Source organism: Paenibacillus sp. FSL H8-0280 (assembly GCF_045040665.1).
Taxonomy (GTDB): Bacteria; Bacillota; Bacilli; order Paenibacillales; family Paenibacillaceae; genus Paenibacillus; species Paenibacillus xylanexedens_A.
On sequence record NZ_CP150296.1, the window covers coordinates 115,343 to 173,013 of the forward strand.

General features: G+C 47.3%; 47 protein-coding genes, 10 tRNA genes, 3 rRNA genes and 1 other RNA gene (2 of these 61 running past the window's edge). 57 read left to right on the forward strand and 4 right to left on the reverse strand.

Annotated elements, in window-relative coordinates; genetic code table 11:
• Positions 1-1,013, reverse strand: partial view of a transglycosylase domain-containing protein gene (locus MHI12_RS00545; protein WP_405171220.1) — the 5' portion only. 1,066 nt of this gene lie to the left of the window's left edge; 1,013 of the gene's 2,079 nt are visible here — the first part of the coding sequence; it begins with the start codon at positions 1,011-1,013; the stop codon falls past the left edge of the window.
• 412 nt (positions 1,014-1,425) lie between these two features.
• Here MHI12_RS00545 and speE point away from each other — a divergent pair, with 412 nt between their 5' ends.
• A complete protein-coding gene (gene speE, locus MHI12_RS00550) occupies positions 1,426-2,253 on the forward strand; it encodes a polyamine aminopropyltransferase (protein ID WP_017691306.1) in 828 nt (275 codons plus the stop codon).
• A gap of 15 nt (positions 2,254-2,268) precedes the next feature.
• Positions 2,269-3,138 carry an agmatinase gene (speB, locus tag MHI12_RS00555; protein WP_036607280.1) on the forward strand — a complete coding sequence of 290 codons (870 nt, stop codon included), beginning with the start codon at positions 2,269-2,271 and terminating at the stop codon, positions 3,136-3,138.
• A 308-nt stretch (positions 3,139-3,446) separates the two neighbouring features.
• Here the strand turns inward: speB and MHI12_RS00560 are convergent, their stop codons facing one another.
• Positions 3,447-3,578 carry a hypothetical protein gene (locus tag MHI12_RS00560; protein WP_017691304.1) on the reverse strand — a complete coding sequence of 44 codons (132 nt, stop codon included), beginning with the start codon at positions 3,576-3,578 and terminating at the stop codon, positions 3,447-3,449.
• 402 nt (positions 3,579-3,980) lie between these two features.
• Between MHI12_RS00560 and MHI12_RS00565 the strand changes: the two genes are divergently transcribed.
• The 5 genes from MHI12_RS00565 (at position 3,981) to argS (ending at position 9,505) form a co-directional block, all read left to right on the forward strand.
• Positions 3,981-5,168 (forward strand): hypothetical protein, encoded by a 1,188-nt coding sequence (locus tag MHI12_RS00565; RefSeq protein WP_341005705.1) that lies wholly within the window; start codon positions 3,981-3,983, stop codon positions 5,166-5,168.
• Between the two features lie 218 nt (positions 5,169-5,386).
• Complete coding sequence (locus MHI12_RS00570) at positions 5,387-6,868, forward strand: alpha-N-arabinofuranosidase (RefSeq protein ID WP_405171221.1); 1,482 nt, start codon at positions 5,387-5,389, stop codon at positions 6,866-6,868.
• A gap of 3 nt (positions 6,869-6,871) precedes the next feature.
• Complete coding sequence (locus tag MHI12_RS00575; protein ID WP_405171222.1) at positions 6,872-7,138, forward strand: DUF6171 family protein; 267 nt, start codon at positions 6,872-6,874, stop codon at positions 7,136-7,138.
• Positions 7,139-7,403: 265 nt separating this feature from the next.
• A complete protein-coding gene (locus MHI12_RS00580; RefSeq protein WP_017691299.1) occupies positions 7,404-7,829 on the forward strand; it encodes a DUF1934 domain-containing protein in 426 nt (141 codons plus the stop codon).
• Complete coding sequence (gene argS / locus MHI12_RS00585; RefSeq protein ID WP_405171223.1) at positions 7,826-9,505, forward strand: arginine--tRNA ligase; 1,680 nt, start codon at positions 7,826-7,828, stop codon at positions 9,503-9,505. Before MHI12_RS00580 ends, argS begins: the two co-directional genes overlap by 4 nt.
• Positions 9,506-9,795: 290 nt before the next feature.
• On the opposite strand, the gene MHI12_RS00590 is transcribed toward argS, so the two are convergent.
• Positions 9,796-10,950, reverse strand: a complete 1,155-nt coding sequence (locus MHI12_RS00590; RefSeq protein WP_405171224.1) for a S8 family peptidase — start codon at positions 10,948-10,950, stop codon at positions 9,796-9,798.
• Between the two features lie 462 nt (positions 10,951-11,412).
• On the opposite strand from MHI12_RS00590, the gene rpoE reads away from it, so the two are divergent.
• The 49 genes from rpoE (at position 11,413) to MHI12_RS00835 (ending at position 55,937) form a co-directional block, all read left to right on the forward strand.
• Positions 11,413-11,982 (forward strand): DNA-directed RNA polymerase subunit delta, encoded by a 570-nt coding sequence (rpoE, locus tag MHI12_RS00595; protein ID WP_341005709.1) that lies wholly within the window; start codon positions 11,413-11,415, stop codon positions 11,980-11,982.
• A gap of 452 nt (positions 11,983-12,434) precedes the next feature.
• Positions 12,435-14,039, forward strand: a complete 1,605-nt coding sequence (locus MHI12_RS00600; protein WP_405171225.1) for a CTP synthase — start codon at positions 12,435-12,437, stop codon at positions 14,037-14,039.
• A 230-nt stretch (positions 14,040-14,269) separates the two neighbouring features.
• Entirely contained in the window at positions 14,270-14,656 is a 387-nt protein-coding gene (locus tag MHI12_RS00605) for a response regulator (RefSeq protein WP_017691292.1), read from the forward strand.
• A gap of 260 nt (positions 14,657-14,916) precedes the next feature.
• Positions 14,917-15,771 carry a class II fructose-1,6-bisphosphate aldolase gene (gene fba, locus MHI12_RS00610; RefSeq protein WP_036607263.1) on the forward strand — a complete coding sequence of 285 codons (855 nt, stop codon included), beginning with the start codon at positions 14,917-14,919 and terminating at the stop codon, positions 15,769-15,771.
• Positions 15,772-15,918: 147 nt separating this feature from the next.
• Positions 15,919-17,172 (forward strand): UDP-N-acetylglucosamine 1-carboxyvinyltransferase, encoded by a 1,254-nt coding sequence (locus tag MHI12_RS00615; protein WP_036607261.1) that lies wholly within the window; start codon positions 15,919-15,921, stop codon positions 17,170-17,172.
• A gap of 465 nt (positions 17,173-17,637) precedes the next feature.
• Entirely contained in the window at positions 17,638-18,963 is a 1,326-nt protein-coding gene (gene rho, locus MHI12_RS00620) for a transcription termination factor Rho (RefSeq protein ID WP_036607258.1), read from the forward strand.
• Positions 18,964-19,060: 97 nt separating this feature from the next.
• The gene (locus MHI12_RS00625) at positions 19,061-20,335 is read left to right on the forward strand and encodes a radical SAM protein (protein WP_047841136.1); all 1,275 of its coding nucleotides are present in this window, start codon (positions 19,061-19,063) and stop codon (positions 20,333-20,335) included.
• A 102-nt stretch (positions 20,336-20,437) separates the two neighbouring features.
• Positions 20,438-20,635 (forward strand): 50S ribosomal protein L31, encoded by a 198-nt coding sequence (rpmE, locus tag MHI12_RS00630; protein ID WP_036607255.1) that lies wholly within the window; start codon positions 20,438-20,440, stop codon positions 20,633-20,635.
• A gap of 146 nt (positions 20,636-20,781) precedes the next feature.
• Positions 20,782-21,049, forward strand: an RNA gene (gene ffs, locus MHI12_RS00635) — signal recognition particle sRNA large type.
• 174 nt (positions 21,050-21,223) lie between these two features.
• Positions 21,224-22,969, forward strand: a complete 1,746-nt coding sequence (gene dnaX, locus MHI12_RS00640; RefSeq protein WP_091039188.1) for a DNA polymerase III subunit gamma/tau — start codon at positions 21,224-21,226, stop codon at positions 22,967-22,969.
• 41 nt (positions 22,970-23,010) lie between these two features.
• On the forward strand, positions 23,011-23,322 hold the full coding sequence (locus MHI12_RS00645) for a YbaB/EbfC family nucleoid-associated protein (protein WP_036607248.1): 312 nt from the start codon (positions 23,011-23,013) through the stop codon (positions 23,320-23,322).
• A gap of 36 nt (positions 23,323-23,358) precedes the next feature.
• On the forward strand, positions 23,359-23,958 hold the full coding sequence (gene recR, locus MHI12_RS00650; RefSeq protein WP_036607246.1) for a recombination mediator RecR: 600 nt from the start codon (positions 23,359-23,361) through the stop codon (positions 23,956-23,958).
• A 232-nt stretch (positions 23,959-24,190) separates the two neighbouring features.
• Positions 24,191-24,418 (forward strand): DUF2508 family protein, encoded by a 228-nt coding sequence (locus tag MHI12_RS00655; protein WP_405172909.1) that lies wholly within the window; start codon positions 24,191-24,193, stop codon positions 24,416-24,418.
• A 34-nt stretch (positions 24,419-24,452) separates the two neighbouring features.
• A complete protein-coding gene (locus MHI12_RS00660; RefSeq protein WP_036607241.1) occupies positions 24,453-24,722 on the forward strand; it encodes a pro-sigmaK processing inhibitor BofA family protein in 270 nt (89 codons plus the stop codon).
• Positions 24,723-25,070: 348 nt separating this feature from the next.
• Positions 25,071-26,623 (forward strand): 16S ribosomal RNA (locus tag MHI12_RS00665).
• Positions 26,624-26,729: 106 nt separating this feature from the next.
• Positions 26,730-26,846, forward strand: a 5S ribosomal RNA gene (rrf, locus tag MHI12_RS00670).
• A 36-nt stretch (positions 26,847-26,882) separates the two neighbouring features.
• Positions 26,883-26,959 (forward strand) — tRNA-Ile (locus MHI12_RS00675).
• Positions 26,960-26,981: 22 nt separating this feature from the next.
• Positions 26,982-27,057 (forward strand) — tRNA-Ala (locus MHI12_RS00680).
• Between the two features lie 208 nt (positions 27,058-27,265).
• Positions 27,266-30,191 (forward strand): 23S ribosomal RNA (locus MHI12_RS00685).
• The 16S, 23S and 5S rRNA genes sit together here with 10 tRNA genes alongside, the layout of an rRNA operon.
• An 81-nt stretch (positions 30,192-30,272) precedes the next feature.
• A tRNA-Ser gene (locus tag MHI12_RS00690) sits at positions 30,273-30,364 on the forward strand.
• 43 nt (positions 30,365-30,407) lie between these two features.
• Positions 30,408-30,484, forward strand: a tRNA-Met gene (locus MHI12_RS00695).
• 9 nt (positions 30,485-30,493) lie between these two features.
• Positions 30,494-30,569: transfer RNA gene (locus MHI12_RS00700), tRNA-Val, on the forward strand.
• Between the two features lie 5 nt (positions 30,570-30,574).
• Positions 30,575-30,650, forward strand: a tRNA-Thr gene (locus MHI12_RS00705).
• A 9-nt stretch (positions 30,651-30,659) separates the two neighbouring features.
• A tRNA-Asp gene (locus tag MHI12_RS00710) sits at positions 30,660-30,737 on the forward strand.
• Between the two features lie 21 nt (positions 30,738-30,758).
• A tRNA-Phe gene (locus tag MHI12_RS00715) sits at positions 30,759-30,831 on the forward strand.
• 12 nt (positions 30,832-30,843) lie between these two features.
• Positions 30,844-30,929, forward strand: a tRNA-Tyr gene (locus MHI12_RS00720).
• Between the two features lie 7 nt (positions 30,930-30,936).
• Positions 30,937-31,009, forward strand: a tRNA-Lys gene (locus tag MHI12_RS00725).
• A gap of 143 nt (positions 31,010-31,152) precedes the next feature.
• Positions 31,153-32,343: a PucR family transcriptional regulator gene (locus MHI12_RS00730; protein ID WP_405171226.1), complete on the forward strand. Its 1,191-nt coding sequence runs from the start codon at positions 31,153-31,155 to the stop codon at positions 32,341-32,343.
• 103 nt (positions 32,344-32,446) lie between these two features.
• Positions 32,447-33,571 carry an ABC transporter ATP-binding protein gene (locus tag MHI12_RS00735; RefSeq protein WP_124118337.1) on the forward strand — a complete coding sequence of 375 codons (1,125 nt, stop codon included), beginning with the start codon at positions 32,447-32,449 and terminating at the stop codon, positions 33,569-33,571.
• Between the two features lie 421 nt (positions 33,572-33,992).
• Positions 33,993-34,931 carry an HPr(Ser) kinase/phosphatase gene (hprK, locus tag MHI12_RS00740; protein WP_017691278.1) on the forward strand — a complete coding sequence of 313 codons (939 nt, stop codon included), beginning with the start codon at positions 33,993-33,995 and terminating at the stop codon, positions 34,929-34,931.
• A 121-nt stretch (positions 34,932-35,052) separates the two neighbouring features.
• Positions 35,053-36,078 (forward strand): prolipoprotein diacylglyceryl transferase, encoded by a 1,026-nt coding sequence (lgt, locus tag MHI12_RS00745; RefSeq protein ID WP_339787408.1) that lies wholly within the window; start codon positions 35,053-35,055, stop codon positions 36,076-36,078.
• Between the two features lie 6 nt (positions 36,079-36,084).
• On the forward strand, positions 36,085-36,747 hold the full coding sequence (gene ppaX / locus MHI12_RS00750; protein WP_405171227.1) for a pyrophosphatase PpaX: 663 nt from the start codon (positions 36,085-36,087) through the stop codon (positions 36,745-36,747).
• Positions 36,744-37,286 (forward strand): acyltransferase, encoded by a 543-nt coding sequence (locus MHI12_RS00755; RefSeq protein ID WP_405171228.1) that lies wholly within the window; start codon positions 36,744-36,746, stop codon positions 37,284-37,286. The genes ppaX and MHI12_RS00755 overlap by 4 nt, the downstream gene beginning before the upstream one ends.
• Positions 37,287-37,675: 389 nt before the next feature.
• Entirely contained in the window at positions 37,676-38,875 is a 1,200-nt protein-coding gene (locus tag MHI12_RS00760; RefSeq protein WP_405171229.1) for an ATP phosphoribosyltransferase regulatory subunit, read from the forward strand.
• 1 nt (position 38,876) lies between these two features.
• Complete coding sequence (gene hisG / locus MHI12_RS00765) at positions 38,877-39,536, forward strand: ATP phosphoribosyltransferase (protein WP_091012003.1); 660 nt, start codon at positions 38,877-38,879, stop codon at positions 39,534-39,536.
• Between the two features lie 133 nt (positions 39,537-39,669).
• Positions 39,670-40,974: a histidinol dehydrogenase gene (gene hisD / locus MHI12_RS00770; RefSeq protein WP_036674768.1), complete on the forward strand. Its 1,305-nt coding sequence runs from the start codon at positions 39,670-39,672 to the stop codon at positions 40,972-40,974.
• Entirely contained in the window at positions 40,967-41,596 is a 630-nt protein-coding gene (gene hisB / locus MHI12_RS00775) for an imidazoleglycerol-phosphate dehydratase HisB (RefSeq protein WP_036674766.1), read from the forward strand. The genes hisD and hisB overlap by 8 nt, the downstream gene beginning before the upstream one ends.
• A gap of 3 nt (positions 41,597-41,599) precedes the next feature.
• On the forward strand, positions 41,600-42,226 hold the full coding sequence (hisH, locus tag MHI12_RS00780; protein ID WP_341005714.1) for an imidazole glycerol phosphate synthase subunit HisH: 627 nt from the start codon (positions 41,600-41,602) through the stop codon (positions 42,224-42,226).
• Between the two features lie 62 nt (positions 42,227-42,288).
• Entirely contained in the window at positions 42,289-43,023 is a 735-nt protein-coding gene (gene hisA, locus MHI12_RS00785) for a 1-(5-phosphoribosyl)-5-[(5-phosphoribosylamino)methylideneamino]imidazole-4-carboxamide isomerase (RefSeq protein ID WP_347385615.1), read from the forward strand.
• Positions 43,024-43,053: 30 nt separating this feature from the next.
• Complete coding sequence (gene hisF / locus MHI12_RS00790; protein WP_017691268.1) at positions 43,054-43,815, forward strand: imidazole glycerol phosphate synthase subunit HisF; 762 nt, start codon at positions 43,054-43,056, stop codon at positions 43,813-43,815.
• Positions 43,808-44,542, forward strand: coding sequence for a bifunctional phosphoribosyl-AMP cyclohydrolase/phosphoribosyl-ATP diphosphatase HisIE (hisIE, locus tag MHI12_RS00795; protein WP_127546306.1), 735 nt, complete (start codon positions 43,808-43,810; stop codon positions 44,540-44,542). The genes hisF and hisIE overlap by 8 nt, the downstream gene beginning before the upstream one ends.
• 12 nt (positions 44,543-44,554) lie before the next feature.
• Entirely contained in the window at positions 44,555-45,379 is an 825-nt protein-coding gene (hisJ, locus tag MHI12_RS00800; protein WP_405171230.1) for a histidinol-phosphatase HisJ, read from the forward strand.
• 80 nt (positions 45,380-45,459) lie between these two features.
• Positions 45,460-46,407 carry a ribose-phosphate pyrophosphokinase gene (locus MHI12_RS00805; protein WP_036616184.1) on the forward strand — a complete coding sequence of 316 codons (948 nt, stop codon included), beginning with the start codon at positions 45,460-45,462 and terminating at the stop codon, positions 46,405-46,407.
• Positions 46,408-46,661: 254 nt separating this feature from the next.
• Positions 46,662-48,923: a helix-turn-helix domain-containing protein gene (locus tag MHI12_RS00810; protein WP_405171231.1), complete on the forward strand. Its 2,262-nt coding sequence runs from the start codon at positions 46,662-46,664 to the stop codon at positions 48,921-48,923.
• Between the two features lie 446 nt (positions 48,924-49,369).
• The gene (locus MHI12_RS00815; RefSeq protein ID WP_307415423.1) at positions 49,370-50,971 is read left to right on the forward strand and encodes an extracellular solute-binding protein; all 1,602 of its coding nucleotides are present in this window, start codon (positions 49,370-49,372) and stop codon (positions 50,969-50,971) included.
• Positions 50,972-51,087: 116 nt separating this feature from the next.
• Positions 51,088-51,987: a sugar ABC transporter permease gene (locus MHI12_RS00820; protein WP_036616191.1), complete on the forward strand. Its 900-nt coding sequence runs from the start codon at positions 51,088-51,090 to the stop codon at positions 51,985-51,987.
• 70 nt (positions 51,988-52,057) lie between these two features.
• On the forward strand, positions 52,058-52,930 hold the full coding sequence (locus MHI12_RS00825; protein WP_036616194.1) for a carbohydrate ABC transporter permease: 873 nt from the start codon (positions 52,058-52,060) through the stop codon (positions 52,928-52,930).
• 49 nt (positions 52,931-52,979) lie between these two features.
• The gene (locus MHI12_RS00830) at positions 52,980-53,930 is read left to right on the forward strand and encodes a sugar phosphate isomerase/epimerase family protein (RefSeq protein ID WP_405171232.1); all 951 of its coding nucleotides are present in this window, start codon (positions 52,980-52,982) and stop codon (positions 53,928-53,930) included.
• A gap of 255 nt (positions 53,931-54,185) precedes the next feature.
• Positions 54,186-55,937 carry a hypothetical protein gene (locus MHI12_RS00835; RefSeq protein ID WP_405171233.1) on the forward strand — a complete coding sequence of 584 codons (1,752 nt, stop codon included), beginning with the start codon at positions 54,186-54,188 and terminating at the stop codon, positions 55,935-55,937.
• Positions 55,938-56,083: 146 nt separating this feature from the next.
• Here MHI12_RS00835 and MHI12_RS00840 read toward each other — a convergent pair whose 3' ends face one another.
• On the reverse strand, positions 56,084-56,536 hold the full coding sequence (locus tag MHI12_RS00840) for a hypothetical protein (protein WP_405171234.1): 453 nt from the start codon (positions 56,534-56,536) through the stop codon (positions 56,084-56,086).
• A 445-nt stretch (positions 56,537-56,981) separates the two neighbouring features.
• On the opposite strand from MHI12_RS00840, the gene MHI12_RS00845 reads away from it, so the two are divergent.
• Positions 56,982-57,671, forward strand: the 5' portion of a protein-coding gene (locus MHI12_RS00845; RefSeq protein WP_405171235.1) for a tetratricopeptide repeat protein. The gene runs 1,044 nt beyond the window's last position; the window shows 690 of its 1,734 coding nt (coding positions 1-690); its start codon is at positions 56,982-56,984; the stop codon falls past the right edge of the window.

Genomic DNA, 57,671 nt, shown 5'->3' on the forward strand with positions numbered 1-57,671 from the left:
TAGCCCGTCCGAGGGTCGATGGACACCAGCGCTGTCTCCAGCTCGCTTTTGGCATCCATACCCTTGGCTATGGCGTCTTCAGCTGCTTTTTGCACACGCAGATCCAGGGTGGTGTAGATATTCAATCCCCCATGATCCAGCATCGCTTCACTGATTCCCAGCTCTTTGATGGCCAGATTACGGATATAATCGCGGAAATACGGTGCACTTTCCACCGTTTTACGCTCACTTTCGGGTTTGAACGTAAGCATTTTCTCATAAGCTTTATCTGCTTCGGCCTGGGTGATCTTGCCGATATCAGCCATGGCATTCAGCACAATCTTCTGCCGGTCTTTGGCATTCTTCATATGGTTATAGGGTGAATAGTAGGTCGGTCCTTTTGGGATTCCTGCCAGCATGGCGCTCTCTGCGAGGTCCAGCTGTTTGGCTGATTTGCCAAAATACATTCGCGAAGCTGCTTCGATTCCGTACGCACCATGCCCATAATAGATTTCATTCAGATACATCTGCAAAATTTCATCTTTGCTATATTTCATCTCCAATTGCGCCGTGTACATGGCTTCCTTGGCTTTGCGAGTCCATGTTTTCTCATGAGATAGATACAGGTTGCGCGCCAGCTGTTGAGTCAATGTACTCGCACCTTGCGACATCTGCATATGTTCGAGGTTAACGAGCACAGCCCGTCCCATCCCTTGCACGTCGAACCCGTAGTGATTATAGAACTTGCGGTCCTCTACAGCCAGAGTGGCGTTGACGAGATCCGGAGCGATATCCTCCAGTTGAACGGGTACAGAGTCTTTGCCACCTGCGGAGAAGGTAGCGATCACTTCACCTTGACTGTCCAGTAATCTGGAATTCCGATCAGAGTCTGCGAGGGGCAGGCTGGTAGCGTATAGGTACACCAATCCCGCAGCGGTAGCAACCATAGCGAGCACGGCGAGCAGAGACAGGTTTTTAATGAATTTACGTACACGGAACCCGCGTTTGCGGGTCTTTTGATTTGGCTTGGTCATGGAACGGGCTCCTCTCTTTTCTTCCAGTATGGGACTTCATTGGCAGGGATATTCAATTGGGTGCATAAGCAAACAAAATGTAGCCTTTTCGAAGGAAAAACCGTTTTGCAGTATAAACGTCAATCGCGTATAATGCAAAAGGGTAATGAAAAGGTAAGATTCGGCACAAGATACTAAAGCGCGTAAGGACGAACAGACGAATGGTCATTGATTCATTGATTAGTCAGACGCTCTGCACGCTCTGGTCAATTTAATCTATATAATGAAGTGAACCGCGGACCTTTCCCGCAGGCCGGCAATCATAACGCGATATGGCGCCGAACGCTGGACGTGCTTGGGCGAACCGATCATAGTGCACAGCGCTTGGTCGGGTATGGCTGATCATTAACTTTACGGAAAGAAGGTAGAGATTATGGAATTGTGGTTTACGGAGAAACAGACCCCGGTATTCGGGATCACCGCGAAGATTAAGCAGACCTATGTTACAGAGAAAACGGATTTCCAAGATTTGGCCATGGTAGAGACCGAAGAATTCGGTAACATGTTGCTTCTTGATGGCATGGTGATGACGACCGTAAAAGACGAATTCGTATATCACGAAATGGCGGCACATCCTGCGCTGAACACTCACCCGAATCCGAAAAAAGTTCTGGTTGTCGGCGGCGGCGATGGCGGAGTCATTCGTGAAGTCATTAAACATGCTGCTGTAGAAAAAGCTGTTCTCGTCGAAATTGACGGTAAAGTCATTGAATACTCCAAAAAATATTTGCCTGAAATCGCTGGCAAGTTGGACGAGCCTAATGTTGAAGTGCTCGTAAACGACGGCTACATGCATATTATTGAACATAAAAATGAATACGATGTGATCATCGTAGATTCTACGGAGCCTGTAGGCCCGGCTGCTCCATTGTTTGAGCGTGGGTTCTATCAAGGCATCTACGAAGCATTGAAAGAAGACGGAATCTTCGTTGCCCAAACGGACAACCCTTGGTTCAAGGCGGATCTGATCCAGAAGGTGAACAAAGACGTCAAAGAAATCTTCCCGATCGTACATGTGTACGGCTGTAATATTCCGACCTATCCAAGTGGTTTGTGGACATTCACCATGGGTAGCAAGAAACATGACCCGCTTGAAGTGGATGAGACTCAAATCCCGGAGATGGATACCAAGTATTACTCTCCGCGTCTGCACAAAGCAGCATTTGTACTTCCTAAATTCGTGGAAGATTTAACGAAATAAAAGGGGAAATCATTAATGAAACTGGATCAAGCTTATTCAGGAAACGTATTTATTTGCAGCTCTGAGGATTATGAGAACTCGAAAGCGGTTATCTATGGCATGCCGATGGATTACACCGTCAGCTTCCGTCCGGGTTCCCGTTTCGGCCCATCTCATATCCGTCAGGCATCGGTTGGACTTGAAGAGTACAGCCCATATCTCGACAAAAGCATTGTAGACATGACATACTTTGACGCTGGAGATCTGCTTTTGCCTTTCGGTAACGCGGGACGCAGCCTTGAGGTAATTCATGAATACATCGGAAGTCTGCTCGCTGACGACAAATTCCCAGTTGGTCTCGGTGGCGAGCATCTGGTTACTTGGCCAGTCATCCAACAGATGTACAAGAAATACCCGGATCTTATCCTGATTCATATTGATGCACACGCTGACCTTCGTGAAAACTATGAAGGTGAGCCATTGTCCCACTCCACACCAGTGCGTAAAGCAGCTGAGTTGATGGGTGGCAAAAACATCTATCAGTTCGGTATCCGCTCCGGTTCCCGTGAGGAGTTCCAGTATGGTCGCGAGAACATCAACTTCTATCCATTTGAAGTGGCAGCTCCGATGAAGGAAGCTCTTCCGAAGATGGGCAACCGTCCGGTGTATGTGACCATCGACATCGATGTGCTTGATCCGTCAGCAGCACCAGGAACAGGTACAGCAGAAGCGGGCGGTATTACGTCCAAGGAACTGCTTGAAGCCATTCATATGATCGCGGGATCTGATGTAAATGTAGTTGGTTGTGACTTAGTTGAAGTTGCACCAATCTATGATCCAACACAACAGACACAGATTGTAGCTGCGAAGCTGATTCGTGAAATGCTGCTTGGATTCGTGAAATAATCACAGAATAATCGATAAGTATAACGCTCTCTGTCTGCGCGGGTTCAAATATGCGCAGGAGAGGGCGTTTTGTATTGTTAACTTTTGTACAGAGCTGTGCTATACTGACTACATAAGTATTCAGTAGTATATTAATTGATATATTACATTCGTGAAGTATATGGTGATCGGGTTCGGTCATATACTAAAAAAAGCCTTTACCGCTGCCAACGGTAAAGACTCTTAGGACCCGAAAGGCTGTGGATTGCCACGGCGCGCATGAACTAAATAATGCTATTCAAGCGAAACCCACCGTCAGGCTTCCGACCTTATGAGGTGGGTTTTCGCTTGCTACGAAACTTTTTGCGCAACCAACGGTAAAGCTTTCGCCCACTCAGTACAATACTGAGGATCGCAGCAATCCATCGGATTACATCAAGCAACGCCACAAGTTTGACCATCGACGTCACCCCCTTTTGGGAAGCTGCGCCGTGGTCTGGAAAACATCCACCGATATTCAAAAGTCCATAACATTAATTATAGCACGTATGTTCCCTTGCCTCTACCATTTATTTCATGTGTTAGTATGGACTCTCCTCTAACGCAGATATCGTGCCTTGGTATGACTCTATCTTAATATTTATGCTTTTTATTTTTATTAAGTATCAGTTTTGTTATCCTTGCTGTGGTGACGTATCCCATTTAATTTAGAGTACACAATGTTTGGTGATGAACCATCCTTGCCTACATGATCCAATCATGGGTAAAGGTGGTTTTTTTCTTGCAAAATTGTCATCAGGGTTAATTAGATTGTTACGTTAGAACCATCAAATTTGGGTAAAACCATAGAAGGAGGTGTTACGATGACAACCAAGAGTACAATGACATGGAAACGGATTGGTGCACTCGCATTATCGTTAACGCTGGCTTGGGGGATGGGTCCGGTACATACACTATCAGGTGCTAACGCTGCATCCTCACAGGCATGTGGAAAGGGAGATCATGGACTATCTGCTACATTAAAAAAGGGCAGCGGTGTGGAAGAGCAACACCTGCAATTTACGGACATTGATTTTCTTAATGATACGACTGGACGAGCTGGGGGTGAAGGCTTCCTGATCGGTACCTCGAATGCAGGATGTACGTGGCAGTCCATATATACCGGGCAGTGGCAATTCACTCAGCTTGATTTTCCGAATAATGTGAACGGATATGCGCTGGCGCGAGTGAAGGATTCACCTGCAACCTATCTAATCCGTACCCATGATGGGGGATCGCACTGGACGCGGCTTGATACGCCGGGCATTCAATTCAAACGAATCGATTTTCGCAATAAAGATGTAGGTTATGGATATACCTATAATGGTGCATATCAGACGAAGGATGGCGGGGTAACCTGGAGTAAAATGAATACACCTGCCAACACGCGTGCAGCTGCCTTTGCAACAGAGAAACAAGGGTATGCCGTCGTGGTTGTACCTGGATCGGGATATCATCTGAAGCAAACGAGTGATGGCGGCAAGAACTGGACAACCTCTCTTCGAGTTGTCTCAGACACATGGAGCGGAGGGGATCTGTATGCACATGGCCAGCAAGTATGGGCCCTTCTGTATGGTGATGCAGGCATGTCCCAACAATCGTACTCCCTCTATGCGAGCGGTAATCAAGGCAAGAACTGGACCCAAGTATTTGCGCAATCCACAGCAGGGGGAGGTCCTGCACCGGGTACAAACAGTACGGGCAAAGGAAACGGACCAGCCAACCCGGGTGGTCATCCCGGCAACATGGCGTTGATTGGTAATCAGACGGCGTATCTGTCTGCAGGTTCACCCGCAGCTGGCAAAGTGGGTATTGGACGTTCTTATGATAAAGGTTCCACGTGGAAAAATATTGACCTGAAAGATCCGGGATACAGTTCCCGTATCTCGTTCCCATCGGCCAAGACGGGTTGGCTCGTAGTCACAAGTGATAACTCTCCTGCGATCTATCAGACTACGGATGGTGGAACGACGTGGACACAAAAAATGTTGTTGCCTTCAGAGCAGGATTAAGTAGCCTGTTATTCTGAAATAACAATGGAGCAAATCCAAATTAGAAATGAATAAAAATCAATTTGGTATGCCTCTGCATGAATATCTATAACAAACAGGCCTTTTCCTAATCAATTACACAGGAAGAGGCTTGTTTATGTAGAAATAAAAACGGTTGAAACCTACTCCAAAACGAGTTATTGTAAGCGATAACAATACAATTTATGGGGGTTGAAATCATGGTTGATGTTATTCTAAAGGCAGATTCAGATCAAGGATTAATAAATCGCAATATATATGGTCACTTTTCCGAACACTTGGGACGTTGTATTTATGAGGGGCTGTGGGTAGGAGAAGATTCACCCATTCCGAATACAGATGGGATTCGAAATGATGTATTGACGGCCTTGCAGAAGCTTAATATTCCAGTACTTCGCTGGCCAGGCGGTTGTTTTGCCGATGAATATCACTGGAAAGATGGTGTAGGTCCGAAGAGTGAGCGTGCTCGTATGATCAATACACACTGGGGCGGTGTGGAAGAGAACAATCACTTTGGTACACATGAATTCTTGAGATTATGTGAGTTGCTCGGCACGGAGCCATATATCAGTGGTAACCTGGGTAGCGGTACAGTGCAGGAGATGCAGGAATGGGTGGAGTACATCACGTTTGACGGCGAATCCCCGATGGCGAACTGGCGTAAGAGTAACGGTAGGGAAGAACCGTGGAAAATGAAGTATTTTGGCGTGGGAAATGAGAACTGGGGATGCGGCGGAAATATGCGTCCTGAATATTATGCGGATGAATATCGCCGGTATGCTACATATGTACGTAACTATTCCGGGAACGAGATTTATAAAATCGCTTGTGGACCGAACGAAGGTAACTATGAATGGATGGAAGTCCTGATGCGGGAAGCTGCTCGTTTTATGGATGGAATCAGTCTTCATTATTACACCATCCCTACAGGAGAGTGGAACGATAAAGGCGCAGCTACAGGATTTGGTGAGGCTGAATGGTTCACCACCTTGAAAAAGACACTCCATATGGATGAACTGCTGGTGAAACACTCTGAAATCATGGACAAATATGATCCAGAGGGCAGAGTCGGCATTATTGTGGATGAATGGGGCACGTGGTATAACGTTGAGCCAGGAACTAATCCAGGGTTCCTGTATCAACAGAATACGATGCGGGACGCTGTGCTTGCAGGTGTTAACCTGAATATTTTCAACCAACATAATAAACGGGTACACATGGCAAATCTTGCACAGATCGTCAATGTGCTTCAATCGCTTGTGCTCACCGAAGGGGACAAAATGCTCCTGACCCCTACGTATCATGTATTTGATATGTATCAGGTTCATATGGATGCACAACGACTGGATTTGAATTATGATAGCCCAGGATACACATTCGGAGAAGAGACCATTCCGCAGCTCAGCTTATCAGCTTCCCGCAACAAGGATGGGGTCATTCATGTGACAGCTTGTAATCTGAGTCATACCGATGAGTTGGAAGTTGTGTGTCAGCTGGACGCAGCTCAAGCGGCTAAAGTAAACGGGCAGATTCTGCACCATACTGATTTTGGTGCATTCAATACCTTTGAACAGCCGAATCATGTTCAGCCTGTGGCGTGGGATGGAATCACACTGGAGAATAACACACTGCGTTTTGTCCTTCCACCAGCATCGGTTGGGGTGCTCGCTGTCGAGGGTTAATGCATGAAAAGGCAGGAACCTTGCAAGGGCTGTAATGATCAGTACGATGTGAAGATTAGCGATGCCAAAATGGCCAGACTTGTGGAGATTGCCTCGCGTTCGCGTCCGACGGTACAGGATGAGGAATATGAACGTCGGCTATCCATCTGCTTTGCTTGTCCGGGATTGCAATATGGCACAACTTGTCGGCATTGTGGTTGTCTCGTACAGGTGCGAGCGAAGCTGAGTGAGTCGACATGTCCTTTTCCTTATGAATCGCAATGGGCCTGATCGGATGAACGAATCTTATTATAATGAAGCAAAAGGGAGTTGCACTTTACAGGTGCGGCTCTTCTTTTTTGGCTTGATGAGGAAAAAACTCTGAATTTGGATTTGAATTGAGCGAGGGAACTGGATATAGTTATACAGTAGAGTGTAGGATAGCGAGCTATCCGGGAATATGAGCGCGTATAGCGACACAATAATACGGGAAGGGCTGTTCTCACCAGCCGTGCCTGATTTTGCGTCGCCTCGAATATAATGGAGGTTAACATTCATGTCGAACATGCGACCGGTACACATCCGGCTGCACAGCCGTTATGAAGGTGAAGATGTGCTGCAGGAAATGCAGGGTGAAGCCGTGTTAAAAGGGTCTGTTCTTTATGTTCGTTATGAAGAACCTCAGGTTGGACCTGAGGGAGGTACAACCCGTACAACATTGAAGCTGGGCGGACAATCCATCAAGATTATACGTCATGGTGAGGTGGAATCGGAGCAGACTTTTGAATTGAATCGGAAGCTTCCTGGTTTCTACCGATCACCATACATGTCGTTTGCCCTGTCCACGCATACACAGAAGCTGGAGCTTTCTATTCAGGGATTGAGCGCACGCGCAGCGTGGAGCTACGACTTTTACCGCTTTGATGAAGAATCCGGACATTTCGCGATTAGTTTGCATATACAGGAGGAACCAATTTCATGACACGTAATCCACTAGATACGATTAACGAACGGGTAAGCACGGCCATCGGTAACGCCATTGTGGCTGCCGGAATTGTTACGCAGGAAGAATTGCCAGCCATCACATTGGAAGTGCCGCGTGAGAAGACACACGGGGACTTGGCGACCAATGCTGCCATGCAGCTGACCAAGATTGCCAAGCGCAATCCGCGTCAGATTGCTGAAGAGATCATTGCCAATCTGAATCTGGCTGAAGCAGGAATCGAGAAGGCTGAAATTGCTGGTCCAGGATTCATTAACTTCAAATTGGACAAGAGTTACCTTTACCCAGTACTTGGGCTTGTGCAGGAGCAGGGTAATGATTACGGAAGAATTAACATCGGAGAAGGACGCAAAGTCGAGATGGAGTTTGTCAGTGCCAACCCGACAGGCAGTTTGCATCTGGGTCATGCCCGTGGAGCAGCTGTAGGTGATGCACTATGTAACATCCTTGACTACGCAGGATATGATGTAACCCGTGAATACTACATTAATGATGCAGGTAATCAGGTGTTTAATCTGGCTCGTTCCATTGAAGCTCGTTATCTGCAAGAGCTGGGTCAGGATGCAGAGATGCCTGAAGACGGTTATCACGGTGAAGATATCAAAGGATTCGCCAAGCAGCTTGTTGCTGAAAAGGGTGATGAATTGCTGTCCATGCATCCGGGTGACCGTGCGGCTTATTTCCGTGACTTTGGTCTGGAGAAGGAACTGGACAAGATCAAACGTGACTTGAATCGCTTCCGTGTTAACTTTGACATCTGGTTCAGCGAAACTTCCCTGTACGACAACGGAGAAGTGCTACGAGTGCTTGATGAATTGCGTGACCGCAATGAGATCTATGAGCAAGACGGAGCAACTTGGTTGAAAACGATGCAGTACGGTGACGACAAAGAACGTGTATTGATCAAGAACGATGGCACGTATACTTACCTGACGCCAGATATTGCTTATCACCGCGACAAATATGCTCGTGGATACGACACGATGATCAACATCTGGGGTGCCGATCACCATGGATATATTCCACGGATGAAAGCGGCGATGCAAGCACTGGGTAATGACCCTGAGAAACTGGTGGTCTTGATTGCACAGATGGTGAGCTTATTCCAGAACGGTGAAAAAGTGAAGATGTCCAAGCGTACAGGTAAAGCTGTAACGATGGAAGACCTGATGGATGAAGTCGGCATTGATGCGATCCGTTACTTCTTCACAATGCGCAGCATGGACTCCCATCTGGACTTTGACATGGACCTTGCGATATCGACATCCAATGAGAATCCGGTATTCTACGTACAATACGCGCATGCACGTGTATGCAGCGTATACCGTCAGGCTGAAGAACAAGGTATTGAACTGCTGCCACTGGCACAGATTGACCTGTCCAAGCTGACAACAGAGCACGAGTATGACCTTCTCCGCAAAATGGGAGAGCTGCCTGAGGAAATCTCGGCAGCAGCAACAGGATATGCGCCTCATCGTATCATCCGTTATGTATACGAGCTGGCATCCCTGTTCCACAGCTACTACCGTGCAGAACGTGTCATTACGGAAGACGCGCAGCAAACTCAAGCACGTCTGGCACTGATCGGTGCTGTACGTACCGTTATCGCAACAGCGCTTCGTCTGGTAGGCGTAACCGCTCCTGACAAAATGTAAATTCCAGGCTCGCGGCCTATCCGCCGCTCTGCCTAAGGCAAAAAGTCTCCATGTCCACGTTGAGTGCCTTCAACGTGGTACATGGAGACTTTTTTTTGTTGTCTACCCTGAGTTGAAGAAAACGAAATGCCTGGCCCATCCAAGGCACACTAGCCTGCTCTGACATCACATTGGACGTAACCTAGGGTCTCAGTCGCTACGTAATACTCCCTCGTGCGTACTGCCTGGGCCGAGCTACTGCGTTTCGCCACGAGCCTCAATCAAGTTCTGCTGACGGCTGACCGACTGGTTCACTCCCCGCCCTCCTGCATTAGCTTCAGGGCATCAATCTCACCACCACGCACCTTGCTCTTTGATGTGGTAGTCTTGCGAGCGCGTAGCGGGATCGTAGCACGTTTGACGAGTGTCTTGATTTCACTAGGGGATAACCCCGGATGTTTGGAGAGCAGCAAGGCGATAGCGCCACTCACATGGGACGTCGCCATGGATGTACCGCTCATCTCGTGATGTTTGCCTTGTACCCAGGAGGAGACAATTTTATCACCGGGTGCATAGACATCCACATATGCGCCACGATTGCTGAAGGATGCAATACGTCTGTTTTTGTCGGTTGCTCCAACAGATATGGTCTGGGGATACCGTGCAGGGTAATCAATACTGCGGCGTTTGCCGTCATTTCCTGACGAAGCAACAATGACGATTCCGGCATGATACGCACGGTTGACAACGTCAAGAAGCGCCTTGCTGCGTGTTTTCATGCCAAAGCTCATATTGATGATATCGACCTTGTTGCGCACACACCAGTCGATGCCAAGTACAATATCGGATACATAAGCCGATCCGTTGTGGTCAAATGCTTTCACCGGATAGATCAGGGAGCGTGGAGCTACACCAATCATGCCTGCGGTACTGTTGGCAGCAGCGATGGTCCCTGCAATGTGGGTGCCGTGCCCGTTATCATCATGAGGAAGCAGGCTGCGGTTTAACAGATTGATTCCGCGTGCCAGAGAATAACGAAGATCAGGATGATGATAATCAGCACCTGTATCAATCACACCGATTTTAATCCGGTGTCCGGTAGACACAGACCATACTTTGGGCGCCCGAATCTGCTTCACTCCCCAGGGTATGCCTTGAGCATTGCTTGGTTTGCTGTGGAGTGCGGTGGCATGAAGGGAGATGGGAACGTCTGCTTCAATCGTAATTTCATCCCCATAGCGGTATAGCTCCTCCGGGCGTTGGACTGGAGCAATAATGGAACGAGCCAGTCGCGAGGAACGGACAGCCCCAAGGTCGGTGAATTCATTCCGCATTCGAGACAATTCTACGAGACAGGCCTCGTACTGCTGCGGTTTGGCAAATCGGATCAAATATCGCCCTCCCTGTTCTGGTTCAGGGCGTCGCATTCCGTCAATCAATTGATGCAATAAACCAGTATAGTCCATAATGGGCAGCCCCCTTCGGGATGAACATGCTGAGGTATTCTATGAATGCGCTCATCCCGCCGCATGGGGAACTTGCCCTTTTTTTACAAAAACACATTCTCTTCGTGTCAAAACGGGCGCAGGGACATATGATGGATGGAGAGCTAGAGGGCTCTTGCGGGGAACCTGGTGAGGAGTAATCCTCCAAGGGTATACAGTCAGAAGGCGGAGGGGACTCCGTCTTTTTTATTATGGAGTTGTCTCTTTGGCAAAAGAGGATATTCCTGTGGGTTTGATGTCACTTCACGTTTAATATGTGGACATATTGTTGCTGCTCTTCGCATTTGCGTCACATCCATACATAAAAACTTGCTTTTTAACGCTAAATAGGTTTTACTTAGGTTTGTTAATGGATATGTTATACGTAACAGTCCAGTTCGTAGGGGTTAAAAAGTGAATTTTGTGTGAGAGGAAGTGTCTGCAGTGAGTACCTCGCTCAATTTGAAAATTGATAAAGAAAAGGTAAGAGAGATCCCTTTGGTGGACCTTGCCTTTATGGTGCTGAAGGCGGCTAATACGCCGTATTACTATCGTGACTTAATGAATGAGGTAGCGAAGCAGCGCGGAATGACTGATGAAGAAATCAACGAGTTTATCGCCCAGCTATATACCGAGATTAATATCGATGGCCGTTTTGCTTGCGTCGGTACAAGTCTGTGGGGCTTGAAGCGCTGGTATCCGGTAGCTGGAACAGAAGATTCCATGACGGGTGCGAAGCGTCCGCGTATCATCAACGATGAAGACGATGATCTGGAAGATGAAGACTTCGGTGAAGAAGAAGACAGCTATAGCAGCGATGAAGACTTCGACAGCACGGATAAAGACGAAGAAGAAGACGAAGAAGAGGAAGAAGAAGACGACATCTTTGACGAAGAAGACAGCGAAGAAGAAGTGCTGGTTGAAGATGACGATCTGGAAGATGAAGACCTCGAAGAAGACGAAGAAGAGTCCGAAAACGAGGATGAATTTGACGACGATTCTGATAATCGGTAGTCATTTTTGACGTCTATAATTTACCCGTTTCCCCGGAATAGTCAGCCTTGACAGCAGACGGGGTAACGGGTAAACTATTGCATGGGCTTATGAATGAGCGACAATATATTTATGTTTTTTATAGAAGGTGCCCCGTCCTGCGGGAGTACTTTTTTTTGTATTTTTAGAGGCATAATTTTGCAAAATGATTTTTTTCCGTATGCTCCCGGCCAACATTTCGTGGCCCGTTTTTGTATATCAAAAACACCAAATGGAATGAAGGCCATCGGAATATTTGCACCATTTTTTGCTGTAGAACAACGTGTATTTAAACCGTCTTCGCAGAAAGAGCAGTTCGCAGATGCAGGGAATTTCTGCCATTGCTCTTTTTAACGATGATTACCTGGGAAACAGGTTACGATAACACCATATATCGCCTGAATTTCTGTACTTATATTAGGAGGGTAATAACAGTGACAAAGTATATTTTCGTGACGGGCGGAGTTGTGTCCTCCCTGGGCAAAGGGATTACGGCTGCTTCTCTGGGCAGATTGCTGAAAAACAGAGGGCTTAAGGTAACGATCCAGAAATTTGATCCATATATTAACATCGACCCGGGAACAATGAGTCCTTATCAGCACGGCGAGGTTTTTGTAACGGATGATGGCGCGGAAACGGATCTGGACCTTGGCCACTATGAACGTTTTATTGACATCAATCTCTCCAAAAACAGCAACGTCACGACTGGTAAAGTATACTCTTCCGTCATCAGCAAAGAGCGGCGCGGGGAATATCTGGGCGGAACGGTACAAGTTATCCCACACATTACGAACGAGATCAAAGAGCGCGTATTCCGCGCTGGACGTGAAGCGGGTTCGGATGTGGTTATTACGGAAATTGGTGGAACAGTGGGCGACATTGAGAGTTTGCCTTTCCTGGAAGCTATCCGTCAAATCAAGAGTGATGTAGGTCGCGACAATGTGATGTACATCCACGTAACACTTATTCCTTATATCAAAGCAGCTGGTGAAGTGAAAACAAAACCAACGCAACATAGTGTTAAGGAATTACGCAGCATCGGTATTCAACCGAATGTGATTGTATGCCGTACGGAGTATGAATTGTCTAAAGACATGAAAGCCAAGATCGCTCTCTTCTGCGACATTGATGAGAATGCTGTGGTTGAATGTCGTGATGCAGACACGTTGTATCAAGTACCTCTGAACCTGCGTGAAGAAGGCTTGGATGAGATCGTGGTAAATCACCTGAAACTGACTACTCCTGCACCGGATATGAGCGAGTGGGAAGGGCTGGTTGACCGGATCAACAAGTTGGAGCATACAGTTGAGATCGCTATTGTTGGTAAATATGTAGCGTTGCATGATGCATACCTGAGTGTTGTTGAGTCGTTGTCTCATGCAGGATTTGCATCCAATGCTGATGTGAAAATTCGCTGGGTTCCTTCTGAAGATATTACGGATGAGAATGTAGGCGACCTGTTACATGGTATTGGGGGTATCCTTGTCCCTGGCGGATTCGGAGATCGTGGTATTGAAGGTAAAGTATCGGCAATCCGTTATGCTCGTGAGCAACAAATTCCGTTCTTCGGTATTTGCTTGGGTATGCAGGTTTCCGTTATTGAGTATGCACGTTCCATCGTTGGTTTGAATGGTGCGAACAGTTCCGAGATTAACCCGGCTACGGAATTCCCGGTGATCGATCTGTTGCCTGAGCAAAAAGATATCGAGAATCTGGGTGGCACGATGCGTCTGGGTCTGTATCCTTGTAAGCTTCAGGAAGGTTCTTTGGCGATGGCTTGTTATGATGACGAGCTGGTGTATGAGAGACACCGTCACCGGTATGAGTTCAACAATGAATACCGTGAAACGATCGAAAAAGCAGGACTGGTTATCTCGGGTACATCCCCGGATGGACGTCTGGTTGAGATCGTGGAACTTCCAGGACACCCATGGTTCCTGGCGGTACAATTCCATCCGGAATTCACTTCCCGTCCGAACCGTCCGCAACCATTGTTCCGTGAGTTTGTAAAAGCTTCTCTGGAGAATGCGCAGAAGTAATACATGGTTTTATTGTTTTAACGTAATAGATATTGGGGATGTTCCTGGCAACCATAGCGGATGCCGGAACGTCCTTTTTTTGCGTAAAGAGCAGGTGGGAATGCTTTTTTGTCATTTTGTGAAGGTAGCAGGATTTTAATGGAAGAGGTAGAATACTTATCATGACGACTATGGGATAGTTATCCAGATTCGAAGATGTGCATGCTTTCCTAATTCTAGGAGGTTACAGAGTGGAAGATAAAAAAGTTTTGATTGTTGATGACCAGAATGGTATTCGAATCCTGTTAATGGAAGTGTTCAGCAGTGAGGGGTATAACACGTTTCAAGCACCCAACGGCAAGGTTGCTCTGGAGATTGTGAATAATGACAAGCCTGACCTGGTATTGCTCGATATGAAGATTCCTGGGATGGACGGTCTGGAAATCTTGAAGCATATTAAAGAAATTGATCCGGGTATCAAGGTGATCATGATGACTGCTTATGGTGAACTGGACATGATTAAGGAAGCCACGGATCTCGGAGCGCTCATGCACTTTACGAAACCGTTTGATATCGACGAGATGCGAGTGGCTGTGAATATGCAACTTCGCAACGGTACCGCCAATAAATGCAGCTGAATCCTGTTGATACAGGATTTTTTTGCGTGTGGAGAACATAGAAGGTACTTGGTGGGAAAATGAGGTATTTCACTCCTTCATCCGGGGAATATTGGAAATGGGGAAGTTAGAAAGCGGTGTCTATGAAAACTGTGCTGCAAAGCACAGCATTTTTGCAAATGCTTGTTTAGTATTTGACATGGGATGTGGTATAATAAGCCCGTATGTGATTTCGGCTAAAAACCATAGACACAACCCAAACCCCTAGGAGGATTGAAACCATGCCATTAGTATCTATGACAGACATGTTGAACAAAGCACTTGAAGGAAAATATGCAGTTGGTCAATACAACATCAATAACCTTGAGTGGACTCAAGCGATTCTTGGTGCTGCTGAAGAAGAGAAATCCCCAGTAATCTTGGGTGTATCCGAAGGCGCAGCACGTCACATTGGTGGCTTCTACACTGTAGTTAAAATGGTAGAAGGACTCATTCACGACATGAAAATCACTGTTCCAGTTGCAATTCACCTGGACCACGGTTCAAGCTTCGACAAGTGTAAAGAAGCGATCGACGCTGGATTCACATCCGTAATGATCGACGGTTCCCACCACTCTATCGATGAGAACATCGAAATGACTAAAAAAGTTGTTGAATATGCACACGCTAAAGGCGTTTCTGTAGAAGCTGAAGTAGGTACTGTAGGCGGACAAGAAGACGACGTTATCGGCGGTATCATGTACGCTGACCTGAACGAGTGTATCCGTATCGTTAAAGAAACAGGTATCGATACATTGGCACCAGCTCTTGGTTCCGTACACGGTCCTTACCATGGCGAGCCTAACTTGGGCTTTAAAGAAATGGAAGAAGTTCGTGACGCGGTACAAGTTCCACTCGTATTGCACGGTGGTACAGGTATTCCTAAACACGACATCGACAAAGCCATTTCCCTGGGTACGTCCAAAATCAACGTAAACACAGAGAACCAAATTGCTTTTGCAAGAGTGGTTCGTGAAGTGCTTGCAGCTAAACCAGACGCTTACGATCCACGTACATTCATCGTACCAGGCCGTGAAGCAATTAAAGAAACCGTTAAAGGTAAAATCCGCGAGTTTGGTTCTAACAACAAAGCGTAATTTATCTTTACCAGTTCCATACTGTGAAATGGAAAAACACCGCCTAGCCGGTGTCTTTCCATTTTCACACCTTATTTCTACATCGGAAGCCAACAGCACGTATTGCCGTTCATCGGCTGCAAAACACGTAGGGGGACATTAAGCTTTATGGAAAAATTGATGATTAGTGGCGGACGTCCGTTACAGGGAACTGTAACTATAAGCGGCGCCAAGAACAGCGCCATTGCGCTTATTCCTGCAGCATTGCTTGCCGAGTCAGAAGTCGTGTTGGACAACCTGCCGCTTTTGAGTGACGTGGCGGTTTATGCAGAAATTTTGGAGGAACTCGGAGCACATGTGACTTGGGAAGGCAGTCAGATGAAGATTGACCCTTCTGACATCAAATCCATTCCTATGCCGAATGGTCCCGTGAAGAAGCTTCGTGCTTCGTATTATATGATGGGTGCATTGCTAGGGCGTTTCAAAGAAGCGACCATAGGTTTACCAGGGGGCTGTAATTTTGAGCCTCGTCCAATTGATCAACATATCAAAGGGTTTGAAGCGCTTGGCGCAACCGTAACAAACGAACATGGCTCCATTCATTTGCATGCTAAAGAGCTGCGCGGAGCAAAAATCTATCTTGATGTAAGCAGTGTCGGCGCAACCATTAATATCATGCTGGCGGCTACTCGTGCCAAAGGCTCTACAATTATCGAAAACGCGGCTAAAGAGCCTGAGATTATAGATGTAGCAACACTTCTGAATTCCATGGGTGCCAGCATCAAGGGTGCAGGTACCGAAACGATCCGTATTGAAGGGGTCTCGGAGCTTAAAGGCTGCCGTCATTCCATCATTCCGGACCGTATCCAAGCAGGTACGTATATGATCGCTGCAGCGGCGACGCGCGGAGATGTTCTGATTGACAATGTGATTCCCAAACATCTGGAAGCTTTAACGGCAAAGCTGCTGGAAATGGGTGTTGGCATTGAGGAATTGGATGAAAGTATACGTGTCATTGGTAAACCAAGCTATAACCATGTGGACGTGAAAGCACTTGTATATCCTGGTTTCCCAACGGATCTACAGTCACCCATGACCAGTGTTTTGACACAGGCAACCGGTGTGAGCGTCCTGAGCGACTTTGTATACAGTAATCGATTCAAGCATGTGCCTGAGTTGGTGCGGATGGGTGCAAAGATTCGAGTAGAAGGACGGTCAGCGATTATTGAAGGCAGTGCATTAAACGCGGCCAAAGTAAAAGCATCCGATCTTCGCGCTGGAGCAGCGCTGGTGATTGCAGGTCTCACCGTCAGTGAAGGTGTGACTGAAGTAACGGGGGTCGAATATATCGACCGCGGTTATGATCATCTGGTGACTAATCTGCGCCTGCTCGGTGCAGATGTATGGCGGGAAACTGATTAATAGGAAGCATTATGCATGATTCAGTCCTACACATGTTTATTTTAACTGAACTGCATATCTTTTTGATGATTAGGTAAACCTGTTTTAATAGAGTTCTCAGTCTCTCCGGCATAAGACGAAATGTTTCTGTTTCCTTTACCGGAGGGTCTTTTTTTGAAATAAACTTCATATGGCTGTAAGAACATCATTTCTCATCCCCAACCCCCGGTTTTGTTTGAACTGCGCTCCATAGCCGGTCTATCCGGATTGATCGCCTCAATGCATCGTTCACTCAATAGCGGATCTTGCCGAATGTTGGCCATCCCACCCGGAAACTTACACTCAAAGACAAGTATTTGCATTATAACGGTTACATTCCGTACAATGGACAGAAGAGATTGTGGCAGATGCTGCGCTCTATAGCCGGAACATCTAGCGAAACTATCCATTTCACACGGACTTATTAATTGAATAGGTGGTTATTATATGGATCTACAAATTTCCGATTTGGAAGAAATGAAACTAACGGACCTCTACAAACTGGCCAAAAAATATCAGATACCTTACTATGGTACGTTAAAAAAGAAAGAATTAATCTTTGCTATACTACGTGCACAAGCTGAACAGAGCGGCCTGATGTTCATGCAAGGCGTACTCGAGATTTTACCTGAAGGTTACGGATTCTTAAGACCTATCAACTACTTGCCAAGTACGGAAGACATCTACATCTCAGCTTCTCAGATTCGCAAGTTTGACCTAAGAACAGGTGACCTCGTATCAGGTAAGTGTAGAACGCCTAAGGAAAACGAGAGATACTTCGGTTTGTTGCAAGTCAACGCTGTAAATGGTGAGAATCCATCGGCGGCTGCAGAGCGACTTCACTTCCCGGCACTAACCCCACTGTATCCGCAGAAAAAACTGGTTCTCGAAACATCCCCCAACCATTTGTCCACACGCATTATGGATGTGCTCGCCCCGGTAGGATTGGGACAGCGCGGATTGATCGTAGCACCTCCCAAAGCGGGTAAAACGCTTCTCCTCAAAGAAATTGCCAACAGCATCTCAACTAACAATCCTGAAATTGAACTGTTTGTCCTGTTGATTGATGAACGTCCAGAGGAAGTAACGGATATGTCGCGTTCGGTAAAAGGGGAAGTTGTGGCTTCGACATTTGATGAACTGCCTGAGAATCATATCAAGGTGGCGGAATTGGTGCTTGAGCGTGCGCTTCGTCTGGTTGAGGCCAAAAAAGATGTTGTTATCCTGCTGGATAGCATTACGCGTCTTGCCCGTGCATATAACCTGGTTATTCCACCATCCGGTCGTACACTTAGTGGTGGTATTGATCCAGCTGCGTTCCATCGTCCGAAACGTTTCTTCGGTTCTGCCCGGAATGTGGAAGAAGGCGGAAGCTTGACCATCCTAGCAACGGCATTAATTGATACCGGTTCACGTATGGATGACGTCATTTATGAAGAGTTTAAGGGTACAGGTAATATGGAGCTGCATCTGGACCGTCGTCTGGCAGAGCGCCGCATATTCCCGGCGATCGACATTCGTCGTTCGGGTACACGTCGTGAAGAAGTGTTGCTTAGCAAGGAAGAGTTGGATACAATCTGGGCAATTCGTAAAAACATGAATGATTCCCATGACTTTGTTGAAGGATTCCTGAAAAAACTTCGTAACAGTAAGACAAATGCAGAGTTTTTGGCGGCATTTGATTCGGCTGGTAATAGCCCGACAAGCAATTCGGGTACAACAACAACCCGTCGCTCACCTAGACAGACAGCAACGTCAGGTACATCGACGTAAGCGTCGTTTGACTAATCACTTTCTTTTTGCAGCATTGCTGTAAATGTTACAATACACTCGTCGTTAGGTTTAACCCATTAGATGTGAGGAGAACATCATGTATTTAGTATACGCAGATGAAAAAGGTAATGTATTTGATCATCCTTCCCTGTACGGGCTTGCCCGCAGTGGAGATATGATCGTTGAGATTATGGAAGATGAACTCATCCCTTTGCCAGAGGGTGCAACGTTGGTTGGACTCCCGAGCACCCGGCCCATTGGTATGGACCCGGATACCGGTGAGATGCTGCCAATGCCAACGGACACACAGGCTGTAGGTGCTTTGCTTCCACAGGGATTCACTCGTTTGTGTCTCCCTGGATACGTGAAGACGGATAAGGAGTATAAGTTGCCTTTGTTCGGTTATTCCGCAGTAGTCTGGAAAGATGGCGGTTTCTATGTCACCGCTTCGAAGTCGGATAGTCCTGAAAAATGGAATCCACTCAACTGTGATCGTGACGATGTACGTTCCGGGGTCAAACGATTGACGGAGCAATACCCCGAGAACCGTCTTTACACCCATCTATCCAACTGTGCGCTTGGATATGAATGTCTAACTTCATCAAACACGTTCCTGAATCGTTGGGAAGGTGGAGTGCCGGTATCCTATTCTTGCAATGCGGGCTGTTTCGGGTGTATCTCCGAGCAACCGGATGATAGCGGTTTTGTTTCCCCGCAGACACGTATGAACTTCCGACCACGTGTGGATGAGATTGTGGAGGTTATGCTAGAACACTTGAAGACGCCGGAGTCCATCATTAGTTTTGGACAAGGTTGTGAAGGGGAGCCTTCCACGCAGGCCAAGCTGATTATTGAAGCGATTCGCGAAGTGCGTTCCGTAACGGACATGGGGTATATCAACATTAATACCAATGCCGGTCTGAATGATCACATTAGAGGTATTGTAGATGCTGGATTGGATCTGATGCGCGTAAGTACAATTAGTGCACTGGATGACCATTATAACGCCTACTATAAACCACGTGGTTATACCTTAGCCAATGTTGAGAAGTCGATGAAATACGCAGCGCAGCAGGGTGTATACACGTCCATTAACTATCTGATCTTCCCAGGCGTAACAGATCGTGAAGAAGAGATTGAGGCGATGATTGAGTTTGCGAGAAGAACCGATCTACGCTTGATTCAGATGCGTAATCTCAATATTGATCCAGAGAGCTATCTGGAACTAATCCCTCCTGCTCAAGGTGATATCTTGGGCATGAAGCAGATGATTGAGATTTTTGAAGACGAGTTGCCTGGTGTTGTGATCGGATCGTATACCCATGTTCCACCCGCTGGAATGGCACGTCCAAAACGGTTGATTACCTCTTAACAATAATGGATTGCAACAGGCACAAGGTCGTGTTATAATCTCAGGGTTGTGCCATTTACTCTGGGTCCGCTTGAGGCTCAGGGCGGAAAGAGGTGAAAGGTAATGAAAGAAGCAATTCATCCTAATTACACGATTGGTCAAGTATCTTGCGCTTGCGGGAATACTTTTGAGACAGGTTCGGTTAAAGACGGACTTCGTGTAGAGATTTGCTCCGCGTGCCACCCGTTCTTCACAGGTAAACAGAAGTTTATCGATGCTGGCGGCCGTGTTGATCGTTTCAAAAAGAAATACGGAATCTAATTGGACAATTCTTGGAGTTGTCTGCTAATTGCATCCAACACACCCCTGCTGATCTGGCAGGGGTTTTTATATGTTATATGTAAGCAAAGTCGCATTCACGTTCCTCTGGTTGCAATTTGGATAACCTTACGTTATACTATTTCTTACCGTGCTAGATGGGGAGGTAGCGGTGCCCTGTAACTCGCAATCCGCTATAGCGAGGTTGAATTCCTGCTAGAGGTTTTGCCGATGTGAGGTTTGGTCCCTAAACGTGGTGTTGACGGTTGGGTCCTCCGCAATGAGTACTCATGAACCTGGTCAGGTCCGGAAGGAAGCAGCCATAAGTGAGATCACTCTTGTGCCGGAGGGTTGCCTAGCCCGAGCTATTGTTCAGGGGTGCCACTTGGATCGCAAATATCGATAGCAGGTGCACGGCTTACCTTTTAAATGTAGAGACCTTTGCAGTTGTATGTATGCAGAGGTCTTTTTGATATGTCTTAATAAACCACGCATGAATGAGTCAGATAAAGTTTGGATTCACCCTAGAATATAGTATAATAGGGGAACGACAAAGGACTCGAATGCGAAGTGGAAGGAAGGTAACGCATCATGGAGCATATCGCGTTATACCGGGCTTGGCGTCCCCAGTCGTTTCAAGATATGGTGGGGCAACAGCATATTATTCAGACCTTGCAGAACGCGATTCGTGAACAGCGGACTTCCCATGCCTACTTATTTAGCGGGCCCAGAGGAACGGGAAAGACAAGTGCCGCCAAGATTTTGGCCAAAGCTGTGAACTGCGAACGTGGACCTGCGCCTGAACCTTGTAACGAGTGTGAAGCTTGCCGCAGAATTACGACTGGCGCTGTAATGGATGTGCAAGAGATTGATGCTGCATCCAATCGGGGCGTTGAAGAAATCCGTGATCTTCGGGAAAAGGTTAAATATGCGCCAACCGAAGTCCGGCAGAAAGTCTATATTATTGATGAAGTGCACATGCTGACAACGGAGGCATTCAATGCTTTGCTCAAAACATTGGAAGAGCCACCACCACATGTGATGTTTATTTTGGCAACAACGGAACCGCACCGCCTTCCGGCTACTATTATATCGCGCTGTCAGCGATTTGATTTTCGCCGGGTATCCCTGGAAGAGCAGACAGCAAGACTTACACTGATCTGTGAACAGGAAGGTATGGAAGCTGACCAGGATGCGCTCCAATACATTGCCCGTTTATCGGACGGTGGAATGAGGGATGCGCTTAGTGTGCTGGATCAGATCTCTTCATTTACGGATGGACGAGTAACGTACCAGCAGGTTATGGACATGACGGGTGGAATTGCTTCAGAGCAATTTGCCAAACTGGCTGCTTCGCTGCTCAAAGGTGATGTTGGTCATATTTTGCAGATGATTGAAGGTTTCATGCATGAAGGAAAGAGTGCAGACAAGTGCATGGAGAATTTACTGTATTATTTCCGTGATTTGCTTATGATTAAGATGGTACCTGATGCAGATAAACTGACGGACCGGGTACTTAATCCGGAGTCTTTCCGTGATATGGCGGAGTCATTCACCAGGGAACAACTATTCCACATGATCGACACCCTTAATCGGTACCAGAGTGAAATGAAATATGCAGTACAACCACAGACATTATTTGAAGTTGCATTGCTTAAACTGTGTAGTATTCCAGCTCAAGGTGAGGCTTCTGTTCAGGTGGGAGCTTCAGCTCATGCAGCACCTGCTGATGGGGGAGAGATCAACCGCTTGAAGCAGCAGCTTGCTGAGTTGGAGAAGAAGTTGGATCGTGCACTAAAAAGTGGGTTGTCTGGTGGAGAAGGTGCATCGAGCGCTCCATCGCGTCCGGCAACAAGAGCTCCTGTATCGAGAGGCAACTCGCCTGCGAAGCTTCCTGCACAGTTGGATCAGTATGTTGCGCGAAAGGGAGCCCCTGAGTTCGCGGAGATCAGCAAAAAATGGAGCCAGATCCTGCAACGAGTGAAGGAAGAGAGGGTTACCGTTCACGCCTGGTTTGTGGATGGTGAGCCGGTATCATTGCTTGAAGACAATGTTTTGGTTGCTTTTAAAAACAACATTCACCGTGAAACAACGGAGAAGCAGGCTAACCGTGAAGTCATTGAGCGGGTGTTGTCCGAACAGCTTGGGCGTCCTGCACGATTGGTGACGATGATGCTCAAAGATTGGACCGGAGCAATGGAGGGAGCTTCTGAAGCGCCAAAGGAGGACTTTAAGCTTGAACCTGAGCATGAAGACGGCGGTTCAGGCAACAAACAGCCTTGGATTGATGAAGCCATCCAGCTCTTTGGTGAGGACCTTGTAGTGATCAAAGAATAATGCGCATAGCGCGATAACCATAACAAAGGAGATGAACAATTATGAACAACATGAACCAAATGATGAAACAAGTGAAGAAAATGCAGGAGCAAATGCTGAAAGCACAAGAGGAACTGGCGGACAAAACAGTCCAAGGTACTTCTGGTGGCGGTGTAGTGACGGCTGAAGTTAACGGACACAAGAAATTGCTTGCTATCACGATCAAACCTGAAGCGGTAGATCCGGAAGATGTTGAAATGTTGCAGGATCTCGTTATGACAGCTGTTAACGATGCAATGGCCAAAGCCGATGAGATTGCCAACAAGGATATGGGCAAGTTCACAGGCGGCATGAATATTCCGGGATTATTTTAATTAAAAAATTGATCCTGTCAAAGGAGACACAATCGATTGTATTATCCCGAACCAATAGCCAAGCTGATTGATGCCTTCACCCGGTTGCCGGGTGTGGGTCCCAAGACGGCAGCGCGTTTAGCTTTTCATGTGCTTAACATGAAGGAAGATGACGTTATCGATTTTGCCAAAGCGCTCGTAAGTGTGAAGCGTAATCTTCATTATTGTTCTGTATGTTGTAATATCACAGATACGGACCCGTGTCGCATCTGTCAGGATAAGTCCAGGGATGTCTCTGTAATCTGTGTAGTTCAGGATTCGAAAGATCTGGTGGCCATGGAGCGCACCAAGGAATTCGATGGGTACTATCATGTGTTACAGGGCGCGATTTCACCTATGGAGGGAATTGGCCCAGACGATATTCGTTTGAAGGAACTCCTGGTTCGATTAAGTGATGAACGTATAAAAGAGATCATCTTGGCAACGAACCCCAACATTGAGGGTGAGGCTACAGCGATGTACATCTCCCGCTTGGTGCGTCCGTTTGAGATCAGTGTGACTCGTATTGCGCATGGATTGCCTGTAGGTGGCGATCTTGAGTATGCGGATGAAGTTACCCTTTCCAAAGCGTTGGAAGGGCGCAGGGAGATGCGTTAGTGTGATCAATTTGTATTACGCAGCGGATTTCCTTGGAAACTTCGGATGCTAAATAAGTTTCGATATGCAAAGAGAGCCTTAGGGCTCTCTTTTTTTATGGAGAAAATGAATGCCCGAGTTCTAAGTTTGTCCTTTCCCTGATAAGTATGAGAATATGCTGTGCTGATCAGGAGGGGGAGAGATTATGTTTTTGTGGCGAAATACACGGAACTCGGTAGAGAAACACAACAGAATGTTGAAGGAACTTGAGGCGGATCAGATCTATGCAGATATTCAGATGGCTAAGCAGGAATGGGAACGGGCTATGAGACAGTTTGAAGATGCACAGGGGCAGGATGAGATTGATTATGCTATTTATGTATTGGAGGCAGCTGAGCGGAAGTACCAGATCCACTTGAGAAGAGCAAAGCGAGCCAGAGCTAATGATGATGTTACATCACAGCAAGGGGTTAGTATGTAGAGTCACGTTTACATTAAACACGGAGGTGTAACATATGAAGAGTATCATACTGGGGAGTGTATTGGTTATATCGTTACTGGGGCTTATCGTTATTTTATTCAGAAAGCGGATAGGGTTATCGTTTTTCACGTCATTTGGAATTCATCTGGTGCTGGCTGCAGTGGGGATATATATCGTGAATTATTCCGGCTGGATTACAGGAACCTACATCCCGCTGAACCCTGCAACGATAGGGACTGTAACTGTTTTGGGATTGCCAGGTGTGGGGCTATTATTAGGGCTGAAAATTTCTTTGTTCGGATAGTTGACTCGCAGGATATTTATATGGTACATTATATCTCGTTGCTTTGCTTGCTTGGTTAGATGTTTTAGATGAAATGAAGGAGTTCATTACGAACTTTGAAAAAGAATTTCAAAAAAACACTTGACCAAAACAAACGAAGTATGATATATTATAAAAGTCGCCGCTGAGAGAAAATGGTGACGAAAAAACGAGTTTGATCTTTGAAAACTGAACAACGAGTGAGTAAACATTCTGCTTGCAGAATGAACGCGAAAGTTTGAGACAAGCCTTGGCTTGAATCGACTGGAGCACAAATGAGATTTTTAATCTCGTCAGATTCAAAATGAGCTTATCGCTCTTTTCAATACTTTATTGGAGAGTTTGATCCTGGCTCAGGACGAACGCTGGCGGCATGCCTAATACATGCAAGTCGAGCGGACTTGAAGAGAAGCTTGCTTCTCTGATGGTTAGCGGCGGACGGGTGAGTAACACGTAGGCAACCTGCCCTCAAGTTTGGGACAACTACCGGAAACGGTAGCTAATACCGAATAGTTGTTTTCTTCGCCTGAAGGAAACTGGAAAGACGGAGCAATCTGTCACTTGGGGATGGGCCTGCGGCGCATTAGCTAGTTGGTGAGGTAACGGCTCACCAAGGCGACGATGCGTAGCCGACCTGAGAGGGTGATCGGCCACACTGGGACTGAGACACGGCCCAGACTCCTACGGGAGGCAGCAGTAGGGAATCTTCCGCAATGGGCGAAAGCCTGACGGAGCAATGCCGCGTGAGTGATGAAGGTTTTCGGATCGTAAAGCTCTGTTGCCAGGGAAGAACGCTTGGGAGAGTAACTGCTCTCAAGGTGACGGTACCTGAGAAGAAAGCCCCGGCTAACTACGTGCCAGCAGCCGCGGTAATACGTAGGGGGCAAGCGTTGTCCGGAATTATTGGGCGTAAAGCGCGCGCAGGCGGTCATTTAAGTCTGGTGTTTAATCCCGGGGCTCAACCCCGGATCGCACTGGAAACTGGGTGACTTGAGTGCAGAAGAGGAGAGTGGAATTCCACGTGTAGCGGTGAAATGCGTAGATATGTGGAGGAACACCAGTGGCGAAGGCGACTCTCTGGGCTGTAACTGACGCTGAGGCGCGAAAGCGTGGGGAGCAAACAGGATTAGATACCCTGGTAGTCCACGCCGTAAACGATGAGTGCTAGGTGTTAGGGGTTTCGATACCCTTGGTGCCGAAGTTAACACATTAAGCACTCCGCCTGGGGAGTACGGTCGCAAGACTGAAACTCAAAGGAATTGACGGGGACCCGCACAAGCAGTGGAGTATGTGGTTTAATTCGAAGCAACGCGAAGAACCTTACCAGGTCTTGACATCCCTCTGATCGATGCAGAGATGTATCTTTCCTTCGGGACAGAGGAGACAGGTGGTGCATGGTTGTCGTCAGCTCGTGTCGTGAGATGTTGGGTTAAGTCCCGCAACGAGCGCAACCCTTATATTTAGTTGCCAGCACTTCGGGTGGGCACTCTAGATAGACTGCCGGTGACAAACCGGAGGAAGGTGGGGATGACGTCAAATCATCATGCCCCTTATGACCTGGGCTACACACGTACTACAATGGCCGGTACAACGGGCTGCGAAATCGCGAGATGGAGCCAATCCCAACAAAGCCGGTCTCAGTTCGGATTGCAGGCTGCAACTCGCCTGCATGAAGTCGGAATTGCTAGTAATCGCGGATCAGCATGCCGCGGTGAATACGTTCCCGGGTCTTGTACACACCGCCCGTCACACCACGAGAGTTTATAACACCCGAAGTCGGTGGGGTAACCGCAAGGAGCCAGCCGCCGAAGGTGGGATAGATGATTGGGGTGAAGTCGTAACAAGGTAGCCGTATCGGAAGGTGCGGCTGGATCACCTCCTTTCTATGGAGAATCGTTTCCTGCAACGGAAACATTCAAATACAAAATCTAGCCAGGTCGGCTAGTTACTCACTCGTTGCTCAGTTTTGAGAGCTCAAACTCTCAAACGTTTGGTGGCGATAGCGAAGGGGTTCCACACGTTCCCATCCCGAACACGACCGTTAAGCCCTTCAGCGTCAATGGTACTTGGACCGCAGGGTCCTGGGAGAGTAGAACGCCGCCAAGCGTAACCCATTTTGGGTTCAAATAGTATATATATTGTGGGCCCTTAGCTCAGTTGGTTAGAGCGCACCTCTGATAAGGGTGAGGCCGGTGGTTCGAGTCCACCAGGGCCCACCATCTATACCTTTAAACTTTATATGGGGCCATAGCTCAGCTGGGAGAGCGCCTGCCTTGCAAGCAGGAGGTCAGCGGTTCGATCCCGCTTGGCTCCACCAAAAATGTTTTACAAGTTTGTTCTTTGAAAACTAGATATCGAAACGAAACAAACGCGAATTAGAACATTCCTTTAAGCTGATCTTGTGTAAACAAGTGAAGTGTTTATAAAGGTAGTTAAATTGCTTTTGTGATGGTATTGAATGGGAGCGACTTTTGGCTTTGCGCAAGCAAAACAAGGGAAGCGAGCAGTCAAAACCGGAGCAAAATGGTTAAGCTACTAAGAGCACACGGAGGATGCCTAGGCGCTAGGAGCCGATGAAGGACGTGGCGAACAACGAAACTGCCTCGGGGAGCTGTAAGCAAGCTTTGATCCGGGGGTGTCCGAATGGGGAAACCCAGCTGGGGTAATTTCCAGTTACTCACAACTGAATACATAGGTTGTGCAGAGGCATACCAGGGGAACTGAAACATCTAAGTACCCTGAGGAAGAGAAAACAATAGTGATTCCGTCAGTAGCGGCGAGCGAACGCGGAGAAGCCCAAACCAGAGAGCTTGCTCTTTGGGGTTGTGGGACGTCTCACATGGAGTTACAAAGGAACCGGTTAAGCGAAGAGGTCTGGAAAGGCCCGCCAAAGAAGGTAAAAGCCCTGTAGTTGAAAGTCTGTTCCCTCCGAGACGGATCCCGAGTAGTGCGGGGCACGTGAAACCCCGTATGAATCCGGCAGGACCATCTGCCAAGGCTAAATACTTCCTAGCGACCGATAGTGAAGCAGTACCGTGAGGGAAAGGTGAAAAGCACCCCGGAAGGGGAGTGAAATAGAACCTGAAACCGTGTGCTTACAAAAAGTCAGAGCCCGTTTTAGGGGTGATGGCGTGCCTTTTGTAGAATGAACCGGCGAGTTACGTTCCCGTGCAAGGTTAAGGTGAAGAGCCGGAGCCGCAGCGAAAGCGAGTCTGAATAGGGCGATGTAGTACGTGGACGTAGACCCGAAACCGGGTGATCTACCCCTGTCCAGGGTGAAGGTGCGGTAACACGCACTGGAGGCCCGAACCCACGCATGTTGAAAAATGCGGGGATGAGGTGGGGGTAGCGGAGAAATTCCAATCGAACTCGGAGATAGCTGGTTCTCCCCGAAATAGCTTTAGGGCTAGCCTCGGAAAACAGAGTCGTGGAGGTAGAGCACTGATTGGGTGCGGGGCCCGCAAGGGTTACCAAGCTCAGTCAAACTCCGAATGCCATAGACTTACTTCCGGGAGTCAGACAGTGAGTGCTAAGATCCATTGTCAAAAGGGAAACAGCCCAGACCATCAGCTAAGGTCCCCAAGTGTGTGTTAAGTGGGAAAGGATGTGGAGTTGCACAGACAACCAGGATGTTGGCTTAGAAGCAGCCACCATTGAAAGAGTGCGTAATAGCTCACTGGTCGAGTGACTCTGCGCCGAAAATGTAACGGGGCTAAACACACCACCGAAGCTATGGCTTGATGCTTTGCATCAGGGGTAGGGGAGCGTTGTATAAGGGTTGAAGGTGTACCGTAAGGAGCGCTGGACATTATACAAGTGAGAATGCCGGTATGAGTAACGAAAAGATCAGTGAGAATCTGATCCGCCGAAAGCCTAAGGGTTCCTGAGGAAGGCTCGTCCGCTCAGGGTAAGTCGGGACCTAAGGCGAGGCCGAAAGGCGTAGTCGAAGGACAACAGGTCGAAATTCCTGTACCACCGTAAGCCGTTATGAGCAATGGGGGGACGCAGTAGGGTAGTGACGCGGACTGATGGATGTCCGTCTAAGCAGTAAGGCTGATGTGTAGGCAAATCCGCACATTGTAAGGCTGAGCTGTGATGGGGAGCGAAAATTGTAGTAGCGAAGGTCATGATCTCACACTGCCAAGAAAAGCCTCTAGCCAGGTGATGGTGCCCGTACCGCAAACCGACACAGGTAGGCGAGAAGAGTATTCTAAGGCGCGCGGAAGAACTCTCGTTAAGGAACTCGGCAAAATGACCCCGTAACTTCGGGAGAAGGGGTGCCCCGGTAGTGTGAATAGCACGAGGGGGCCGCAGTGAAAAGGCCCAAGCGACTGTTTAGCAAAAACACAGGTCTGTGCGAAGCCGTAAGGCGAAGTATACGGGCTGACGCCTGCCCGGTGCTGGAAGGTTAAGGGGAGTGGTTAGGAGCAATCCGAAGCTGTGAACCGAAGCCCCAGTAAACGGCGGCCGTAACTATAACGGTCCTAAGGTAGCGAAATTCCTTGTCAGGTAAATTCTGACCCGCACGAATGGCGTAACGACTTGGGCGCTGTCTCAACGAGAGATCCGGTGAAATTTTAATACCTGTGAAGATGCAGGTTACCCGCGACAAGACGGAAAGACCCCATGGAGCTTTACTGCAGCTTGATATTGAATTTGGGTACGATCTGTACAGGATAGGTGGGAGCCTTTGAAACGTGAGCGCCAGCTTGCGTGGAGGCAACGTTGGGATACCACCCTGATCGTATCTAGGTTCTAACCTGGTACCGTAATCCGGTGCGGGGACAGTGTCAGGTGGGCAGTTTGACTGGGGCGGTCGCCTCCTAAAGAGTAACGGAGGCGCCCAAAGGTTCCCTCAGAATGGTTGGAAATCATTCGAAGAGTGCAAAGGCATAAGGGAGCTTGACTGCGAGACCTACAAGTCGAGCAGGGACGAAAGTCGGGCTTAGTGATCCGGTGGTACCGCATGGAAGGGCCATCGCTCAACGGATAAAAGCTACCCTGGGGATAACAGGCTTATCTCCCCCAAGAGTCCACATCGACGGGGAGGTTTGGCACCTCGATGTCGGCTCATCGCATCCTGGGGCTGAAGTAGGTCCCAAGGGTTGGGCTGTTCGCCCATTAAAGCGGTACGCGAGCTGGGTTCAGAACGTCGTGAGACAGTTCGGTCCCTATCTGTCGTGGGCGTAGGAAATTTGAGAGGAGCTGTCCTTAGTACGAGAGGACCGGGATGGACGTACCGCTGGTGTACCAGTTGTTCCGCCAGGAGCACCGCTGGGTAGCTATGTACGGACGGGATAAACGCTGAAAGCATCTAAGCGTGAAGCCCCCCTCAAGATGAGATTTCCCAGTATGTAAGACCCCTTGAAGACGACGAGGTAGATAGGCTGGGGGTGGAAGTGCAGCAATGCATGGAGCTGACCAGTACTAATCGGTCGAGGGCTTATCCAATAGCAAGTGATAAATCGCATGTTTCGTTTCGAATCTAGTTTTCAGGGAGCAATCCTTGAATGATGTTGATGATTGTTATTTGGAGAGATACCCAAGTGGCTATAAGGGGACCCTCTGCTAAGGGGTTAGACTGCGTAAGCGGTGCGAGGGTTCGAATCCCTCTCTCTCCGCCATCTTTACCTAAAGATGGACAAGCAATCAAGACACAATTAATATGGCGGTGTAGCTCAGCTGGCTAGAGCGTACGGTTCATACCCGTAAGGTCGGGGGTTCGATCCCCTCCGCCGCTACCATATTACCCAGGAGGCTTAGCTCAGCTGGGAGAGCATCTGCCTTACAAGCAGAGGGTCGGGGGTTCGATCCCCTCAGCCTCCACCATATACGCCGGTGTAGCTCAACTGGTAGAGCAACTGACTTGTAATCAGTAGGTTGGGGGTTCAAGTCCTCTCGCCGGCACCATTAATGCCTGGAACCGTGGTGTAGTTGGCCTAACATGCCTGCCTGTCACGCAGGAGATCGCGGGTTCGAATCCCGTCGGTTCCGCCATTAATCCTAAAAATTAAATATGGCTCGGTAGCTCAGTCGGTAGAGCAGAGGACTGAAAATCCTCGTGTCGGCGGTTCGATTCCGTCCCGAGCCACCTTTAATCCCTGGAGGATTAGCGAAGTGGCCAAACGCATCAGACTGTAAATCTGCTCCCGTACGGGTTCGGTGGTTCGAATCCATCATCCTCCACCAGTTTTATGAGTCATTAGCTCAGTTGGTAGAGCACCTGACTTTTAATCAGGGTGTCGAAGGTTCGAGCCCTTCATGACTCATCTTTAAGAAAAGAGTGATTGATCATTAATTTGATTAGTCGCTCTTTTTTGTTATGTGATTTTAGCTCAATATGGATATTTATTAATGCTGGGCAAGATATGATAAACTAATAGAAAACATGCAGAGTGGTGACGTTCATTATATGAAGCTCATACCTGATCTAAAACAGCAAATTGAAGTCATTATAGGCACAACTTTGGACGAATATGAAATTACAATAGCAGAATGGATGCAATCCGTTGTGAATCTGGTTGGTCGACATGAAAATTCAGAGACCTTTGGTGATGAGGGTGAGCGTCAGGAGTTATCTGATCAATCTGCATCTCCAATTTCCGATGTGATCAGTTTGAATACAGGAAAGCGTATATTTTTTAAGGTTCGAATGAATGAGCAAGAAGAGACCGTCGTGTGTTGGGGATGCCCTGCAAAATCTATTACCGTGGAAACACGACAATTGATTGAGCTTTTAATCCGTACTAACACGACTCTACCCGATGAGGTACAACCTGTTGTATATGAGAATGATAGGGAGCAGTATTTGACTGAATTGGGTCTCTGGCTTAAAGAGCAGATCGAAGAACCAACCAAGCAGGAATCTGAAGCGGTTCCTGATCGCTTTGTGGTACCCGCAGGATTAAATGCTGAGAAGATTCTGTTCTTGCTGCAAGGGGATACACCGGATGCACATCGTTTACGATCCAAGGAACTCAACAAGTTGCTTGAGAGTTACTTTGGCGAGGAAATTGTCTTGATTCCTCTGGGGGAGCAAGAGTGGATTTTCATGGGTGATAAAGAAATTGTTACAGAAGAAGCCGAGGAAGATACAACGGAGGCCAAAAAGGATTCACTGAACGCTTTTTGTCTGGGGTTGCATGAATTGGTTGCCAGTGAGTGGGCTGGGGTGTTCCATCTGTCTGCATCTCTGCCATGCATTCCTGCGCAACAACTTGTATCGGTCACAACTCTTCTTAGAGAAAGTGTACACTTAGGGAGAGCATTCCATGTTACGCAGCATATTCATCTCCCATGGGATCTTCACCTGGAGCGGTTGGTTGCGAGCATTCCAGATGATCAACGTATACGTTTTATAAAGGAAACTGGCAAAGACACGGTTATCTTCAATGACAGTGAGACACTTGCTACGCTGGAGACCTTTTTTAGCCTGGACTGTAATGTCAGCGAGACAGCGAAACGACTTTTCATTCATCGTAATACGTTGGTTTATCGTCTGGACAAGATAAAACAGGAGATTGGTTACGATGTGAGGCACTTCGAAAGTGCTGTTCTAGTGCAGTTTTTACTACTAATGTACAAAGTGACGAAAAAGCATTGATATTTTTGTGCAGTTTGCGAATAGTCAAACCTCACGTAGATAGGGTATTATAAAAATACAAATTGTATTCGATTACAAAATGATCTCTGAGGAGGCAACAATCATGGCTGGAGTACGTTTAGAGCATATTTTCAAAAAATACCCGGGTTCTGATAAAGCAACTGTAGTTGACATTAACCTGGACATTAAAGATAAAGAATTTCTGGTACTGGTAGGTCCGTCCGGTTGTGGTAAATCAACAACACTGCGTATGATCGCAGGCCTTGAGGAAATTTCTGAAGGTAAACTCTATATCGGTGACCGTGTCGTTAATGATGTTGCACCTAAAGACCGCGATATCGCGATGGTATTCCAATCCTATGCCTTGTATCCGCATATGAGCGTATATCAAAACATGGCGTTTGGTTTGAAATTGCGTAAGGTTAAAAAAGATGAGATCGACAAACGTGTACGTGAAGCAGCTAAAATCCTGGATATCGAACATTTGCTTGAGCGTAAACCTAAGGCATTGTCCGGTGGTCAACGTCAACGTGTCGCTTTGGGACGTGCGATTGTCCGTGATCCACAAGTGTTCTTGATGGATGAGCCTCTCTCCAACTTGGATGCCAAACTGCGTGGTCAAATGCGTGCAGAGATTACTAAACTTGCGAAACGTTTGGAAACAACTGTTATCTACGTAACGCATGACCAGATCGAAGCTATGACGATGGGTGATCGGATCGTTGTTATGAAGGATGGTATCATCCAACAAGCAGCTTCTCCGGAAGAGTTGTATAACCTGCCGGCTAACCTGTTCGTAGCTGGTTTCATCGGTTCCCCGACAATGAACTTTATCTCGGGTAAACTGGCTGAGCAAGGTGCTAACCTTCACTTTATTGCTCCAGGCGTGGACGTTGAAATCCCGCAAGGTAAAGCACAAGTGTTGAAATCTAGAGGATACATTGGCAAAGAAGTGATTCTGGGTGTTCGTCCAGAAGACATTCACGAAGAGCCAGTATTCCTGGAAGCATCCCCGAACTCCGTATTCTCTACACATGTAGATGTTACAGAGAACCTGGGTCACGAAATGCTCCTCTACTTGAGCGGTGTTGGTAACGATACAACGATCGCACGTGTAGACGGACGTTCTAACACTCGTGATGGTTCCACAGTTAAAATGGCCATCGACATGAACAAGGTTCATATCTTTGACAAAGAGACTGAAGTGAATGTACTTCTTCAAGACTAATATTACTGGGATTCCTCGGTGACGATGGAACCTGACAGTTAATGCAATTATACATTGTAATGAGAGCCCCTTCCGTTATTGCTGGAAGGGGCTCTTTTAAGATTATTGGAATTATAAGTTTCGGCGGAGTTGAAGGATTAATAATCGCAAGAAAAACAGCCGCTAAACCACGAGTGTAGTATCCTAGAAGGTGCTTCGATCAGAAGACTTTTCTTACCAATGGTTGTCGGAGGCTGCGATTGCATTCATCCCGGAATTCATTTAAGATTATTTGAAGGTCTGTCTTCATATATTTGAGAGAATCGACTGTTGGAAGGGTATGCAGTCTGTACCCCATGTTGTGAATGCGCTAATAATGGAAATAACTGATACACGATCTGATGTACATAGAGGGACAGCTAATGCTGAAAGGAAGAGACAAATGGCGAAAAAAGTGAAAGTATCTGAACTGGTGCAGCAATTTCAGTTGGAGGTTGTTTCTGGATCTCACGGATTGAAAAGAGTCATTACGGTAGATGACCTGAACCGTCCTGGTCTGGAAATGGCCGGTTATTTTGAATACCATCCACAAGAACGGGTACAGCTGCTTGGAAGAACGGAGTTAGCTTTCTTTGCAATGTTACCTGAGCAAGAGCGACGTGATCGTATGCAACGTCTTTGTACGGAAGAGACACCTTGTATCGTTGTCACGCGTGGACTGGAAGTTCCACAAGAACTGATTGATATCAGTGAAGAGCAGAATCTGGCTGTACTTCGCAGCAATATGGCTACAACGATTCTATCCAGCCGGATCACGGGATTCCTGGAAAAGAAATTGGCACCAACAGCAACCATTCACGGTGTACTTTGTGATGTCTATGGCGTAGGTATGCTGATCACAGGTAGTAGCGGTATTGGTAAGAGTGAAACAGCACTTGAACTGGTGAAACGTGGACACCGACTGATTGCCGATGATGCGGTAGAGATCCGCCAAACGTCAGATTTTCAGTTGCACGGTACTGCACCTGAATTGATCCGCCACTTGCTCGAAATTCGAGGTGTCGGTATTATCAACGTCATGACATTGTTCGGAGCTGGTGCGGTTCGGAATAACAAACGGATTACTTTGGTTGTACGTCTGGAAGCATGGCAGCAGGATAAACAATATGATCGTCTGGGTCTGGATGAAGAGACTACACGTATCATTGATACGGATGTACCTCTCGTTACGATTCCTGTTCGTCCGGGACGGAACTTGGCGGTTATTATTGAAGTGGCAGGTATGAACTATCGTCTGAAACAGATGGGTCTTAATGCTGCACTGCAATTCACAAACAAGCTGACAGCAACCATCTCGGAAGATATGGAAGACATGGATTAAGAAATATTTTATACAAGGAAATGAAGATAAATGGTTGACATGTACTGCTTCTCTTAAGGCGCAGTGTATGCCAACCATTCGTCATGCGTGCGATTGATTGAATAAATAGGAGTGTGAATGAATGGATACATTATTACTGTTGAACCCGATTGCGTTCTCTATTGGAGCGTTAAAGGTTCACTGGTACGGGCTTATTCTTGGTGCCGCGGCACTTATAGGACTCCTGCTCGTGATCCGGGAGGGCAAACGATACAATATTCCACAGGAAGTGTTCATGGATATGGTCCTGCTGGGTGTGCCTTCTGCCATCATTGGTGCCCGCATCTACTACGTCGCATTTAAGTGGGAAGATTATAAGGATAATTTCTGGGATGTCTTTAAAATATGGAATGGCGGTATAGCCATCTATGGTGCACTTATTGGTGCTATTATCTGTGCAGTTATTTTCTTCCGTCGTAAAGGGTATAACTTCTGGCGTATGGCCGATATCTGTGCGCCTGGACTGCTCGTTGGACAGTTGATCGGACGCTGGGGGAACTTTGTGAATCAGGAAGCCTACGGCGGTCCTGTGGAAGAATCGTTTTTGAGAGACAAGCTTCATCTGCCGGACTTTATTGTGAATCAAATGAACGTAGAAGGCGTATTCCACCATCCTGCGTTTTTGTATGAATCGATGTGGAGTCTCGTTGGTCTGGTCTTGCTGTTGGTTCTGCGTCGTCAGAAGTTCCTGCGTTCAGGTGAACTGTTCATGTCTTATTTCATCTGGTACTCAATCGGTCGTTTCTTCATTGAAGCTTTACGTACAGACAGTCTTGGCTTCCAGGCTCCGCAATGGGTTGCTTCATTAGTGAACGGGCTGTGGTCTCCAATGACTGCAATGGGCTTTGAACAAGGATATCTTGATCCTGCTTATGGTAATGTAAGAATCTCGCAACTGCTCGCGATTGGCATTATTATTGTTGCTGTTGTATTCATTGTGGTGAGAAGAGTGACAGGTAAAGCAGTTGTTCGTTATAGTGATCCGATTGTATCGTCCAAAGTTACCTCAGATGATATGGAGCATACAGGAACAGTTGCTGGCAAAGAGAGTAAGGTAACACCTCCAGCCAAAGATGATCCGAAGCAAGTTGATGATAAAAAGGAGTAATGCAACATGATTGACACGGTATTGTTTGACCTGGACGGAACGATTATTGATACCAATGAGTTGATTATCAGCTCATTCCAGCATGTTATGGGGGGATGGGAGCATTCAGCTCCATGGACTCGGGAACAGATCATTCCACATATGGGTGGCACACTGGAGCAGCAAATGCGTACCTTCTCTGGCCAGGAGGAAGTCTCCGAGTACGTGAAAGGTTACCGTGCTTATAATGATATCCATCATGAAGCGATGGTTAGACCTTTTCCACATGTCATTGAGGTAGTAGAGGCGCTTCATCAGGCTGGCATTGTGATGGGTGTGGTCACAACCAAAATTCGTCCATCTACATTAAAGGTACTGGAACGTTTTGACCTACTAAAGTATATGAAGACGATTGTAACAGTGACCGATGTGACGAATCCGAAGCCACATGCTGAACCGGTACTGAAAGCCGTGACGGAACTAGGTGCAGATCCTGCCAAAACGTTAATGGTGGGTGACAGTCCGGTGGATATCCAATCGGCACAAAATGCGGGCGCTCTTTCGGCGGGGGTTGCATGGTCTCTTAAAGGGGAAACAATCCTGAACGGATATGGACCCGACCATATGTTGCATGACATGAGAGACTTGTTGAAACTCATCCGTATTGAAACTGAAACGGGACGTTCATGAGAAAAGTAACCCGCTATCCGGTAGAGGACCAGAATGCACTTTGGCATATCTACAAGACAGTGAGTCCGTGGAAGGGCGTTCGTAATTTTATCTGGATCCAGTTGTCGCGCTATTGTCCGATCCTATCGGTGAAGAATTGGATTTACCGCCGAATGCTCGGTATGAAGGTGGGAAAACACACAGCCTTTGGCCTGATGGTGATGGTCGATGTGTTTTTTCCAGAGAAAATAACGGTCGGCGAAAACTCGGTCATCGGTTACAACACAACGATTCTCGCTCATGAGTATCTCATTAAGGAGTACAGGCTCGGTGAGGTGATTATCGGGGAAAATGTACTGATTGGTGCTAACACAACGATTCTGCCCGGGGTAACTATAGGAGATGGAGCCGTTGTGGCTGCTGGAGCAGTCGTACATAAGGATGTTGCACCAGGAGCTTTTGTTGGAGGCAATCCACTGCGTGATTTATCCCGCGTGGCAGCTTCTACGGAAGAAACTGTCTTTAACACGGATGATTCTTCTCAGGGTAGTGTGCATTGAGTCAATAAAGTAATGAATGAAGATGGATTGAAGTAAAAAGCTGCTTATGGCAGCTTTTTTCGTATATAAATACCGATTGGCGAGCGTAACGGTGTGTATATAAAACGATATATCGATCCAAGGGCAATCAAGCTTTGGTATTGTTGACGGTAGTGCGGATTTCATGTTATCATATCCCATATCCTTTAGTTTGTTAGCACTTTACCATGTGAAAGTATTCTTGGAGAAATGAAGCATGATAAGGATTGAACTAAACCAATAGTTGAAGGCTTATGCGATAATACTGTGATTCAGGTTTATAAGATAGAATGGGGATTTACACTACATAAATCCTGTTGAAATAGAACGAGTGCAACTCTTAAATTACTGACTCGGGGTGAATATTACCAATGTCCAAACCAAAAGGTTTTGAAAAACCGACCGGATTCCGCGACTATACACCACATGTAGTATCCAAACTGCGGACGATTGAACGCAATGTACTGGAATGTATGGAACGCTGGGGTTACCGTCAGATCATCACACCAACGATTGAATATTACGATACGGTAGGTGTGGCAAGCTCTACATCAGATCGTAAATTATTTAAATTGCTAAACAGTCGGGGAACCACACTGGTACTCAGATCGGATCTAACGGCTCCAATTGCACGCGTCGTTTCATCCATGCTCAAAGATGAGCAGTTGCCACTGCGTCTGTCCTATCATGCGAACGTATTCCGTTCTATTGAAGAGGAAGCTGGGCGTGAGGCTGAATTCTTTCAGACGGGCGTGGAGCTGGTTGGAGACGACTCACCTGAGGCGGATGCAGAAGTTGTTGCGCTTGCGATTGCCTCTTTGCAGGCAGCGGGAGTGTCTTCTTTTAAAATAGCGATGGGCCATATGGGATTCCTGAACGGATTACTGGAGGAAGTGATTCCAGGCCAGACCGCTGAGCAGGAGCAATTGAAGGAAGGGCTGCTCGGACGTGATTATGTCGGCTATCGTCAGTCGATTGAAGCATTGAATCTGGAACCGAAGTTGAAAGAACAGCTTGAAGCAATCCTTCGTCTGCGCGGTGGCAAGGAAGTATGCACACATGCGGTAGAGCTAAGTTCAAGTGCTGAAGCAGCACAGTCGATTGCACATCTGTGTGCCGTATTCGAAGTGTTGGAAGCGTACGGTGTATCCGAGCATGTGCTGATTGATCTGACGATGATCGGTGATTTCTCCTATTATACGGGCATGACCTTTGAAGGCTATGCAGCCGAACTGGGATCTCCGGTATGTAGCGGTGGACGGTATGATAATCTGTTACAACAGTTTGGTCGTTCATTGCCAGCTACAGGATTTGCACTGAAAACGAACCGTATTATTGATGGAGTTCATGGCATTACCATTGAAGAGAAAAAACCGGTACTTATCCAATATACCCCGAAACGTCGGGCTGAGGCACTAACAGAAGCGGCAAGATTACGCAGTATGGGACAAAATGTAGTGACACTCCTTCTTCCTGAAGACGTGTCTGGGGCAAGTGCCGTATCGGTTGAAGCAAGAACCGCTCAGGCTGAGCAGGTTATTACTTACGGATCTGAAGAAGGAGGACGCTGAGATGTCGGATATTCTGAAGGTGGCCATGCCGAAGGGCCGAATCTATAAAAAAGCCTCCAAATTGTTTCGTGAAGCGGGGCTGGATATTCCAGAAGACGTAGACGATACACGCAGATTGGTCATCGAAGTGCCGGAAGCGGGAATGGAATTCATTATGGCGAAGCCAGTAGATGTTCCAACGTATGTGGAGTACGGTGTTGCCGATATCGGAATTGTTGGTAAAGACGTGCTGCTGGAGGAAGATCGGGATGTGTACGAACTGTTAAATCTGGGAATCGCTCAGTGCCGTATGTCTGTGATCGGACTTCCAGACTGGAAGCCAGGCATCCAGCAACGTGTTGCAACGAAGTATCCAAGGATTGCTTCACAGTATTTCCGGGAGCAGGGGCAGCAGGTCGAGGTGATCAAGCTGAATGGTTCCATTGAGCTTGCGCCTTTGATTGGTCTGGCAGACCGGATTGTCGATCTGGTGGAGACAGGTCAGACACTGCGCGAGAACGGATTAGTGGAGATGACAGGCATACTGGACATCACCAGCCGTCTTATCGCCAATCGGGTAAGTTATCGGATGAAAAATGCACGAATTCAGGCCTTGTGTGATGCACTTCAACAGGTCATTCCGGCATCGAATGAGATTTCTGCGGGAAGCCTTCGGGGATAAATTAATGCGTTGGAAACATAGATGAGAAACATACAAAGCAGAAGCAGAAGCAAAAGTAAGAGTAAGAGACACGACAAGGAAATGAATCGGCCATGAATAGGCAGGCACTACAGGGGATAAGGAGGTTGTACGTATGAAAATTGTACCTGCACGGGAGTTTGATCTGAAGCGGGAAGTGGAGTATGGCACGCCGGAGCAAAATGAAACGGTACGGCGTATTGTCAGCGACATTCGCCGTGAGGGTGATGCGGCACTGCTGCGTTACACGGAGCAGCTGGACCGCACGAAGCTGACGGCCGCTGAATTGCGCGTGCCGCAGGAAGAGCTGCAGGCGGCTTATGCAGCCGTGGAGCCATCCTTTGTGACGGCGATCCGGCAAGCCGCCGCCAACATTCGTGCGTTTCATGAGAAACAGAAACGCAACTCGTGGATGGATTGGCAGCCGGACGGCAGCCTGCTGGGCCAGGTCATCCGACCGCTGAAGCGGGTCGGGGTCTATGTACCTGGCGGCAAAGCAGCGTATCCATCGTCTGTGCTGATGAATGTGATTCCGGCACAGGTGGCAGGCGTGCCGGAGATTGTTCTGGTGACGCCGCCGTCTACGAACGGTGGCGAAGGTATTAACCCGTACATCCTCGTTGCTGCTGCGGAAGCAGGCGTGAGCGAGATGTACCGGGTTGGCGGCGCTCAAGCTATCGCCGCCCTCGCTTACGGCACGGAGAGTATTGCACCGGTCGACAAAATCTGTGGACCGGGCAATATTTACGTGGCGCTCGCGAAGCGCGAGGTGTACGGTGCGGTCGATATCGACAGTATCGCCGGGCCGAGTGAGATTGTGGTGCTCGCCGATGATACGGCGAATCCGGTGTACGTCGCCGCCGACCTGTTGTCGCAGGCGGAACATGACGAGATGGCATCGGCCATTCTCGTCACGAATTCGGCCACGCTGGCGGAAGCCGTGCAGGGCGAAGTGCAGCGGCAGCTTGAAGTGCTGCCGCGGCGGGATATTGCTGCTGCTTCCGTGGAGCAGTATGGCGCGATTATTGTGGTTGATTCCATCGATGAGGGAATCGATGTGGTGAACCGGCTTGCACCGGAGCATCTGGAGATCATGGTGCAGGAGCCGATGGCTTACGCTGGCCGGATCGAAAATGCCGGCGCGATCTTCCTCGGCCCGTACAGCTCGGAGCCGGTAGGGGATTATTTTGCAGGACCCAATCACATTATTCCGACCAATGGTACTGCGCGATTCAGTTCGCCAGTGGACGTGGATGATTTTATCAAAAAATCGAGTCTGATCTATTATAGTAAAGAAGCGCTGCTGAAGAACGGAGCGGCTATTATAGAGTTGGCCCGCCATGAGGGTCTTGAAGGGCATGCCCGTGCAATCGCTGTACGGTTAGAACAGGAAGGAAAGGCGGAATCGGACAATGGATAAGCAAAATAATGGTGTGGAACTTGAAAACAAAGGTGCAGTGCGCCAAGCAGAGGTTGACCGCAAAACTAACGAGACCAATATCCAATTGGCCTTTAATGTAGATGGAACAGGACAATCCACGATTGAAACGGATGTACCTTTCCTGAACCATATGCTGGATCTGTTCACGAAGCACGGACAATTCGACCTGAACGTGCAGGCCCGTGGAGATATTGATATCGACGATCATCACACGGTTGAAGACATCGGCATCTGTCTGGGACAGACGTTGCGAGAAGCATTGGGTGACAAACGTGGTATCAAGCGTTACGCCAGTGTTTTTGTACCGATGGACGAGGCGCTTGCTCAAGTCATTATCGATGTGAGTAACCGACCTCACTTTGAATACCGTGCAGAATACCCTTCCCAACAGGTTGGCAGTTTCTCCACGGAGCTGGTACATGAATTCCTGTGGAAATTGGCGCTGGAAGCTCGGATTACGTTACATGTCATTGTGCACTATGGTCAGAACACCCACCACATGATTGAAGCGATCTTTAAGGCATTGGGACGTGCACTGGATGAAGCAACGATGATTGATCCACGTGTAACGGGTGTGCCTTCCACGAAGGGAGTGCTGTAGACGATGGCGATTGCAATTGTCGATTACGGTATGGGTAACCTGCACAGCGTCGGCAAAGCGGTCGAACGTCTTGGCTACGAAGCGCTGGTCACGGGCGACCGGGAAGAGATTCTTGGCGCAGATGGTGTCATTTTGCCAGGCGTAGGTGCTTTTGGTGATGCGATGGTTCATCTGCGGGAGAGTGGACTGGATACGGTGGTGAAGGAAGCCGCTGCCGGGTCCAAGCCACTGATCGGTATCTGTCTGGGCATGCAATTGTTGTTCAGCTCAAGTGAAGAGCATGGCGAACATGAGGGACTGGATATTTTGCCAGGTAAAGTGGTGCGTTTCGCCCCAGGAGAACTGAAGGTTCCTCATATGGGATGGAACCGTTTGGAATTCCTGCACGCGGAAAACCCTCTATTTACGGGGCTTGAGGCAGGTCACGTCTATTTTGTCCATTCCTATCATGCGCTTACTGAAAACAGGGACGATCTGCTGGCGGTAACGGATTACGGACATCCGGTGACAGCCATTGTAGGAAGAGGATCGAACTTCGGTATGCAATTCCACCCGGAGAAAAGTGGCGAACTTGGCATGAAGCTGCTCGGCAACTTTCTGGCTCTGACAGGAGCACCTGTACAAAGGTAAAACATCATCTCTTCTTAACTATAGAAAGCGTACAAATCTAATTCATATTCAGGAGGCCTTGTATGTCATCTTTTATCCTATATCCGGCGATTGATATCCGGGACGGCAAATGTGTAAGACTGGTGCAGGGAGATTATAATCAGGAGACCGTGTATAACGATGACCCGGTTCAAGTGGCTTTATCCTGGGAGAAGCAAGGCGGTACATATGTTCATCTAGTCGATCTGGATGGTGCGAAAGCAGGGCATCCTGTTAACGATGAGTTGATCGGGCGGATTGCCTCGGCTGTGAACGTACCTGTTCAGGTAGGCGGCGGACTTCGTACGGTAGCTGATGTAGAACGTTTGCTGAGTCTGGGTGTTAGCCGGCTGATCATTGGAACAGCAGCGATTGAGGATCGTGCTTTTACAGAGGAAGTACTGGGACGTTACGGCGACAAAGTGGCAATTGGCATCGATGCACGTAACGGGTACGTGGCAACTCGCGGTTGGCTTGAAACATCGGAAGTACAGGCAGAGGTACTCGCAAAGGAATTGGCGGCGTATGGGGCAGAAACGTTTATCTTTACGGATATTTCCCGTGATGGCATGATGCAGGGTCCTAATGTGGAAGCGATTGTGTCTCTTGCTAAGGCAAGCGGACGGACGGTTATTGCTTCCGGCGGTGTGAGTGTAATGGATGATCTGCTTCGTCTGAGTCGCCACGCGGATGATGGTGTTGGTGGAGCAATTGTGGGTAAAGCACTGTATACTGGTAGTATCGATCTGTCTGAAGCAGTACGTGCGGTAAACAAGTAAAGGATATTCGGATAGAGAGGAAGAGGTAGCATGCTGGCAAAAAGAATCATCCCCTGTCTGGACGTGAAGGACGGCCGGGTCGTCAAAGGCGTCAACTTCGTTAATCTCCGCGATGCGGGTGATCCGGTAGAGCTGGCGGCACTATATGACCGCGAGGGCGCGGACGAATTGGTGTTTCTCGATATCTCCGCTTCGGTAGAAGGTCGCGAAACGATGGAAGAAGTCGTGCGGCAGACGGCGGGCGAGATTGCTATTCCCTTTACGGTAGGTGGTGGCATCTCCAAGGTAGAGGACATGAAGCGGATTCTCCGTGCAGGAGCGGATAAAATTGCAGTGAATACAGCCGCCGTACTTAATCCGCAGTTGATTGCAGATGGTGCACGTCGCTTTGGCTCGCAGTGTATCGTGGTAGCGATTGATGCCAAGTATAACGAAGCTTGGGGCGAGTGGGAGGTCTACACGCATGGTGGACGGAAACCCTCCGGGATCAAGGCGCTGGAATGGGTTAAACAGGCTGAGAGCTTGGGCGCGGGGGAGATTCTTCTCACAAGTATGGACGCGGACGGAACAAAAGACGGTTTCGATCTGAAGCTGACGGCAGCGGTATCCGAATCTGTGCGTATTCCAGTCATCGCATCGGGCGGTGCGGGCAAGGAATCTCATTTCTATGATGTATTCACCACAGGCAAAGCGGACGCAGGGCTGGCCGCAACGATTTTCCATTACAAAGAAATCGCCGTACCGGCGTTAAAACAACATTTGAGAGAACAAGGGGTGGAGATCCGTGACTAAAGTGAGCGATGAAATCAAGGAACAGTTGTCCTTGGAACAGGTTGTGGAACACATTCGTTGGAGTGACGGATTGGTTCCTGCCATTGTGCAGGATGTGGATACTCGGGAAGTCTTAATGATGGCTTATATGAATCGTGAATCTCTGAAGTTGTCGCTTGAATCCGGTGAGACGTGGTTCTGGTCACGCTCGCGTCAGGAGTTGTGGCATAAAGGAGCAACATCTGGCAACGTGCAGACGATTACTTCCCTAAAATATGATTGTGATGGCGATACCTTGTTGGTTGAGGTGAAACCGAACGGTCCGGCTTGCCATACAGGGGCGGTAACTTGTTTCCATAATGAAATCATTGGTTTGCCAGAGAAATCGGCAGACAAGGCTTCGGATGAAGCGGGTGCGGCATCTGCTTCTGCAAGTTCCGGTTCCGAAAGTCGCTTTGAGGTATTGGCTGAACTGGAATCCGTTATTGCAGAGCGTGAACGTGAGCGTCCTGAGGGTGCATATACAACGTATCTGTTTGATAAAGGTGTAGACAAAATACTGAAAAAAATCGGTGAAGAAGCGTCCGAGACAATCATCGCCGCCAAAAATAAAGATAATGACGAGCTTCGTCTGGAAGTCAGTGACCTGATGTATCACCTGCTCGTCCTGTTACAAGAGCGCAAGCTACCGCTGGACGACATTATGTCAGAGCTGAGTCGCCGTCATGAACGGCCTCGCCGCGATTAGGAGGCGAGTCTCGTGCGTATAGACTATCATACACACCATGAGCGGTGTGGACATGCCGTTGGCAAACTGGAAGAGTACGTACAGCGTGGTGTGGAGATCGGACTATCCCAGATTGGATTGTCCGATCACATGCCATTATTGCATGTCGATCCGGCTCAATATTATCCGGAAATGGCGATGCCTATGGATGAACTGCCGCGTTATGTAGAGGAGTGTTTCTCCCTGAAAGAACGTTACCGTGGTCAGATTGACGTACGTGTTGGTCTGGAAGGTGACTATATTGAAGGTTGGGAAACAGAGATCTGTGCAATCATTGAGCGTTATCCATGGGATTATGTGATTGGTTCTGTTCATTTTCTCGGGGAATGGGACATTACGGATTTTCGCCAGACCCATCACTGGGAGGGCAAAGACATCCTTGAAGTATATCGTCAGTACTACGATGCCGTAAGGAAGGCAGCCGCCACGGGGATGTACGATATTATGGGCCATACGGATGTCATTAAACGGTTTGGCTATGTTCCTTCAACGGAGCAGACAGAAGAACGTATCTCACTGGAGAACGCAGCGCTGCAGGCTATTGCCAAAAGTGGCTGCGCCATGGAGCTGAATGCTTCCGGGTTATCGAAGCCTTGTGCCGAGATGTTCCCTAGTCGCAGAATGCTGACGGAAGCCATTCGCTTGGGTATTCCATTAACCATGGGCTCTGATGCGCATGACCCACTGAAGCTTGGGGATTATTTGCCTGAAGCTGAAGCACTTTTGCATGAGTTGGGCTGTACGGAAGTCGCTGTTTTTGAAGGCCGTCATCGCTCGTTCATTCCTTTAAATGTATAAGCCATTGGAGTATAATGAGGGTAGGAAATAACCTTTTAGATAAGGGATTATATAGGGACTTCAACCCTCGGGAGGGCATTATGCAGCATTCGTTACGTATTTTTTCCGGTTCATCGAACCCTAAGCTGGCAGAACAGGTATGTGACAAGCTGGGTGTACAACTGGGCAAGATCAAGCTGTCCAGGTTCAAGAGCGGAGAAATATACGTTCATTATGAAGAAACGATCCGTAATTGTGATGTGTTTCTGGTACAGTCGTTGTCTCATCCGATCAATGAGCTGTTTGTCGAGTTGCTTGTGATGATTGATGCCGCCAAGAGGGCTTCAGCGCGCACTGTGAACATCATTGTTCCGTATTACGGCTATGCTCGTCAAGAGCGTAAATCCGCTCCTCGGGAACCAATCTCAGCCAAGATGGTAGCAGATGTATTAACTACGGCTGGCGCCAATCGAGTGGTAACGATCGACCTGCACGCAGCGGCCATACAGGGATTCTTCAACATTCCGGTTGACCATATGACATCACTGGATCTGATTAGTGATTATCTGTTAAGCAAAGGAATCGAGAACCCTGTTGTCGTCTCCCCGGATGCGGGACGAGCATCGATGGCAGAGAAGCTGGCGAACCGTCTGGATTCTCCATTTGCCATTATGATCAAGAAACGTCCAAGCCATAATGAATCGGTGATTACCCATGTCATTGGTGATGTAGAAGGACGGACACCTATTATTATTGAGGATCTGATCGACACTGGAACAACCATTCTGAATGTTGTGGAAGGGTTGAAGGAACGTGGCTCCAAAAATGTATATGTATGTGCAACACACGGATTGTTCTCGGATGGGGCAGTAAGTAAATTGAATCACCCGTCAATTGAAGAGGTGGTCGTTACGGACTCGATCGCACTGCCAGATGACCACCCTGAATGCTTCAAAGTGTTACCTGTTGCACCAATGCTGGCCCGCGCCGTACGCATTATTGTGGATGGTGGCTCCATGGCCACATTGTTTAAGGATTCTGGCATTTAGAGCATCCAAGATATAACGGTGTGCTGCCAGATGAACTGTTCCGTGTCTGAGTTGTTGTCTGCTCAGCACGGTTTTTTTGTTTTGGCTCTTTGAATTCAATTCTTGCTTTGCTGCTCAGAGGCTTGTGCTATAATAACATAAAATCAGTTATGATAGCGTTATCATATAGTATTCAGCCCCTAAGGTGAGATGGATGCTGAACAGTAGAACCACGGCTGAGAACATTGGCATCGTGGAGTGAGGAGTGGGGTCTATTGTCTCGTAATTGGTACTACCGGTTATTGTTCTCGTACTTCCCAATTTTTTTTCTTACGGTGACCATACTCATTTTTATCGCGTTTGTTTTCATCAATGACATCTCTAAAGAGGAAACAAAAAAAGCAGACCGGATTTCCTCCAGTTATATGATAGACACGGTGGATCGTACAATCAGGGATATTGAACTATCCATCCTGGAAACGGTACAGAGTCAGCAGGCATACAAACTCTATTTTAATAACACAAACCTGACCAGCTCGGACACGGTGTATGCAATTGCGCAGAATTTACGTGAGCTATCCAATTCGTCCTCATGGATTCAGTCCATCTATCTATATGACAAGCGAAATAAACATGTTCTGACCGTAAGTGGTTCCAGAGAAGTGGAAGGTTTCTCGGATAAGGCATGGATTGATCAGATGGGTAACGGGTCTATCGGTTCAGGCTGGCAACCGGTCCGGGAATTCGATGCGGACTCTGTTCAACGTACCCCTATTCGCGTATTAACGGTGAACAAGGACATGCCTTTGCCTTTTGGTTCTCAGGGCACATTGGTCATTAATATCAAGATGAGCAGCATTGAACAGAGTGTAGATAGTATGGTTAATGGTCAGCTCTCATTCCTGACGATTACGGATCGGGACGGTAAGGTTGTGTATAATGCACATTCGGACCAAGAGGGCTCGATAGATGGTCAGGAACTGAATAGGCTAGCGCTAGAAAGACTGGGCTGGACAATATCCAGTGGAATTAAGGCCGGCAACTTGTTTGGCTGGGTATCTGTCATATCTTATGTATGGGTAATCATTGCTATTGTGACTGTCATCTGTGCGATTGTATATATCGTGTACATTACTCGCCGTAACTATAAACCCATTCAGATCATCATGAACCGGATTGAGTCTCATCAGATTCGGGTGTTCGAACACTCAGGTGCTCGCACGGATGAGATGAAGATGATTGATGGTGTGCTTGAGAATCTGATTAATCATATGATGGATTATGACAAGAAAAGCAGGGAAAATGTACTCATGCAGCGCAGCAAGTTGTTCAATGCCCTGTTGCATGGTGAACACATGGAAAATGCAGCAGAGCAATTAAAAGAGCTTTCTCCACTGAATGACGTGCATGACTCGTCGCGTTTTGTCGTTGTTGTTGGAGAGATTAACCGTTATGAGAAGGGATTTCAGGAGAGGTACACGAGAGGTGAACAAAATACGCTGAAGTTTGCCTTGATGAACGTTTTGCAAGAGCTGTCACGTAATACGGGAGTCCAATGCTGGACGGAATGGATTAGTGTAGATCGAATTGCAATCCTTTTTGTGTTCAAAGAACAGAATGATAACAACTTGGATATGTCTGGGCAGATTCGTGTAGTAGCTGAGGAATGCAAATCTTGGGTAGAACAAAATCTACGCATTTCCTTAAGCTTTGGCATTGGACCTATTGCTCAGGGAATCGGTGCAATACGAGATTCCTATGCGGCCGCAGAAGCGGTAATGCAACGTAAACTGTTGATGAATGGAGATGTCGGCCAAGCCGACTGTGGTGAAACACAGCATCCTTTGCTGGATACCTATACCTATCTGCAGATGATTGCGGACTTTGTTAAGCGGTTCCGGATGTCGAGTGGACAGTGGCGGGAACAGTTGGAGGAGATCTTTACAGCATTTGAACAGAACAAACTGCCGGATGATGAGATTCGTTCTCTGATTCAGGCCATGTTACAGATGCTCAGCCGAGAGGTAGCCATGATGTCGGAAGGACTTCAGGAAGAGCTGTCCGAAGAAAACATCAACAGATGGTTGAGTGCTGTGGAAGAGGCAGAGACGCTTACGGATGTGAAAAGTCTTTTGTTTGATGGACTGACGGACTTGTTCAGAACGTATGTAGCGGTAACGGAAACCAAGAGTTACAAAGCCATGGTTAATGAAATGAAAAATTATATCGAAGAACAGTTTGCGAATCCTGATCTTTCATTGAAACATCTGAGCGATCGATTCCAGATTACGGGCAAACATGCGAGTTATTTGTTCAAGACAGAATTTAACATGAAGTTTGTTGATTTTGTTACAGAACTTCGCATGAAGGAGACGGAGCAGCTTCTGCTCAATACCGATTACTCTTTGCAGGATATTGCTCTGAAGGTTGGGTATGCAAATGGAATTACGTTGGGACGTGTATTTAAGCGGGTAACGGGTATTACACCAGGAGATTATCGTCGTTTGAAACGTGAACATCGAGAACCCGAAGAGTAACGCAAAAGTGATCATATTCTGAATCTGTACATCAGGATAACACAGGGTGAATTTCATGCAGTCACTTTCCACTTAGGAGAGAGGCTTGCAGAGGTTCGCCCTGTTTTCGTTGAACAATACTCTTATACTGAGATCGGATGCAACTGTTTTCGCAGGATAGCAAGCTAATATTCCTGTTTTTTTCCCGTTTACGAATATAGGCAGTGTGTGAAAATGGTTTATCCGACTTGGGACAGGCAGTTCTGATCCTTGAGGCGAAGAGTGCCGTCAAAGCCTAGAGCAGCGCAGCTTTGGGAAAAGAATCAGTCTGCGAAAATAGGCTTAGCATATAAACCATAATCCGTTTGTAAGCGCTTCCGAAAGAGGTTTATTGCAGGATGACGGAAAAATGTGAAATACTCTGGGCAAGCTTTAAACATTCACGCAAAGCCAAAGGGGATGACAAAATGAGAAGCAAAGCAACCAAAGGGAGTCTAAAGAAATGGATGGGTTTGGCGCTTACGATGGTAATGGGCGTTTCTTTACTTGCGGGATGCTCATCGGCATCAGAAGAATCAGCTGAAGGCGGAACATCAGGCAATGGCGAGCGCGTTACTTTAAAGGTGGAGATTTTCGACCGTGGTAACAGTCCTTCACCGTACACAATTACGAACAACTATCTATCTAAAATGATTCAGGAGAAGTTCGGTGATCCCAACAATATTGATGTACAGTTTGTACCCGTTCAGCGTTCTGAGGAAGTTACCAAGCTGAACGTCCTGATGGCTAGCAATACGGATGTCCCTGATATTGTGTTTGTTTATGACTCAAGCGTGTTTTATCGGTATGCCCAGCAGGGTGGTTTGACTGATGTTGGAGAGTTGATTGATCAGCACGGTCCGAACCTGAAGAAGTTCCTGGGTGAAGATACTTTGAAGTTTGGGCAAGTGGAAGGACAACAGTTTGCAGTTCCGGGTAAACGTGCTATCACAGGCCGATACAGTTCTTACATTCGTCAGGATTGGCTCGATAAGCTGGGATTGCCAGCGCCGAAGACCACGGATGAATTATATACAACTTTGAAAGCGTTCAAGGATAAAGATCCTGGTGGTCTCGGAAGCAAAAACATCCCAATGGGTATGGCCCTTGCACCAGCTCAATTCGAAACGCTCATCTACTCATTCATCAAGCCAGTAAGTGGCGACCTGACTTATGGTCAACGGTATGAATTGCCGCTGCATGAAGGATTCAAAGAATCGATGCAGTTCCTGAACAAACTGTACAACGAAGGTTTGATCAGCAAAGACTTCAGTTTGGATGAAGACAAAACGCAGTTAGGGAAAGACATTCAAAACGGTAACGTAGGTTACTGGTCTGAAGATGTGGATGCCATGTTCTACGGAGATGGCACATTGGATAATTTGCATAAAAATGTGAGTGGCAGTGAAGTGTTGCCGGTTGATGTATACACCAATCCAAATGCAGACAACAAACACATCAAGTCACGCTACGGAACAAATGGTATGTACATTATGATTCCGAAGAGCAGCAAACGTTCTGTCGAAGCGATCAAATATCTCGACTGGATGGCATCTGACAACAATCTGATTGATATCTACAGTGGTGTGGAAGGCGAGAACTATGATCTGGTAGACGGCATTCCAGTAGTGAAAGAGGATGCATCCCAGGAAGCGCAGGATCGTCTGTTTAACGCAGGGGATACAGCCATTATCTCGAACGGTAAAAACATTGGTGATCAAGCGACGAATGAAAAGGCATGGATTATGGGCTTCCCGCAAAATAATCAGGAGATGCTGAAACAATCCATTGATATTGCTAACACCGATACGGTAGGACCAATCATTTTCGACAAACCGATTGAAGCAGAGATGAAGTACAGCACAGCTCTCAAAGACAAATTAAATGTCATTATCGTAAAAACAGCGATGGCTAAGCCAGCAGAATTCGATGCGGTATATGAAAAAGAAATGGCTGATTTCATGTCTCTGGGTGGTACTGAACTGAAAAAAGAACTTGAAGAAGCGGTTCAGGCACTCCCTGCAAAATAAGTAACTCCACACTTCAATATCCAAGACAGATACCCATACTACGGCTTAACTAGAAAGGAACGTGTGCCGCCGGACTGGCGGCACAGCCGTTTCCTTGTTGATAGGAGGAAACCGACTTGACCACCACATACTTGAAGAGGTATTGGCAATTATACGCTCTGATTTCACTGCCCATTATCTACTTTTTAATCTTTCGTTATGGACCGATGTACGGTGTACAGATCGCCTTTAAGGACTTTAACCTGTTTCAGGGAATCAGCGGCAGTGAGTGGATCGGTTTTGATGCTTTTCGCGAAGTATTTGGAATGCGGGACTTCTACACGACATTGCGCAACACCTTTATGCTGAATTTTCTTGATCTGGTCGTTTCATTTCCAGCTCCTATTATTCTGGCGATCATGCTCTATGAAGTTCGATTCAAATGGTTCAAAAAAATCTCACAAACGATATTGTACATTCCTCACTTTATCTCATGGGTAATCATCGGGGGAATTGTGTACCAATTGTTCGGTAATCAATCCGGTATGGTTAACGGTGTACTGGAAAGCATGGGCTTAAATTCAATACCATTTTTGACAGAAAAAAATCCATGGCTTGTGACGTATCTCTTCACAGGTGTCTGGCAAAGTGCAGGATGGGGAACCATTCTATATCTGGCCGCATTAACCGGCGTCAACAAGGAATTGTTTGAAGCAGCTGAGATCGATGGAGCATCGCGGCTGAAGAGAATCTGGCATATTACATTGCCAAGTATTAAACCAACCATCGTGACCTTGCTTATTCTCAATCTTGGACATATGGTCAGCATCGGTTTTGATCGGCCTTATATCATTGGTAATACGGCCGTGCGTGAATATTCCGATGTACTCAGTACCTTTGTATACAGAGTTGGTCTTGAATCAGGACAATACACGCTGGCAACTGTCGTCGGACTGTTCCAGGCAGTGGTGGGACTCATATTCGTGCTAGGATCTAACTATATTTCGAAGAAAGCAACCGGTGAAGGTATTTTGTAGGTTGTGGATGAACGGAAGAGACGCCAATCGGCTTGTTTGTATAGACCATCAGTAAAGGAGCTGTGCGCATATGAGTGAACGCACCTCAAACCGGATTTTTGATATCGTTAATATCTCCTTTATCACCTTGTTTGTTATATTCTGCCTGGCTCCATTTCTGCACACGATCGCGATCTCATTCAGTTCTAACCGTGCGATTACGTCAGGCGAAGTGACCATATTCCCGAAAGAATTCAATTGGGATGCGTATATCCAGGTGTTCTCTGATCAGTCGATGATCTATTCACTGGGTTACACGACAGTTCTGACCATTGCTACTACTGTGCTGTGCATGGTGTTCACACTGGCAGCTGCATACCCGTTAACCAAGAAAAAATTGAAAGGGCGCAAGCTCTTCATGTATGTCATCATCATTACGATGTTCTTCAGTGGCGGAATCATTCCCGAGTACTTGCTCATTCGTGACTTGAACTTGCTTAATTCCGTGTGGGCACTGATTCTGCCGGGACTGGTCAGTCCGTTTAACCTGATTATCCTGATTTCCTTCTTCAGAGGCATTCCAGAAAGTCTGGAAGAGTCCGCTGAGATTGATGGTAGTTCCCATGTACACACGCTCTTCAAAATTATATTGCCACTATCCATGCCAGTACTGGCTACACTAGCGCTATTCTATGCGGTTGGACGTTGGAATGGGTTCCAGGATTCCCTGATGTATATTAATGATCCGAAGCTGTACCCGCTTCAACTGAAGTTATTCCAAATGGTACAGAACAATATGGTCAGCGAGCTTACCCAAATGGAGGGTGCTAACCGTACGCCATTGACTCCCGAGAGTCTCAAGGCCGCAACCGTTATTTTTGCAACCGTTCCGATTCTGCTCGTTTATCCGTGGCTGCAAAAGTATTTTGTCAGTGGTGCGATGCTTGGCGCGGTAAAAGGTTGAGTTAAGGCTGATGTAAAAAGTTTAGCCAGAGGGAGGAGAAGGAAAACAGATGCAGCACATAGACAAGGGCGAATACTCATTCTCGACATGTTGGAACATCAGGAAACATCCCGTCGGGGAAGATATGATTCGGGAGATTGCGGATCTCGGCTTTCGTCGGGTGGAGCTCAATTATAATGTGACGAAGGAGATGCTCACGACGATTGAGCCCATGATTGAGCGTGGAGAGATCGGGATTTCTAGTGTCCACAACACTTTTCCACATGACCCTGATCCAGACTACGGTACGGATTCCATCTTGCTTGGCTTCGAAGATGAAGTGAAACGTAAGCGGGCGATCGAATTGCTGGTAGAGTCGGCTGAATATGCCCAACGTTATGGTGGAGAAGCAGTTGTTGTACACCCGGGAGAGGTACCTTTTCCTGAGGATATCAGCAAAGACCTTGGAAAGATCTATAACGAGGAAGGTCCGGACTCACCGAAGTATCGCAGTAAATGGGCTGAATTGATGGAGCGGCGGGAAGCCCTCAGTTCAGGATATATAGAGAAAATTATCGCCAGTCTGGATGAGGTATGCAATCGGGCGGCAGCTAAAGGTTTGGATGTTCGTTTTGGCATCGAGACAAGATCCCGACCACAACAGATTCCTACCCTTGCCGAAGCTAAGACCATCATCACGGCCCTCAAAGGGGCTCCGGTTGGTATCTGGTACGATACCGGTCATGCCATCATGATGGACCGAATGGGCCTTTATGACAGTGTGGGAGAAATGCAAGGCCTGATGGATGATATCGTAGGGGTCCATATCCATGAGACACTTGGTCTCTCTGATCACTGGTGCCCGTATGTACACAGTAAAGATATGAACTTCTATGATGCCTATCTGCCGATGATTCGCCGGGCACAGGTGAAGGTGTATGAGTTGAAGTCTGCCTGTAAGGCAGAAGAGATCCATGAGAGTCATGACTTGCTTATGAAGAAGCTTGGAGTGACAGAGTAGGCGCGGTGATGTGGGAAACAGTTTGCATGTTCACAGCATGTGTTTAATGACTGTTTCTTCAGCGCGGAGAACCATAAATAATGTAGTAAAACAAGCACAGATTTTCTAGCGACTTATGTAGAAATATGATATATACTGACGAGAAAAATGAACTCACCTACGGGCGGTATGAGTAAGCTTCAGGTCTGAATTGAAGGCACTGAAGCAACATACTCCGCACATCGGGAGAATGCATTGGTATGGAGGGGACTGCACATGTACAAACAACTGGTGGACAGTAATGACAGAGCGGTAGAAAGAGGCATATCCCGACAGATGCTTGACCCGGAAAGCCGTTACTATGGAGGGACAATTGATCCCTTCACTGGTGTTGCCTGGGTCAACCATACGACTGGAACGCCCACGGATATGTGTTACTGGGGAGCTGCGCTCTCCAATCCGGACTCTATCTATTACCGGGATGAGTCGTTGTTAAATCGACTGCTGTTAGCTACGGAATTTGTACTCCGCTTCCAGCATGAAGACGGTTCAATATCGCCTGGCTGGACCAATTACCATTCCCCTCCGGATACCGCATTTGTCGTTGTAGGGTATTCACAGTTGTATCAGCTTCTTCAGCAGCAAGAATGGGAGCCGCTTCAACCTGTATTGAACAATATGAGGCTGTTTCTGGAACGGACAATCCCAACCATGCTTACAGGAGGTTGTCATACGCCCAATCATCGCTGGGTGCTATGCGCGGCGCTTGGTTTCCTGCATGAAATATTTGATCTGGAGGAAGCTGTGCAGCGTGCAGAGCAGTGGATGGATGAAGGAATGGATATTACACCTGATGGGGAGTGGACAGAACGGAGCAATGGGATATACAGTGCAGTTAGCGACATCATGTTAATCCATGCTGCGCGCCTGCTCAATCGTCCTGAACTGCTGGAACCGGTGAGGCTTAATCTCCGCATGATGGTGTATCTGGTCCATCCAACGGGTGAAATTGTTACAGATTATTCAGGGCGACAGGATCTGGGCAGTGTTCATGATCTGTCACCTTATTATCTGCCTTATGCCATTTTGGCTCGGCTGGACGGTGATCCACTCTTAGCCGGTATGGCAGCCTGGGCTGGAGATACATTGACCGATCCGGGAGTATGTTCGGTGAATACGCTCATTCGATTAATGCTTGAGCCGGAGCTTCAGCAGACGAATGGCACACATGATGCATTACCGGAACAGTATGAGGTCATGTTGAATGAACATTTTGTACGGGGCGAATATTTGGAGCAGATGGACTCAGTAGGGCATCACGGGCGGATCACTCACAGTCGGATGCATACGGATTTTGGTGCTCCGGTAGCCCGAATTCGGGATGGTGCTACAAGTGTGACTGTGATGACAGAAGTTCCTTCTTTCTTTGCGCTTCGTCATGGCAAGGTGCGCCTGCTGGCTGTGCAACTGGCCTCTTACTTTAATCCAGGGTATGTACCTATGCAGCAAATGACGAGGCTGCCCGAAGGGTATCGACTAACTGGTGAGCAGAAAAAAGGTTACTACGGCCCAATCCCTGCGAACCTGCTGCCAGAATCGGCTGCATCAGCCATCAGTCCATGGTACTTGTTACCTCATCAGAGTCGTCAGCTTACTCATGAGCAGACCTTCCGTGTAGGAGCAGAATTACAGCCAACGGAAAACGGATGGAACATGCATCTATCTGGACAGGAACCGGAGGACATTATGATGCAGTTGTCCTTTGTATTCGGAAGCGAAGGTGAGCTGACCTGTGAGGACGCGATTGAAACGAGTGAGGGTCACTACTTGTGGAAAGGCGGTACATTACGCTATACCTGCGGAGAAGACTGGCTGGAGATCACCGGGGGCGAGCTGGGGCATCTGGCTGCAACGGTACGTGAGGCAAAACTGCCGGACAAGTGTAAGGTTGTGCTGGTCAATTTCATGACGCCGTTTGATAAAACCATTCAAATTTCACTTTCTCCTTCGATGGCGTCGAAGATCTAGATTTATTAGATATTTAAGCCATAATAGTTAGAAGACCGAGCCCAAATGCTCGGTCTTCTTTTTTTTACGAATGACGAATGCTGCAATTAACGTTCTAAACTGATATTCCCACTGTCGAGCTCAGTCCAGTAATGTATGAACTAGTATCATTTCAGTTGCTCTAAAGCAGTTTCGATTGGTTTAGTGAACAGAGGATCATCCTTGGTTTTGCTCCAATAAACAATAAGAACATTTCCTTTCTCATATAGAAAAGGGAATGTTGTGAATTGGGCGCTCTCCATGTGTTTATTGAATTCTTTTGTCCCGTTGATGCGATCCTTTTCAGAATTGAAAATATAAAAATGTATAAATTCAGGGCTATAGGGTTCTTCTTCCACGGGCACTTCAACGGAATACACCTCAGGTACAACATCATTTAATTTTAAAGGATACCCGGTTATACCAAAGGACACTAAATCCAGTTCCTGAGACTCGAGCGCTCTCAGTACATCCTCTAATGTAAACTGATTTTCTATGTTTTCTATATCTTTTGAACATCCATTCAAAGCAAACAAGCATATTAAGATGAATATAAGTGGTTTTATCTTCGAGATCCTCAATATAACATCCCCTTAAAATAATAATGATGTGTCTTTATTTTTTATTACATACGCGAAAAAGAGGCTGACGGACAGAGCTAATATACGTTGTTGGATTTTTAATGGAGATAAACTACTAAAAAGGACAATAAGGATAATAATACCATATACCACTCATCTTATCATAACCAGACCGAATCCAGTTAGACGCCGCGTAACCGACAAGAATGGACTAATGCAATACTACAAAGAGAGTCTATGGCAAGTGAGTGTAGGAGTCTCTAGGTAAACATGGTTTTCTTTTGAATAAACAACGCTCCAAGGTGATAGGTTTCCGCAAAATGGAATATCATCTTCTTTTGCATTTTTTTCATAAACGACATGAAACTACATATTGAGAAGTGGGCCTTAAGATGTGGTATACTGAAGAGTATGAATGAAATGCAAAGAGGAGGTGCCTTGGAAGATGAAGGGCAAGCTAGTGCGGGCTGAGGGACACCTTGCCAATATTATACCGATTCACTTGGATGCTTCTTTCTTCTTTGAAAGAGCTGTCCGCTCGCTGGACCGTAATCATGTCGACAAGGCATTAAAATATTTTCGCAAAGCTGTTGAATACGAACCGGAAAATCCGGTAAATCATTGTAATATGGCGGGTATATTATCGGAGAAGGGGGATTACGAAGCCTCCAATGCCATTCTGGCTAACGTGCTGGAAGTGGTAGATCCGTCGATGACGGAATGTTATTTTTATATGGCGAACAATTATGCAAATATGGATCGGTTTGAGGAAGCCGAGCAAGCACTTGTTACCTATCTGGAGGAGGACACCCAAGGTCAGTTCATGACGGAAGCCGAAGAGATGATGGAGCTTCTGTATTATGAGCTGGATCGTCCGACCAAACTGAATCGAATCAAATCACGCAAAGGTGTAGTGGAGCACGATCAGGCACGGGAACTGCTGGAAGAAGGAAAATTTGCACAGGCTGCTGAATTGCTCGAAGGCATGTCTTCTGATTATCCTGATTACTTGGCTGCCCGTAACAATCTGGCACTCGCCTACTATTATATGGGTCTGTTTCCCAAAGCAAAAGAGACCATTGCCGAAGTGCTTGAACAGGAACCAGGTAATCTGCATGCACTCTGTAATCTGGCC

Bases quoted from the DNA above. Each gene is read 5' to 3' on its own strand.
- speE (WP_017691306.1), top strand. From the start codon at position 1,426: ATGGAATTGTGGTTTACGGAGAAACAGACCCCGGTATTCGGGATCACC.
- speB (WP_036607280.1), top strand. From the start codon at position 2,269: ATGAAACTGGATCAAGCTTATTCAGGAAACGTATTTATTTGCAGCTCT.
- MHI12_RS00560 (WP_017691304.1), bottom strand. From the start codon at position 3,578: ATGGTCAAACTTGTGGCGTTGCTTGATGTAATCCGATGGATTGCTGCG.
- MHI12_RS00565 (WP_341005705.1), top strand. From the start codon at position 3,981: ATGACAACCAAGAGTACAATGACATGGAAACGGATTGGTGCACTCGCA.
- MHI12_RS00570 (WP_405171221.1), top strand. From the start codon at position 5,387: ATGGTTGATGTTATTCTAAAGGCAGATTCAGATCAAGGATTAATAAAT.
- MHI12_RS00575 (WP_405171222.1), top strand. From the start codon at position 6,872: ATGAAAAGGCAGGAACCTTGCAAGGGCTGTAATGATCAGTACGATGTG.
- MHI12_RS00580 (WP_017691299.1), top strand. From the start codon at position 7,404: ATGTCGAACATGCGACCGGTACACATCCGGCTGCACAGCCGTTATGAA.
- argS (WP_405171223.1), top strand. From the start codon at position 7,826: ATGACACGTAATCCACTAGATACGATTAACGAACGGGTAAGCACGGCC.
- MHI12_RS00590 (WP_405171224.1), bottom strand. From the start codon at position 10,950: ATGGACTATACTGGTTTATTGCATCAATTGATTGACGGAATGCGACGC.
- fba (WP_036607263.1), top strand. From the start codon at position 14,917: ATGCCATTAGTATCTATGACAGACATGTTGAACAAAGCACTTGAAGGA.
- MHI12_RS00615 (WP_036607261.1), top strand. From the start codon at position 15,919: ATGGAAAAATTGATGATTAGTGGCGGACGTCCGTTACAGGGAACTGTA.
- rho (WP_036607258.1), top strand. From the start codon at position 17,638: ATGGATCTACAAATTTCCGATTTGGAAGAAATGAAACTAACGGACCTC.
- MHI12_RS00625 (WP_047841136.1), top strand. From the start codon at position 19,061: ATGTATTTAGTATACGCAGATGAAAAAGGTAATGTATTTGATCATCCT.
- rpmE (WP_036607255.1), top strand. From the start codon at position 20,438: ATGAAAGAAGCAATTCATCCTAATTACACGATTGGTCAAGTATCTTGC.
- dnaX (WP_091039188.1), top strand. From the start codon at position 21,224: ATGGAGCATATCGCGTTATACCGGGCTTGGCGTCCCCAGTCGTTTCAA.
- MHI12_RS00645 (WP_036607248.1), top strand. From the start codon at position 23,011: ATGAACAACATGAACCAAATGATGAAACAAGTGAAGAAAATGCAGGAG.
- MHI12_RS00655 (WP_405172909.1), top strand. From the start codon at position 24,191: ATGTTGAAGGAACTTGAGGCGGATCAGATCTATGCAGATATTCAGATG.
- MHI12_RS00660 (WP_036607241.1), top strand. From the start codon at position 24,453: ATGAAGAGTATCATACTGGGGAGTGTATTGGTTATATCGTTACTGGGG.
- MHI12_RS00730 (WP_405171226.1), top strand. From the start codon at position 31,153: ATGAAGCTCATACCTGATCTAAAACAGCAAATTGAAGTCATTATAGGC.
- MHI12_RS00735 (WP_124118337.1), top strand. From the start codon at position 32,447: ATGGCTGGAGTACGTTTAGAGCATATTTTCAAAAAATACCCGGGTTCT.
- hprK (WP_017691278.1), top strand. From the start codon at position 33,993: ATGGCGAAAAAAGTGAAAGTATCTGAACTGGTGCAGCAATTTCAGTTG.
- lgt (WP_339787408.1), top strand. From the start codon at position 35,053: ATGGATACATTATTACTGTTGAACCCGATTGCGTTCTCTATTGGAGCG.
- ppaX (WP_405171227.1), top strand. From the start codon at position 36,085: ATGATTGACACGGTATTGTTTGACCTGGACGGAACGATTATTGATACC.
- MHI12_RS00755 (WP_405171228.1), top strand. From the start codon at position 36,744: ATGAGAAAAGTAACCCGCTATCCGGTAGAGGACCAGAATGCACTTTGG.
- MHI12_RS00760 (WP_405171229.1), top strand. From the start codon at position 37,676: ATGTCCAAACCAAAAGGTTTTGAAAAACCGACCGGATTCCGCGACTAT.
- hisG (WP_091012003.1), top strand. From the start codon at position 38,877: ATGTCGGATATTCTGAAGGTGGCCATGCCGAAGGGCCGAATCTATAAA.
- hisD (WP_036674768.1), top strand. From the start codon at position 39,670: ATGAAAATTGTACCTGCACGGGAGTTTGATCTGAAGCGGGAAGTGGAG.
- hisB (WP_036674766.1), top strand. From the start codon at position 40,967: ATGGATAAGCAAAATAATGGTGTGGAACTTGAAAACAAAGGTGCAGTG.
- hisH (WP_341005714.1), top strand. From the start codon at position 41,600: ATGGCGATTGCAATTGTCGATTACGGTATGGGTAACCTGCACAGCGTC.
- hisA (WP_347385615.1), top strand. From the start codon at position 42,289: ATGTCATCTTTTATCCTATATCCGGCGATTGATATCCGGGACGGCAAA.
- hisF (WP_017691268.1), top strand. From the start codon at position 43,054: ATGCTGGCAAAAAGAATCATCCCCTGTCTGGACGTGAAGGACGGCCGG.
- MHI12_RS00805 (WP_036616184.1), top strand. From the start codon at position 45,460: ATGCAGCATTCGTTACGTATTTTTTCCGGTTCATCGAACCCTAAGCTG.
- MHI12_RS00815 (WP_307415423.1), top strand. From the start codon at position 49,370: ATGAGAAGCAAAGCAACCAAAGGGAGTCTAAAGAAATGGATGGGTTTG.
- MHI12_RS00825 (WP_036616194.1), top strand. From the start codon at position 52,058: ATGAGTGAACGCACCTCAAACCGGATTTTTGATATCGTTAATATCTCC.
- MHI12_RS00830 (WP_405171232.1), top strand. From the start codon at position 52,980: ATGCAGCACATAGACAAGGGCGAATACTCATTCTCGACATGTTGGAAC.
- MHI12_RS00835 (WP_405171233.1), top strand. From the start codon at position 54,186: ATGTACAAACAACTGGTGGACAGTAATGACAGAGCGGTAGAAAGAGGC.